52 protein-coding genes and 1 tRNA gene (2 of these 53 only partly in view) are annotated in these 57,671 nt (G+C 56.3%); 23 read left to right on the top strand and 30 right to left on the bottom strand.

The window, feature by feature from the left end; translation table 11 throughout:
• The 12 genes from AC0J4F_RS11960 to AC0J4F_RS11905 form a co-directional block, all read right to left on the bottom strand.
• On the bottom strand, positions 1-86 hold the beginning of the coding sequence (locus AC0J4F_RS11960) for a carbohydrate ABC transporter permease (RefSeq protein ID WP_208981338.1). 784 nt of this gene lie to the left of the window's left edge; 86 of the gene's 870 nt are visible here — the first part of the coding sequence; the start codon lies at positions 84-86; its stop codon lies beyond the left edge, outside the window.
• Positions 83-1,171, bottom strand: a complete 1,089-nt coding sequence (locus AC0J4F_RS11955; RefSeq protein WP_133946200.1) for an ABC transporter ATP-binding protein — start codon at positions 1,169-1,171, stop codon at positions 83-85. Before AC0J4F_RS11955 ends, AC0J4F_RS11960 begins: the two co-directional genes overlap by 4 nt.
• Before the next feature lie 12 nt (positions 1,172-1,183).
• Positions 1,184-2,248 (bottom strand): ABC transporter ATP-binding protein, encoded by a 1,065-nt coding sequence (locus tag AC0J4F_RS11950; protein ID WP_133946198.1) that lies wholly within the window; start codon positions 2,246-2,248, stop codon positions 1,184-1,186.
• 126 nt (positions 2,249-2,374) lie between these two features.
• Complete coding sequence (locus AC0J4F_RS11945; RefSeq protein WP_133946196.1) at positions 2,375-4,111, bottom strand: ABC transporter substrate-binding protein; 1,737 nt, start codon at positions 4,109-4,111, stop codon at positions 2,375-2,377.
• Positions 4,112-4,502: 391 nt separating this feature from the next.
• The gene (locus tag AC0J4F_RS11940) at positions 4,503-5,876 is read right to left on the bottom strand and encodes a 3'-5' exonuclease (protein ID WP_473026362.1); all 1,374 of its coding nucleotides are present in this window, start codon (positions 5,874-5,876) and stop codon (positions 4,503-4,505) included.
• Positions 5,877-5,914: 38 nt separating this feature from the next.
• On the bottom strand, positions 5,915-6,436 hold the full coding sequence (locus tag AC0J4F_RS11935; RefSeq protein WP_040450874.1) for a hypothetical protein: 522 nt from the start codon (positions 6,434-6,436) through the stop codon (positions 5,915-5,917).
• Positions 6,437-6,488: 52 nt separating this feature from the next.
• Entirely contained in the window at positions 6,489-8,318 is a 1,830-nt protein-coding gene (locus tag AC0J4F_RS11930) for a DUF294 nucleotidyltransferase-like domain-containing protein (RefSeq protein ID WP_133946191.1), read from the bottom strand.
• Between the two features lie 104 nt (positions 8,319-8,422).
• Positions 8,423-10,207, bottom strand: coding sequence for a sodium:solute symporter family protein (locus AC0J4F_RS11925; protein ID WP_133946189.1), 1,785 nt, complete (start codon positions 10,205-10,207; stop codon positions 8,423-8,425).
• Positions 10,208-10,221: 14 nt separating this feature from the next.
• Positions 10,222-10,482, bottom strand: a complete 261-nt coding sequence (locus tag AC0J4F_RS11920; RefSeq protein WP_040450876.1) for a DUF4212 domain-containing protein — start codon at positions 10,480-10,482, stop codon at positions 10,222-10,224.
• 519 nt (positions 10,483-11,001) lie between these two features.
• The gene (locus AC0J4F_RS11915) at positions 11,002-12,615 is read right to left on the bottom strand and encodes a 5-guanidino-2-oxopentanoate decarboxylase (protein WP_473026361.1); all 1,614 of its coding nucleotides are present in this window, start codon (positions 12,613-12,615) and stop codon (positions 11,002-11,004) included.
• A complete protein-coding gene (locus AC0J4F_RS11910; protein WP_473026360.1) occupies positions 12,606-13,802 on the bottom strand; it encodes a pyridoxal phosphate-dependent aminotransferase in 1,197 nt (398 codons plus the stop codon). The genes AC0J4F_RS11915 and AC0J4F_RS11910 overlap by 10 nt, the downstream gene beginning before the upstream one ends.
• A gap of 10 nt (positions 13,803-13,812) precedes the next feature.
• Complete coding sequence (locus tag AC0J4F_RS11905; RefSeq protein ID WP_008192000.1) at positions 13,813-14,457, bottom strand: TetR family transcriptional regulator C-terminal domain-containing protein; 645 nt, start codon at positions 14,455-14,457, stop codon at positions 13,813-13,815.
• A 340-nt stretch (positions 14,458-14,797) separates the two neighbouring features.
• Here AC0J4F_RS11905 and AC0J4F_RS11900 point away from each other — a divergent pair, with 340 nt between their 5' ends.
• The 5 genes from AC0J4F_RS11900 to AC0J4F_RS11880 all read left to right on the top strand — a co-directional run bounded on the left by AC0J4F_RS11900 (position 14,798) and on the right by AC0J4F_RS11880 (position 19,346).
• Complete coding sequence (locus AC0J4F_RS11900; RefSeq protein ID WP_473026359.1) at positions 14,798-15,571, top strand: ABC transporter ATP-binding protein; 774 nt, start codon at positions 14,798-14,800, stop codon at positions 15,569-15,571.
• Between the two features lie 173 nt (positions 15,572-15,744).
• Positions 15,745-16,515, top strand: coding sequence for a transporter substrate-binding domain-containing protein (locus AC0J4F_RS11895; RefSeq protein WP_473026426.1), 771 nt, complete (start codon positions 15,745-15,747; stop codon positions 16,513-16,515).
• A 77-nt stretch (positions 16,516-16,592) separates the two neighbouring features.
• Positions 16,593-17,321 (top strand): ABC transporter permease, encoded by a 729-nt coding sequence (locus AC0J4F_RS11890; protein ID WP_133946176.1) that lies wholly within the window; start codon positions 16,593-16,595, stop codon positions 17,319-17,321.
• Between the two features lies 1 nt (position 17,322).
• Positions 17,323-18,138 (top strand): ABC transporter permease, encoded by an 816-nt coding sequence (locus AC0J4F_RS11885; RefSeq protein WP_473026358.1) that lies wholly within the window; start codon positions 17,323-17,325, stop codon positions 18,136-18,138.
• A gap of 32 nt (positions 18,139-18,170) precedes the next feature.
• Positions 18,171-19,346: a M20 aminoacylase family protein gene (locus tag AC0J4F_RS11880; RefSeq protein WP_473026357.1), complete on the top strand. Its 1,176-nt coding sequence runs from the start codon at positions 18,171-18,173 to the stop codon at positions 19,344-19,346.
• Between the two features lie 256 nt (positions 19,347-19,602).
• Here the strand turns inward: AC0J4F_RS11880 and AC0J4F_RS11875 are convergent, their stop codons facing one another.
• Entirely contained in the window at positions 19,603-20,766 is a 1,164-nt protein-coding gene (locus AC0J4F_RS11875; RefSeq protein WP_133949792.1) for a hypothetical protein, read from the bottom strand.
• A 112-nt stretch (positions 20,767-20,878) separates the two neighbouring features.
• Here AC0J4F_RS11875 and AC0J4F_RS11870 point away from each other — a divergent pair, with 112 nt between their 5' ends.
• From AC0J4F_RS11870 to AC0J4F_RS11860, 3 genes are all read left to right on the top strand, one after another.
• Positions 20,879-22,714: a N,N-dimethylformamidase beta subunit family domain-containing protein gene (locus tag AC0J4F_RS11870; protein WP_133949794.1), complete on the top strand. Its 1,836-nt coding sequence runs from the start codon at positions 20,879-20,881 to the stop codon at positions 22,712-22,714.
• 69 nt (positions 22,715-22,783) lie between these two features.
• Entirely contained in the window at positions 22,784-24,007 is a 1,224-nt protein-coding gene (locus tag AC0J4F_RS11865; RefSeq protein ID WP_133949796.1) for a serine hydrolase, read from the top strand.
• A gap of 278 nt (positions 24,008-24,285) precedes the next feature.
• Entirely contained in the window at positions 24,286-24,408 is a 123-nt protein-coding gene (locus AC0J4F_RS11860; RefSeq protein WP_473026356.1) for a hypothetical protein, read from the top strand.
• 509 nt (positions 24,409-24,917) lie between these two features.
• Here the strand turns inward: AC0J4F_RS11860 and AC0J4F_RS11855 are convergent.
• Positions 24,918-24,994, bottom strand: a tRNA-Ile gene (locus tag AC0J4F_RS11855).
• A gap of 267 nt (positions 24,995-25,261) precedes the next feature.
• The gene (locus tag AC0J4F_RS11850; protein WP_008194009.1) at positions 25,262-26,092 is read right to left on the bottom strand and encodes an aspartyl/asparaginyl beta-hydroxylase domain-containing protein; all 831 of its coding nucleotides are present in this window, start codon (positions 26,090-26,092) and stop codon (positions 25,262-25,264) included.
• 228 nt (positions 26,093-26,320) lie between these two features.
• On the opposite strand from AC0J4F_RS11850, the gene AC0J4F_RS11845 reads away from it, so the two are divergent.
• Together AC0J4F_RS11845 and AC0J4F_RS11840 are read left to right on the top strand one after the other, a co-directional pair.
• Positions 26,321-27,388, top strand: a complete 1,068-nt coding sequence (locus tag AC0J4F_RS11845) for an AI-2E family transporter (RefSeq protein ID WP_209174305.1) — start codon at positions 26,321-26,323, stop codon at positions 27,386-27,388.
• A gap of 120 nt (positions 27,389-27,508) precedes the next feature.
• Positions 27,509-28,273 carry an SIMPL domain-containing protein gene (locus AC0J4F_RS11840; RefSeq protein ID WP_473026355.1) on the top strand — a complete coding sequence of 255 codons (765 nt, stop codon included), beginning with the start codon at positions 27,509-27,511 and terminating at the stop codon, positions 28,271-28,273.
• Positions 28,274-28,341: 68 nt separating this feature from the next.
• Here the strand turns inward: AC0J4F_RS11840 and AC0J4F_RS11835 are convergent, their stop codons facing one another.
• The 4 genes from AC0J4F_RS11835 to AC0J4F_RS11820 all read right to left on the bottom strand — a co-directional run bounded on the left by AC0J4F_RS11835 (position 28,342) and on the right by AC0J4F_RS11820 (position 32,375).
• On the bottom strand, positions 28,342-29,190 hold the full coding sequence (locus AC0J4F_RS11835; protein WP_473026354.1) for a substrate-binding periplasmic protein: 849 nt from the start codon (positions 29,188-29,190) through the stop codon (positions 28,342-28,344).
• A gap of 327 nt (positions 29,191-29,517) precedes the next feature.
• A complete protein-coding gene (locus AC0J4F_RS11830) occupies positions 29,518-30,282 on the bottom strand; it encodes an ABC transporter substrate-binding protein (RefSeq protein ID WP_209002101.1) in 765 nt (254 codons plus the stop codon).
• A gap of 161 nt (positions 30,283-30,443) precedes the next feature.
• The gene (locus AC0J4F_RS11825) at positions 30,444-31,658 is read right to left on the bottom strand and encodes an adenylate/guanylate cyclase domain-containing protein (RefSeq protein ID WP_133946159.1); all 1,215 of its coding nucleotides are present in this window, start codon (positions 31,656-31,658) and stop codon (positions 30,444-30,446) included.
• A gap of 129 nt (positions 31,659-31,787) precedes the next feature.
• Complete coding sequence (locus AC0J4F_RS11820) at positions 31,788-32,375, bottom strand: GNAT family N-acetyltransferase (RefSeq protein ID WP_473026353.1); 588 nt, start codon at positions 32,373-32,375, stop codon at positions 31,788-31,790.
• A gap of 200 nt (positions 32,376-32,575) precedes the next feature.
• Here AC0J4F_RS11820 and speD point away from each other — a divergent pair, with 200 nt between their 5' ends.
• From speD to AC0J4F_RS11805, 3 genes are all read left to right on the top strand, one after another.
• Positions 32,576-33,130, top strand: a complete 555-nt coding sequence (gene speD / locus AC0J4F_RS11815) for an adenosylmethionine decarboxylase (protein ID WP_050775990.1) — start codon at positions 32,576-32,578, stop codon at positions 33,128-33,130.
• Positions 33,127-33,999: a polyamine aminopropyltransferase gene (gene speE, locus AC0J4F_RS11810; protein ID WP_473026352.1), complete on the top strand. Its 873-nt coding sequence runs from the start codon at positions 33,127-33,129 to the stop codon at positions 33,997-33,999. The genes speD and speE overlap by 4 nt, the downstream gene beginning before the upstream one ends.
• Positions 34,000-34,180: 181 nt before the next feature.
• The gene (locus AC0J4F_RS11805; protein ID WP_473026351.1) at positions 34,181-34,348 is read left to right on the top strand and encodes a hypothetical protein; all 168 of its coding nucleotides are present in this window, start codon (positions 34,181-34,183) and stop codon (positions 34,346-34,348) included.
• 80 nt (positions 34,349-34,428) lie between these two features.
• Here AC0J4F_RS11805 and AC0J4F_RS11800 read toward each other — a convergent pair whose 3' ends face one another.
• Positions 34,429-35,526 carry an NAD(P)/FAD-dependent oxidoreductase gene (locus AC0J4F_RS11800; RefSeq protein WP_473026350.1) on the bottom strand — a complete coding sequence of 366 codons (1,098 nt, stop codon included), beginning with the start codon at positions 35,524-35,526 and terminating at the stop codon, positions 34,429-34,431.
• Between the two features lie 179 nt (positions 35,527-35,705).
• Between AC0J4F_RS11800 and AC0J4F_RS11795 the strand changes: the two genes are divergently transcribed.
• On the top strand, positions 35,706-36,395 hold the full coding sequence (locus AC0J4F_RS11795) for a dimethylsulfonioproprionate lyase family protein (protein ID WP_306148885.1): 690 nt from the start codon (positions 35,706-35,708) through the stop codon (positions 36,393-36,395).
• Positions 36,396-36,487: 92 nt separating this feature from the next.
• Here AC0J4F_RS11795 and AC0J4F_RS11790 read toward each other — a convergent pair whose 3' ends face one another.
• The 4 genes from AC0J4F_RS11790 to AC0J4F_RS11775 all read right to left on the bottom strand — a co-directional run bounded on the left by AC0J4F_RS11790 (position 36,488) and on the right by AC0J4F_RS11775 (position 39,387).
• On the bottom strand, positions 36,488-37,336 hold the full coding sequence (locus AC0J4F_RS11790) for a transglutaminase-like domain-containing protein (protein ID WP_473026349.1): 849 nt from the start codon (positions 37,334-37,336) through the stop codon (positions 36,488-36,490).
• A 26-nt stretch (positions 37,337-37,362) separates the two neighbouring features.
• Positions 37,363-38,460 (bottom strand): permease, encoded by a 1,098-nt coding sequence (locus tag AC0J4F_RS11785; RefSeq protein WP_209002100.1) that lies wholly within the window; start codon positions 38,458-38,460, stop codon positions 37,363-37,365.
• On the bottom strand, positions 38,453-38,785 hold the full coding sequence (locus AC0J4F_RS11780; RefSeq protein ID WP_008189107.1) for an ArsR/SmtB family transcription factor: 333 nt from the start codon (positions 38,783-38,785) through the stop codon (positions 38,453-38,455). The genes AC0J4F_RS11785 and AC0J4F_RS11780 overlap by 8 nt, the downstream gene beginning before the upstream one ends.
• Positions 38,786-38,958: 173 nt before the next feature.
• A complete protein-coding gene (locus tag AC0J4F_RS11775; RefSeq protein ID WP_133946143.1) occupies positions 38,959-39,387 on the bottom strand; it encodes a ketosteroid isomerase-related protein in 429 nt (142 codons plus the stop codon).
• Between the two features lie 309 nt (positions 39,388-39,696).
• On the opposite strand from AC0J4F_RS11775, the gene AC0J4F_RS11770 reads away from it, so the two are divergent.
• Together AC0J4F_RS11770 and AC0J4F_RS11765 are read left to right on the top strand one after the other, a co-directional pair.
• Positions 39,697-40,446 (top strand): substrate-binding periplasmic protein, encoded by a 750-nt coding sequence (locus tag AC0J4F_RS11770; protein WP_473026348.1) that lies wholly within the window; start codon positions 39,697-39,699, stop codon positions 40,444-40,446.
• Positions 40,447-40,624: 178 nt separating this feature from the next.
• On the top strand, positions 40,625-41,359 hold the full coding sequence (locus tag AC0J4F_RS11765) for a substrate-binding periplasmic protein (RefSeq protein ID WP_473026347.1): 735 nt from the start codon (positions 40,625-40,627) through the stop codon (positions 41,357-41,359).
• Between the two features lie 26 nt (positions 41,360-41,385).
• Here AC0J4F_RS11765 and AC0J4F_RS11760 read toward each other — a convergent pair whose 3' ends face one another.
• The 4 genes from AC0J4F_RS11760 to AC0J4F_RS11745 all read right to left on the bottom strand — a co-directional run bounded on the left by AC0J4F_RS11760 (position 41,386) and on the right by AC0J4F_RS11745 (position 47,937).
• A complete protein-coding gene (locus tag AC0J4F_RS11760; RefSeq protein ID WP_473026346.1) occupies positions 41,386-42,723 on the bottom strand; it encodes a DUF930 domain-containing protein in 1,338 nt (445 codons plus the stop codon).
• Positions 42,724-42,832: 109 nt separating this feature from the next.
• Complete coding sequence (rpoD, locus tag AC0J4F_RS11755; RefSeq protein ID WP_209174320.1) at positions 42,833-44,836, bottom strand: RNA polymerase sigma factor RpoD; 2,004 nt, start codon at positions 44,834-44,836, stop codon at positions 42,833-42,835.
• Between the two features lie 450 nt (positions 44,837-45,286).
• A complete protein-coding gene (gene dnaG / locus AC0J4F_RS11750) occupies positions 45,287-47,236 on the bottom strand; it encodes a DNA primase (RefSeq protein WP_473026345.1) in 1,950 nt (649 codons plus the stop codon).
• Positions 47,237-47,424: 188 nt separating this feature from the next.
• Positions 47,425-47,937 (bottom strand): GatB/YqeY domain-containing protein, encoded by a 513-nt coding sequence (locus tag AC0J4F_RS11745; protein ID WP_209181457.1) that lies wholly within the window; start codon positions 47,935-47,937, stop codon positions 47,425-47,427.
• 245 nt (positions 47,938-48,182) lie between these two features.
• On the opposite strand from AC0J4F_RS11745, the gene carA reads away from it, so the two are divergent.
• Complete coding sequence (gene carA, locus AC0J4F_RS11740) at positions 48,183-49,364, top strand: glutamine-hydrolyzing carbamoyl-phosphate synthase small subunit (RefSeq protein WP_473026344.1); 1,182 nt, start codon at positions 48,183-48,185, stop codon at positions 49,362-49,364.
• A 90-nt stretch (positions 49,365-49,454) separates the two neighbouring features.
• Here the strand turns inward: carA and AC0J4F_RS11735 are convergent, their stop codons facing one another.
• A complete protein-coding gene (locus AC0J4F_RS11735) occupies positions 49,455-49,892 on the bottom strand; it encodes a MerR family transcriptional regulator (protein WP_133946129.1) in 438 nt (145 codons plus the stop codon).
• 987 nt (positions 49,893-50,879) lie between these two features.
• Between AC0J4F_RS11735 and AC0J4F_RS11730 the strand changes: the two genes are divergently transcribed.
• The 4 genes from AC0J4F_RS11730 to AC0J4F_RS11715 all read left to right on the top strand — a co-directional run bounded on the left by AC0J4F_RS11730 (position 50,880) and on the right by AC0J4F_RS11715 (position 55,819).
• On the top strand, positions 50,880-51,083 hold the full coding sequence (locus AC0J4F_RS11730) for a helix-turn-helix domain-containing protein (protein ID WP_420340206.1): 204 nt from the start codon (positions 50,880-50,882) through the stop codon (positions 51,081-51,083).
• A 169-nt stretch (positions 51,084-51,252) separates the two neighbouring features.
• Positions 51,253-54,615, top strand: a complete 3,363-nt coding sequence (carB, locus tag AC0J4F_RS11725) for a carbamoyl-phosphate synthase large subunit (protein WP_473026343.1) — start codon at positions 51,253-51,255, stop codon at positions 54,613-54,615.
• A 110-nt stretch (positions 54,616-54,725) separates the two neighbouring features.
• Entirely contained in the window at positions 54,726-55,199 is a 474-nt protein-coding gene (gene greA / locus AC0J4F_RS11720; protein ID WP_133946122.1) for a transcription elongation factor GreA, read from the top strand.
• Between the two features lie 134 nt (positions 55,200-55,333).
• Positions 55,334-55,819: a hypothetical protein gene (locus AC0J4F_RS11715; protein WP_209174326.1), complete on the top strand. Its 486-nt coding sequence runs from the start codon at positions 55,334-55,336 to the stop codon at positions 55,817-55,819.
• A 73-nt stretch (positions 55,820-55,892) separates the two neighbouring features.
• On the opposite strand, the gene AC0J4F_RS11710 is transcribed toward AC0J4F_RS11715, so the two are convergent.
• Positions 55,893-56,363 (bottom strand): Lrp/AsnC family transcriptional regulator, encoded by a 471-nt coding sequence (locus tag AC0J4F_RS11710; protein WP_008190144.1) that lies wholly within the window; start codon positions 56,361-56,363, stop codon positions 55,893-55,895.
• A gap of 198 nt (positions 56,364-56,561) precedes the next feature.
• Between AC0J4F_RS11710 and AC0J4F_RS11705 the strand changes: the two genes are divergently transcribed.
• Positions 56,562-57,563, top strand: coding sequence for a mitochondrial fission ELM1 family protein (locus AC0J4F_RS11705; RefSeq protein ID WP_473026342.1), 1,002 nt, complete (start codon positions 56,562-56,564; stop codon positions 57,561-57,563).
• A gap of 48 nt (positions 57,564-57,611) precedes the next feature.
• Positions 57,612-57,671, top strand: partial view of a thioredoxin-disulfide reductase gene (gene trxB, locus AC0J4F_RS11700; RefSeq protein ID WP_473026341.1) — the 5' end (the start) only. It continues 909 nt past the right edge of the window; the window shows 60 of its 969 coding nt (coding positions 1-60); it begins with the start codon at positions 57,612-57,614; the stop codon falls past the right edge of the window.

The raw sequence follows: 57,671 nt of genomic DNA, 5'->3' as shown, positions 1-57,671 counted from the left end.
ATCATCGGGATTAGCGCGTTGAACGCCACCAGAAGGAGAACTGGGAGAACAAAGAACCAGGCGCGTTGATTTTGCGTTTTCATCAGGCAGCCTCCTCTGGGGAACTGGCCAACCAGCCGTCCTTGTAAAGACGGGTCTGGGATTGTTTGAACTGAAGCTTCACGGCTTCACCGGCGCTTGGCGCCTCCCCTTCCAGGATTGCGTGAATGCGGCTGTCATGAGCGATGGCTTCCACCACCTTGTGACGGCCGACGTCGGCAACCTTGCGGACAACGGCTTCAACGCCCTGACCATTGGAAGCAATGGAGACAAATTCCGGACGAATGCCGACTTCAGCGCCGCCATCTGCGACGTCCTTGGCCGGACCCTCAAGGCTCACTTGTTCACCGCCGAAGAAGGCAGCGCCGCCTTTCACATCGCATGGAAGAACGTTCATGCCAGGAGAACCGATGAAGTGTCCAACGAAGGTGTGCGCAGGCCGCTCGAACAATTCGACCGGGGTCCCCATCTGAACGATTTCGCCATCCTGCATAACCACGACCTTGTCGGCGAACGTCAGAGCTTCGGTCTGATCGTGCGTCACATAGATCATGGTCGCCTTCACCCGCTGGTGAAGTTCCTTCAGTTTGGAACGGAGCTTCCACTTCAGGTGCGGATCGATCACGGTCAGCGGCTCGTCAAACATCACGACGTTGACGTCCTGGCGGACGAGACCGCGGCCCATCGAGATCTTCTGTTTGTTGTCCGGTGACAGGTTCGCCGCACGGGTGTTCAGCATGTCCGTGACTTCAAGCATCTCGGCAATCGCGGTGACCCGCTGTTTGACGATGTCCTCGTCGCGGCCCCGGTTGCGCAGCGGGAACGCCAGATTGTCGTAAACGGTCATCGTGTCGTAGATGACCGGAAACTGGAACACCTGAGCGATGTTGCGTTTTGCCGGCGGCAGAGATGTCACGTCCTGATCGCCGAAAAGGATCTTACCTTCCGAGGGAACGAGCAAGCCGGAGATGATGTTGAGAAGCGTGGACTTGCCGCAGCCGGACGGCCCAAGAAGCGCATAGGCTCCGCCGTCTTCCCACGTCAGGTCGATCTTCTTCAGCGCATAGTCAGCATCACTCTTTGGATTGGGGTGATAGCTGTGACGCAGATTTGAAAGCGTGATTTGTGCCATGAAGTCCTCTCCTTACGCCACCAGCTCGCCACTCGGGGCAAAGAAGAAACAGTGGTTCGGATCCAGATAGAACGTGTGGACCTCACCGACGAAGTAGGGATGCACGCCAGGAGACAAAGACACCCAGGACTGCCCGTCCATATCGAAGTGCGCGCTGCTTTCAGAACCGCTGAGCTCGGTAACCTGCACATGGCCCTCAAGGCGCACGGTATTGTGCGCGGTCTCGACCGGCATGACGTGGTGCGGGCGGATAGCCAGCGTGTAAATGCCGTCGGAAAGACCGGCAGCAGCACCCGACAGTGTCCAGCGGGTCTGGTCGTTCAAGATGACCTCGTTCCCCTGCTTGGAGACCTCGGCCGTGTTGATCGGCGGGTTGGAGAACACCTTGGCGGCATCCAGATCTTTTGGTTGCCGGTAGATCTCCGCCGTTGGGCCAAACTGAACGACATTGCCATCGGTCATCAGCGCCGTGCGCCCGCCCAGAAGAAGTGCCTCTTCAGGTTCCGAAGTCGCGTAGACAACGACGGCGCCGCGTCCGGCAAACAGCTCGGGAAGCTGGTCGCGCAGTTCTTCGCGAAGTTTGTAATCGAGGTTGGCAAGCGGTTCATCGAGGAACACCGCGTCGCTTTCCTTGACGATCGCACGTGCAAGAGCACACCGCTGTTGCTGCCCACCGGACAACTCATGCGGATTGCGTTGCAGGTAAGGATCCAGCTTCATCAACTTTGCAGCTTCTGCAACGCGATCCGCGATCTCCGACTTGGCGACACCCGCGATCTTGAGCGGTGAGGCGATGTTGTCGAACACCGTCATGTGCGGGTAGTTGACGAAGAACTGGTGAACCAGGCTGATATTGCGCTTTTGCGCGCTCAGGCCGGACACGTCCTTGCCATTGATAAAGATTTCACCGGTCGCGAGGCTGTCGAGGCCCGCCATCAGCTTGATGAGCGAGGTCTTGCCGGATCCGGTTTCTCCGAGCAGAACATTGAAATGCCCTGGTTCGAGAGACAAGGTGGTTTCCTTCACATGGGTGATGGAGCCCACGCGCTTACTGACGTTTTTAAGTTGTAAAGACATTTTTGCTGCCCGCGTCCGTCCAGGCCCAAGCGCGAATTCAGTGTCGCAGCCGCCTGTCACATTCGGATCGGTGAAGGACCGGGGACACGCCCCGGTCCGATGTTTTGGTCAAGTCAGATCAGGTGATCACTGCTGCCAGCGAGCAACCAGTTCGTCGTAGTTGACGGTTTCGCCCTGCGGCTTCTCGTTTGCGAGCTTGGCCTTCGGAGCACCCGGCTGAGACAGCCAGTATTCTGCGTCACGCTCTTCATTCAGACGCGGTCCGCAACCACCGTAGACGTTGGCACGCTCATCAGCCTGCTGCATACGGGACATGACGATGTCCATTTCCTGCGCGAGGCGGTCCATAGCCTCTTGCGGGGTGAAGGCACCGGAGTTCACGTCACCGATCTGCTGCCACCAGATCTGGGCCAGCTTCGGATAATCCGGAACGTTGACGCCGGTCGGGGACCAGGCAACACGATCCGGGGAGCGGTAGAACTCAACCAAGCCGCCGAGTTTCGGTGCACGCTCGGTGAAGGACTCGTGGTTGACGGTGCTGTCGCGGATGAACGTCAGACCCACGTGGCTCTTCTTGGTGTCGACTGTTTTGGAAACAACGAACTGAGCGTAAAGCCATGCAGCTTTTGCGCGGTCAACCGGAGTGGACTTCAGGATCGTCCAGGAACCCACGTCCTGGTAACCAACCTTCTGGCCTTTTTCCCAGTAAGGACCATGCGGGCTCGGAGCCATACGCCACAGCGGGGTACCCTCGTCGTCCACAGTGTTGTTGCCTTCAGACTTCGGCTTCACCATGTCCGCAGTGAACGCGGTGTACCAGAAGATCTGCTGAGCAACGTTGCCCTGGCTCAGAGCCGGCAGAGACTGGTAGAAGTCGAAGCTTGCAGCGCCCGGAGGCGCATAGTTGCGCAGCCACTCATCCCACTTGCGGATCGCGTAAACAGCCGCCGGGCCGTTTGCAGCACCACCGCGGGACACGGATGCACCAACCGGGTTACATGTGCCGGCTTCCATGCGGATGCCCCACTCGTCAACCGGAACGCCGTTCGGCTCGCCCTTGTCGCCTGCACCAGCCATGGAGAGCCATGCATCGGTCATGCGCCAGCCGAGATCGGGAGCGCGCTTACCATAGTCCATGTGACCGTAAATCGCGACGCCGTCGATTTCTTTGACATCTTTTGAGAAGAACTCAGCGATGTCCTCGTATGCGGACCAGTTGACCGGAACGCCGAGATCGTAGCCGTACTTGTCCTTGAAGGCCTTTTTCAGGTCTTCACGGTCAAACCAGTCTTTACGGAACCAGTAGAGGTTCGCGAACTGCTGGTCGGGAAGCTGGTACAGATCGCCATCCGGACCGGTGGTGAACTGGATACCCATGAAGTCGTCGAGATCGAGACCCGGGTTGGTCACGTCTTTTGCGTCGCCTGCCATCCAGTCGGTCAGGTTGTAGGCGAGCTGCAGACGGGAGTGCGTGCCGATCAGGTCGGAGTCGTTGACATAAGCGTCATAGAGGTTCCGGCCGGTCTGCATCTGTGTCTGAACAGCCTGGACCACTTCACCTTCGCCGAGGATCTGGTGGTTCACCTTAATACCGGTGATTTCCTCAAAGGCTTTGGTCAGAACTTCGGACTCGTAAGAGTGAGTCGGAATGCCTTCGGACAGAACGTTGATTTCCATGCCGTTGAACGGTTCTGCCGCCTGAATGAACCACTGCATTTCTGCAAGCTGCTCATCCTTGGTCAGAACGGATGGCTGGAATTCCTGGTCGATCCACTTTTGTGCTGCCGCCTCATCGGCAAAAGCAGACCCTGCTCCTGCAATCACGGCGCTGGCCGCAACTGCGCAGAGAAGATACTTGCGCATCTTTATTTCCTCCCATGAGAGTATCTATGCCGACATTTATCCGGCTGTGATAAATTGGACTCAGGGAAGCCGCATTGTCAAACTAAAAATTTAGTAGATAGTTCGAGTGGGATTATTGAGACATAAGATATTGAAAAATATCACTTTTATCAATTTCGGCTCGTTAGACATTTCCGACTTTTAAGACGAAACGAAACCCGAAACAGCGCGATTGTGACACATATCTGACAAAAAACCAGCGAAATTTGCTTTCGAATTGCCCAAGTTGAAAACAGATTTGAAATTTAATCGACGCTATTCGCACTGCAAACGAAACTAAAATGACGCGGCGCAGCATAATCTGACAGTCATCCGGCAGATCTTTGTTAGCCTCTTCAGCGCATTTTCTGGATCAGTTCATGTCCTTCAGGAGGCGCCCGTGCTTCCGGGTTTCCTGGATGACATCGCCAAAGGTCTCAAAACCCTTCGACGTGAGGATAGGCAGCAATTTGCAGAGAGCCTCAGCGGTGGCTTCCGCATCGCCAAGCGCGGTGTGGCGGACTTCAGGCCGGATTTCTATGCAAAGCCTGTCACACAATGCATCGAGCGTGTGCACCTCGTTCGAGCCGAACACCACCGCTGACAAAAGCACCGTGTCCAGAATCGGATGGGGCCACTCCAAACCGGCAACTTTTCCGTATTTGTGCAAGAACGCCAGATCGAACGGCGCATTATGGGCAACGATGACCGACTCGCGCGCGAATTCATGGAAGTCCGCCACCGCCTCCAGAGGTTTGGGCGCATCGGTAACCATGGTGTCCGAGATCCCGTGAACCTTGCTGGAGGCAGCAGGAATAGGCCGGCCGGGATTGACCAATTGATCAATTCGTTCGCCGGGAATCATGCGTCCATTGACGACCCGAACGGCTCCGATCTGCACAATATCGTCCTTGTTCGGCATCAAACCGGTTGTCTCGGTATCGAAGACCGTGAAGGAGAGCTCGCTGAGGGAACAGTTTTCAATGGCCTTTTCAGTATCGCGCTCGGTCAGATCAAAATCATAGATCAACGGGCGCGCAGCTTCAGGCGCTATGCGCGCGTTCGTGCTGTCGATCAAGATCATGAACCCGGAGGCTTCGCTCAGCTTCTTCAAGCGCAGCCGGAACGAGAGATTGCCTTTGGTTCCATGCACCTCAACATCCACTTCCCGCCGGGCCTCGGTCAGCTGTTCAAACCCCGGCCGCAGTTCGCTTTCGGTGAAATAGTCGTAGATAGACGAGCTGAGGCGCGGAACATGCACCTGTTTCAAAACATCAGCAGCCTGTCCGTCATAGAGCATGATCTGATGGGTCGGACTGACCAGAACAATTGCAACCGGGATTTCCGTCAGCAGCAAAGCAAGATGTGCCCGCTCCGCTGCGAGCCGCGCAGTTTCTTCGGCGACAATCCCGTCAGCATCCTCCGAGGCTTTCGACAGTTCGCCGGTTACAGCTGCAACGGCCGGCCCCAAATCCCCGAGATAGCGTGCTTCATTTTGATCGACAGAGACCTCTACACCAGCATGCGCCCTTGTCCGCATGGCCGCGGCAATGCGTTCGACCGGCTTGGCGACATTGGTGTCGAACAAAAACCAGCATCCGGTGAAGATCGCCAGTGAGAGAAAGAACAGAAGGATTCCGGAGAAGGTGAAAGCACCGGCCACACCAGTCTCTGCAGCGCGCCCCAATCCCATGTAGAGTGCAAGACCTATTGCCACCCAGACAGCCGCAGTCATTCCCAAGAACATGAGAAATACCCGCAATCGCAAACTGAGTGACGTCAGCATCATCCCACTCCGCAGATCGTTGACACCATCGGATCGCTCTCCGGCACCTGAACCCACTGGATGCCGTCGATTGTGCCACTGTCTTCAAAGGTGACGGCGTCAATGAGGGCGGCCCGGCGCGTTTCTGTACAATCGGTCAGCACCGGCAACTTGTTCACCGTCGACCAGCGGCCGAAGTAATAGGCGTCGGCGAGTTTCATCCCCGGCTGAGCGTCATGGGTCTTGATCGACAAGGTGTCGATCGCAACAAACCGCTCGACATAAGGCAGGGCGAAGGTCCAGGGTCGGTAGAAGGACCGGTTTTCAACGGTCTGCGCAACGACGAGACCCTCTGGCAGCGTTTCCCGGGTTCGCTCGTACCAGCCGTATTCACTTGAGATGGTGGTCGCGAGCATCGCAACACCCGCCATGACAGGGGCAAGCCACTTCGGCATCCGCCCGCCCAGCGCCCGGTTGATCAGCATCACAAGCCCTGCGGCAGCAATACCGGCAACAATCGTTGCAATCAGTTCAACAAACATTCACTCCCCCATCCGGATAACGATGAGACGCCAAGCCCCTCGTCCGGTGTTTTTAATTCAGCATGCCACGGCCCTGCCCCGCCGACGACTGCATAGTTTTGACCACAACAAAGGCATCACGCAAATGGCTGCGCTCAAAGTCTGACAAGATCGAGGGTTGCATGAAGTTGTTCGGCGGCAAGCCCTGCTTGATCAAATCCACCTGGTGCAAGAGCCGCGTTTCCGCGATCAGGTCATAAGCGTCGATCAGATCGCCGCCGCCGGATTGGCTCAACTGCCCCTTCTCCTTGGCCTCGACGAGCCGGGCTCGTGTGTTGACGGCCTTGATCTCACCCCGCAGAGCATAGATCCGCCCGAGATCCACCACCGGCACAACGCCGTTGTGCTTCATATCCAGGGTGTTCTTGTTTTCACCGGACCGGATCGTTGCAAGGCCGCGCAGGAGATTGAGGGGCGGCGTATGCTTTAGCGAATTGCTGATCATATGCGCCACGAAAATCGAATTGCGGGCAGCAACTTCCAGGGTTTCCTCCTGGAGGTTTGCGAACAGTGGCACATGCCCACCGATCGGCCGCAGGTCGAACATCACCGAACTCAGCATTTGCGCCATCGGGTCCGGCTTGTCGATCCAGCCTTCAAAGTAGCTTTTCCAGACCTTTACCGGCTGACACCAGCGCGGATTGGTCGCCATCATGTCACCCGGACAATAGACATATCCGCAGGTGTTCAGACCATCGCAGACGAACTTTGCAAGTTCAGCAAAGTACCCGGTCTGATCTTCTTCCGTAACGCTGTCATCCAAGAACAGGCAATTGTCCTGATCGCTGACGCCCGTCTGCTCCTGCCGCCCCTGCGATCCGCACGCAAGCCATAGGTACGGAACCGTAGCCGGTCCAAGTTTCTCCTCGGCAAGTGCGAGTAACCGCCGGGTTGTTGTGTCCGCGATGTCGGTGATCAAACGGGTCACCACTTCATGACGGTTACCGCTGCCGACCAACTGAACTAAGAGGTTCGGAATACGGGCCGTAACCTTTGCAATCTCTTCGGCCGTGGCCGCATTTGTGATTTCGCCGACCAGTTCAGCCGAACTGACGGCCTGAAACCGCGTGAGATCCGTTTGCGTTACAATTCCGGCCAGTTTCCCACCTTCAACAATCGGGACATGGCCGATCCGGCGTTCCATCATCAGGTGCAAAACATCGGAGCCGATAGAGGATGGGGCCAGCGTCACCGGGTTCGCGGTCATCACGGCGTCCACGGGTGTCTCTATTGGCCGCCCCTCTGCAAGGATCTTCCCGGAAAGGTCCCGAATGGTGACGATCCCGATCAAGGCATCATCGGAATTCACCACACAAAGCGAGGAGACATGGTTCTCCCGCATTCGTGTTGCGGCCAATTGAACGGTGTCATCCGCCGCGCATGTGATTGGCTGTCCCGCCATAAAGGTCGAAACCTGCGTGGTTGCCAAGTCTCTTTCCCGCGCTTGCGGTTTCCGGCTCCGGTCGAAAAAGCGGGCGAAGGGTTGGTGATCGCGGATGAGATCTTTGAACAGCTTGGAAGGAACGACCAACAAGGTCGCGGCGGTGTCTGCGGTCGCGGTTGTCACCGCAAGTCCGTTTTTCAACAGCCCGCGCTCACCGAAAGAGTTTCTCGATCCAAGGTAACTGAGAACAGCACCCTGCTCGTCCCGCACTTCGATCGCACCGTCGTAGATTATAAAAAGGCCCGGAATGCTGCTGCCGAATTCATAGACCAAAGTGCCCGGCTCCAGATCCCGGACATCGATTTGCCCCACGATGGCACTTTGCACATCGGCAGGCAGGGCATCATAAGGATGCACCGATCTTAGGAACTGCAGGATCTGATCGGATGTCAGCGACATGGCACAGCCTTTTGAACCGGTAATAAAAAGTCCTGCCCAGTAAGAACCGGGCAGGACAAGATCGGGACTGAACGGGCCGCCGCAAGCAGCGGCCCGGACAGGTTTTAGTGATCCTGAGCTGCAGCGGCTCCGCGCGGGATCCGAACGCTCTGAACGAGCTCTTCGATTTCCGTCGGGATCGGGTCCGAGGCCTTGGAGACAAAGTAGGCGACGGTGAAGTTCACCATGGCACCAATTGCACCGAAAGACGTGGACTTGATCGGACCGAGCAGCGGATCAGCATCTGTGAAGGAGTTGGTGCCCGGAATGAACAGCCAGCCCTTGTGCAGGAAGATGTAGATCAGCGTGACGGAGATACCTGCGATCATCCCGGCAACCGCACCGCGGCTGTTCACCTTGGTGAAGATGCCCATCATCAGGGCGGGGAAGATCGAGGCCGCCGCAAGTCCGAAGGCCAAGGCCACCGTTTGTGCTGCGAACCCGGGTGGATTCAAGCCCAAATAGGTCGCCACAACAATCGCGACCGCCATGGCTATTCGTGCCGATAACAGTTCGCCCTTCTCCGAGATATTTGGATTGTAGGCCCCCTTGATCAAGTCATGCGACACCGCTGACGAGATCGCGAGCAACAATCCGGCCGCCGTCGAGAGCGCTGCTGCCAGACCACCCGCGGCCACCAGACCAATCACCCAACTCGGAAGGTTGGCGATCTCCGGATTTGCCAGAACAAGGATGTCGCGGTTGAACTTGGTCAGCTCGTTGCCTTCCCAGCCCTTTTCCGCAGCAACTGCTTGCAGATCAGCATTCTTGTCGTTGTAGTACTGGATCTTGCCGTCGCCGTTCTTGTCTTCCCAGTCCAGAAGACCGGTTTTCTGCCACGTCGACATCCAGTCGTACTTCGAGTCGTTTTCGATCTGCTCCACAGCAACAGCGCCGCCGTTGATACCGCCATTCGGCCACATCATTTCGGTGATGTTGAGACGCGCCATCGCGCCAACAGCCGGAGCCGTCAGATAAAGAAGCGCAATGAAGACAAGCGTCCAACCGGCAGACCAGCGCGCATCGGAAACCTTCGGAACCGTAAAGAAGCGCATGATCACGTGCGGCAGGCCCGCAGTACCGATCATCAGGGACAGGGTGAAGAGAACCATGTTCAGCGTGTTGGCATGGTGAGCCGTGTAGGACGCAAAGCCAAGTTCCGTAACCACCTGGTCCAGCTTGGCAAGCAGCGGCACACCGCTGGCAACATCATTGCCGAAGAGACCAAGACCCGGGATCGGGTTGCCGGTCAGCTGCAGCGAAATGAAGATCGCCGGGATGGTGTAAGCCGTGATCAAAACGCAGTACTGAGCCACCTGCGTGTAGGTCACGCCCTTCATGCCGCCGAAAACCGCGTAAGCGAAAACGACACAGGCGCCGATCAGAAGACCGGTTGTGTTGTCAACTTCCAGGAAGCGGCCAAAGGCAACCCCAACGCCGGTCATTTGACCGATAACGTAGGTTGTCGAGGCAACAATCAGACAGACAACGGCAACGATACGGGCGGTCTGACTGTAGAACCGGTCCCCGATGAATTCAGACACCGTGAACTTGCCGAACTTGCGAAGGTAAGGCGCAAGCAGCAACGCCAGCAGCACGTAGCCGCCGGTCCAGCCCATCAGGAACGAAGAGTTGTCGTAGCCGGTGAAAGCGATGAGGCCTGCCATGGAAATGAACGAGGCAGCTGACATCCAGTCCGCTGCGGTCGCCATTCCGTTGGTGACCGGGTGAACACCGCGGCCAGCGGCGTAAAATTCAGATGTAGACCCTGCGCGGGCCCAGATCGCGATGCCGATGTAGAGGGCGAAAGAGCCACCCACAAACAGCAGATTTATCGTAAACTGATCCATATCTCAGGCCGCCCTTATTCTTCGTCCACACCATGCTCGCGATCGAGCTGGTTCATGCGCCAGGCGTAAAAGAAGATCAGCCCGAGGAACACGAGGATGGAACCCTGCTGGGCAAACCAGAAGCCCAGATCGGTGCCGCCGACGGGAATGCCGCTCAGCAGCGGGCGCAGCAAAATGCCAAACCCGAAAGAGACCAGCGCCCAGATGACGAGGCTGATCTTGATGATGCGCATATTGGCGGACCAATATTCGTTGTTGGATGAGTTTTCGGACATACAGTCTCCTCCACTTGATCCTGTTAAGGTTCAAACGCCCCGGCGAACGCGGCGCCTCAATCGCGTGTTTTGAATTGGAACCTTGAGCCTGGATGCTGGATGCTCGCGGTGGAGTGGCTGGGCCTTGAACACAGCGATTTCCGGAGATATCCGAAAAAGCTGCACCATGACTATTTACAACCGATTTGCTCCATTTGGCACGCACTCAGCACTTGGCCGAGGAACCCCCTTCCCTAGACCTCAATCTGTGACCCCGTTCAAAACGGGGTTCATACTGCTTGTTGACCTATCGTGACGATCGTCACCGAACTTCACTGGAATGCGAGTTTAGTTTTCTATCGATGCGCAAAATATACTCAAGACTACTTACGTAGGCCCATACTTCAGTAGGGGCTTCGTAAGTCTATTAGACTAACGAATTAAACTTTAGAAATAAGAACTTGACGCGTGCGGAACACATCCGAAGAACAGTTTTGAGCAGGTAAAACATGACCTGCCTCAGTTGAGCAAATGGGGCACTTATGCAGTGGCGCCCCGGGTCTCAATTTCATGGATTTCAATCAATGCCGGACCGGATATCTTGGCCATATCGATCAGCGCGTCATTGAGCTGCGAAACATCTGTCAATCGGATTGACGGCAAGCCGTAACCTTCCGCGATTTTCAGAAAATCCGGGGCGGATGGCGTCACGCCCTCTGGTTCAATCCCGCTGTCCTCCATGAAAGTGCGGATCTCACCGTATCCGTCATTGTTCCAGACAAGGAAGATGACATTCGCCTCGCAGTCTTTTGCCGACCCGATCTCGGCCAGCGAAAATTGAAATCCACCGTCGCCAACAATGCAAACCACCGGCACACCCGGTGCGCCGAGGCTGGCTCCCACTGCGGCAGGCGGACCATAGCCAAGGGCTCCAAAGCCGGTTGCGGCATTGAACCAGCCCTTCGGCTGTCCAGCTTCAAAATAAAGATTGCCGGAATAGATGGCTTGTGTGGAATCGCCGACGATGATGCAGCCCGGGAGCGTATCGCGAATGGTCTCAAGAACCGCGATCTCTGCCTTCATCTTTGGAGTGAGGGCGGCAAAGGCCTCTTCACGGCAGGCTGCTGCCCGCGCAGCTCCGTCACCACGTTTGGTGTTATCGTGAAGAGCGGCCAGCAAATCTGCCACCAGCTGATCAACGGTGGAGAGGATCGAAAGCGCAGCTGATGGTCCTCGGGCCAGCTGATCTGGATCTATGTCGACCCGTACCAGGTTTTCAAGTTCCGGGAAGCCGTTATCGGCATACATGTCGTAATCGGTCTGACCCATTTGCGTGCCAAGCGCGATTACCAGGTCGGCGTCCGACACAAGCGCGCGGACGGCCTTCAAACTCGGGCTTGCCGGAACCGATAGCGGATGGCCCGCAAACATGCCTCTTGCGTTCACCGTCGTGATCAATGGCGCATCCAGGGTCTCGGCAAGTTGTTGAATCTCTTGAGCTGCCAAGATCGATCCACCACCACACAGGATCACGGAGCGCTTCGCCGCTCGGCACTTGGCCGCGAGGTCAGTGACTTCTGCTGCAGCTCCTCGTGGGCCGGTGACAATGACCGGTTTCCAGACCTCACTTGTTATCTTTTGCGGCATCACATCGGTCGGTATCTCGATGTGAACCGGACCTGGCCGGCGGGATTTCAGAACAGAGAAGGCCCGTTCCATCACAGATGGAAGATCGTTTGGGTCAAGCAGCGTTTGCGACATGACGGCCAGTGTTGCCATCATGGCCCGCTGATCGGGCAATTCATGCAACCTGCCGCGGCCATGGCCAAGACTGTCCCGCGCGTTCACACCGGAGATCACCAGCATGGGGATCGAATCCTGATAGGCCTGCGCCATCGCGGTGATGGTGTTGGTCAGCCCCGGCCCGGTGATCACCAAGGCAACGCCGGGCTTGCCGGTCACACGCGCATATCCATCGGCCATGAAGCCAGCCCCTTGCTCATGCCGAGGGGTGATGTGGCGGATGGGAGACGAGGCCAATCCGCGATAGAGCTCAACTGTATGAACGCCTGGAATGCCAAAGACGGTGTCAACGCCGTTGATCTCGAGAAGGTCGATCAGGGCTTCGCCAACAGTTTTCTCAACTACGCCCATTTCTTCGATCCCGTATTCGCCGCCAGCTCGTCTGCGAACGCCGCGATCTTCGTGGCCGCGTCCCGCAAGGTGTCATCTGCGACCGTCAATGAAAGGCGAATGAACCCTGCCGCCTGTTCGCCAAACGAGGCGCCTGGCATGACGGCAACGTGTTTTTCTTCCAGAAGGCGCGTTGCAAACGTTTCACCATCCAGCCCGGTGCCACTGACATCAACCAGCAGAAACATGCCCGCTTCCGGCATCATGGGACGCAAGGCACCATGGCCGCCAAGATGTTCCATCAAAATCTCGGCACGCCGCTGGTAGCTCTCCCGCATGCGTTCAGCGGTATCAAACTCACCGGAAACGGCCATCGCCGTCATATCCGCAATGAACGGTTGCCCGCCAAAGAGCATGGTTTCGGAAACAGCAAGCAACCGGTCACAGAATTCCTCCGGGCCGACAGCCCATCCAGACCGGAAGCCGGGCGCTGCGTGAGACTTGGAAATCGACGAAACAGCAATCGTTCGTTCCTGCAGAGCCTCAATGTCGAAGGGTGAAGCAAAGGTGCGCTCAAAGATCAGCTTTTCATAGACCTCATCACAAACAATCCAGAGATCATGACGCTGACACACCTCGCCAATTGCAGCAATTTCATCTGCGGTAAGCGCTGCGCCGGTCGGATTGTGGGGCGTGTTGAGAAGCAGCACCCGGGCATTGGGGGTTACGGCCGCTTCAAGGTCTTCCGGCTTGAGGTGAAACCCGTTTTCCGGACGCAAGGGGACCGGCACCATAGCCGCACCGGTCGCAGCAATGACGCCTTCATAAGTCGCGTAGTAGGGATCCGGCACGAGCACCCCATCCCCGCCCTCGACAAGACCGAGCATCACCGCAAAAAGCGCTGTCTGCGTTCCTGGAAAGCAAAGGATGTTGCGCTCCGTAACGCTTGGCCGGCGCTGCCGGTATTTTTCTGTCAAAGCGGCCACGATCTTCGGTTCCCCGCGCCCGTTCGAATACCGGATCCGGCCAGCCCGCATCGACCGTTCAGCTTCATCCAGGAGCGCTTTGTCCGGCATGATGTCCGGTTCGCCAATCGTCAGCTCGATCACCGGTGTGCCCGCATCCATCATCTCGCGGGCTTTCAGATGCACTGTCCATTTCCCGGATCCCAAATGGGTCAACCGGTCGGTGATCGACGCATAACGCATAGTCGGTCTCTCAGGTTTGTTGAGTGTCAGCGGCAAGAGAAATGCCGCCCAAAAGGACTTCCACAGACCGGACAGCAATGCCCGGCAAAGGTGTTTCAGAGAAAAGATCGCCCACCAGCGTGCCTTCCAGCCACAAGCCGTCGATCACGCCGTTGATCGCGATGGCAAGCTCTTGACATCGCTTGGTGTCCGCGGCTTGCCCGGCTTCCGTGAGCACATCGGCCACAAGCGCTTCAAGCACAGACCGGAACGCCAGATAGCTCTCCCGGTGGATCTCGGCAAAGTCCGGGTCGACCCGCACATGACTGATGAAGGCCGCCCAGAGTGACAAAGCACGGCCGTCGGCGACCGGCGGCGTCAGGTTCGCGACAATGAAGTCATGCAACCGGGCCCGGGCGCTCGATTGCCCCTTGTCGGCAGCGTCGGCGACCTTTGACGTCATGCCGGTCATGACTTCGCGATAGGCGGCCTGCAGCATCTGATCTTTGCTGGAGAAATAGTGGCGGATGAGACCGGGTGTAACACCAGCCCGAGTCGCCACTTCGCGCACGGTTGCCCCTTGCAATCCGAGCTCGGAAATGCAGTCCAGTGTTGCAGTGATCAGATCTTGGCGGCGCTCGGCTTCCGGCGCTCTATGGAACGACCGACGGGTCATCTCACCACCCGTTCGATAGTGGTCAAAACCGGGTCTTCATCTTGCAGGAGACAAGCGGCTGTAAACGTCGCACTCATTGCACCTCACGCCTCCCGTTTCTTAAGCCGCCGCCCATTTATGGGAGCGTAAGCGCGCCATTCATGCGCTCGGATTCCGGCTTACTATACGACTGAATAATAAGCACACAAGCCCAAATTATACACTTGAATAATTTCTGAGCCGATGCAAAGCTTCACCGAATGACCGGGCAGTCAGCTGGCGCTCTACCGGAAACAACGACAAGCCAGCGGGGACAAAAACACCAACAGCTCTGGCAGTTTAGCTGGGCAATGGCGGAAGAATGGAAGATGTGGCGCCAGCCATAGAGGTGCGAGACCTCTTTAAGCGTTTTGGACCTCTGGAGGTGCTGAAGGGGGTCTCGATGACGGCCAACAAAGGAGACGTCATCGCCATCATTGGCGGGTCAGGTTCCGGCAAATCTACCTTCCTTCGATGCATCAATATGCTTGAACTTCCCAGTGCCGGATCCGTGATAATTCACGGCGAAGCCATTGCCCTGAGAGACGACAGTCATCATGGCTTGCGCCCGGCGGACCGGAAGCAAATCGAGCGCATCCGCAGCCAGCTCGCCATGGTCTTTCAAAGTTTCAATCTGTGGCAACACATGACGGTGCTGCAAAACGTGATTGAAGTGCCAGTTCACGTGCTCGGCATGAAACGGGATGAGGCGGTCGAAATCGCCGAAACGTTGCTGCGCCGGGTCGGGCTTCACGAGAAGCAGGACGTCTATCCGGCCTTCTTGTCCGGAGGTCAGCAGCAACGCGCAGCAATTGCCCGCGCCCTGGCTGTCCAGCCGCTGGCGCTTCTCTTTGACGAACCCACGTCCGCGCTCGATCCGGAACTGGTTGGGGAAGTGCTCAGTGTGATCGGAGACTTGGCGAAAGAAAACAGAACAATGGTCCTCGTGACACACGAGATGAAGTTCGCGCGCGACGTCGCAAGCCACGTGATCTTTTTGCACAACGGCATCATCGAAGAACAGGGACCGCCAGACCAGGTCTTTGGCGCCCCGAAATCGGAGAGACTGAAACAGTTCATCAGTTCGGTCCACTAGGCCGGATACTCACGGCCATACCGTGAGCCGGCAACCAGAGTGCCGAAGCCCTGCCGGGAGGAAAAGGCAGTCTTCGGCAAGTTCAAAGACCGGTTGTCCCGCACCTCGTCGCGGGCGGACCATCCCGACCAATCGGGCAAACACAGTGAAAACAGGGGAACAGCATGAAACACATGATCAAAGCAGCTTTTGTGGCAACCGCAGTGAGCGTTGCAGCAATCTCCGGCGCCCAGGCGCAAGACGTTAAAGTCGGGGTTGCTGCCGAGCCATACCCGCCGTTCACCTCCCCGGATGCCAGCGGCAATTGGGTCGGTTGGGAAGTTGAGTTCATGGAAGCGATCTGCGCGGAAGCAAAGCTCAATTGTGTCATCACCCCGGTTGCCTGGGACGGCATCATCCCGGCGCTGACCTCCGGCAAGATCGACATGATCGTCGGCTCCATGTCGATCACCGAAGAGCGCCTGAAAACCATCGACTTCTCCGACAAGTATTACAACACGCCGACCAGCATCATCGGTGCCAAGGGGGACGACTTCGAAGCAACACCGGAAGGTCTGTCCGGCAAGATCCTCGGCGTTCAGGTCTCCACGATCCATGCAGCCTACGCGGACAAGTACTTCGCTCCGACCGCTGACGACATCAAGCAGTACCAGACACAGGACGAAGCCAATCAGGATCTGGCAGCTGGCCGGGTCGATGCGGTTCAGGCAGACGCCATCGCTCTTGACGCATTCTTGAAGTCTGACGCAGGCGCATGCTGCGAATACAAGGGCAATGTGGCTGATGATCCGGCCATTCTCGGTGCCGGTGTGGGCGTTGGCCTGCGCAAGGGTGAAGATGAGCTGAAAGAAAAGATCAACGCTGCAATTGCCGCGATCCGCGCCAACGGCACATACGAGGAGTTCACCAAGGAGTACTTCGACTTCGACATCTACGGCGGTTAACGGCCAGCCTTCCGCTCTTCCGCCGGCGCGCACTTGTGCCGGCGGCCCTCTGCTTTTGAAAAGGTTGCCTGCCGCCTATGGCCGTTGATGCCGGATTTCTCAATCTGAACCTTCTCGCTCTTTCTCCGCCCGGCTGGGGCGGCGTGCTTCTGGAAGGCTTTGCCGCGTCTTTGCAACTCGCCGTCGGCGGGTTCACGCTCGGTCTCATGATCGGGATTGCGGGGGCCTTTGGCAAACTCTATGGCGGCCCGATCCTCCGGGATCTTCTCGAAGTCTACACCACAGTGATCCGCGCGGTGCCGGAACTGGTTCTCATCCTGCTGCTCTACTACGCCGGCACAGATGCGGTGAACGCATTGCTGGGCCTTGCCGGCCTGCCACGTGTCGACATCAGCGGTCTTGCCGCTGGGATTTTCGTGATCGGTGTTGTTCAGGGCGCCTACCAAACGGAAGTCTTGCGGGGTGCCATCAAGGCCGTGCCGCCGGGGCAAATCGAAGCCGCGCGCGCCTATGGCATGTCACCGTTGAAAACGCTGCGCCGCATCACCCTGCCCGCCATGCTGCCCTACGCCATTCCGGGGCTCTCTAATCTCTGGCTGATCGCCACCAAGGACACCGCGTTGCTGGCGGTCGTCGGCTTCAGCGAACTGACGCTGGTCACCCGCCAGGCTGCGGGCAGCACCAAGGCCTATATGCTGTTTTTCTGCGCAGCCGGTCTCATGTACCTGACACTGACGCTGGTTTCGAACCGCGTCATAGCCATCATCGAAAAACGTGCCCGCCGCGGCATAGCGGGGCCGGTGTGAGATGAGCGATACCAAAGTCACCATGCCCGCTTATGTGCCGCCGCCCCCACGCCGTTTGTTGGAGCCGCACCGGATATTCCTGATCGCCTTCTTTGGAGTGATCGTCTTTTGCGCCATTTACTTCATGCGCTGGGACTGGCTGCCAAAATATCAGACACGGCTGCTCTACGGCATTGGCGAGACACTGTTCCTCCTGTTCTCAACCGCCGCCGTCGGGTTTCTGCTGGCGCTTCCAATCGGCCTTGTCCAGGTTACGGGCCCCTGGCCGCTTGCAGCGCTTGCCCGCGGGTTCTGCACATTGATCCGCGGCACGCCACTGCTCCTGCAACTCTGGTTGCTCTACTACGGTCTCGGATCCGTCTTTGCCCAATACCCGGAAATCCGCCAATCCATGTTCTGGCCGTATTTGCGGGACGCCTGGCCCTACGGCTTCACGGCCTTGATGCTATCGTTCGCGGCCTATGAAGGCGAAGTCATGCGCGGGGCCTTTGCCGGCGTGCCGCGCGGCGAGCTGGAAGCCGCCCGCGCCTTCGGCATGAGCCGCTTTACGATGTTCCGCCGGATCTGGCTACCACGTGCCTTCTATCGCGCCTTGCCGACCTTGAGCGGCGAAACCGTGCTGCAACTGAAATCGACGCCTCTGGTCGCAACGATCACCGTGGTCGATGCTTACGCGGTCATCACACGGGTGCGCCAGGACACCTTCCTGGTCTACGAGCCTTTGCTGCTGCTGGCCCTCATCTATATGTGCCTGACCGGAATTCTGGTATTGCTGTTCCGCTATCTTGAAAGCCGCATTCCAAGCCGGGGCGCCTAATCTACAGCCAATATTTGAAAGCACTTTTGTAAATGACCAAACAGGCCACCAATTTCGATGCGGATCTGGTCGCAACACGGCGTCATCTGCATTCCATCCCGGAGATTGGTCTGTCGGAATTCAAGACCTCGGACTATGTCGCCGGCGAACTCACCGCGATGGGCTATGAGGTGACACGAGGCCTTGGCAAGACCGGTGTTATTGCGACCTTGCGCAATGGCACGTCCAGCCGCAGCATTGGAATCCGGGCCGACTTTGACGCCCTGCCGATCAAGGAAGAGACCGGCGCAGACTATGCCAGCACTCACCCGGGCGTGATGCACGCTTGCGGCCACGATGGTCACACCGCAATGCTGCTTGGCGCGGCCAAACGCCTGGCAGAGCGCAAACAGTTCGACGGCACGGTGCATCTCATTTTCCAGCCAGCCGAGGAGAATTTTGGCGGCGGGAAACTGATGATTGATGACGGCCTGTTTGAGCGGTTTCCCTGCGACGCGGTGTTTGGCCTCCACAATGACCCCGATTTGCCCTTTGGGGAGTTCCATTTCATCGACGGCCCAATGATGGCGGCAGCCGATGAATGCAAGATCACGGTGATCGGCAAAGGCGGCCATGGGGCGGAACCGCAATCAACTCCGGACCCGATTGTCTGCGGCGCGTCGATCATCATGGCCCTGCAAAGCATTGTGGCGCGTAACATCCATCCCATGCGGCAAGCCGTGATCACGGTTGGTGCCTTCAACAGCGGCATTGCCAGCAACGTGATCCCGGAGCGGGCCGAAATGAGCCTGACCGTCCGCGCTTTTGATCCCGATGTCCGGGACGAGCTGGAGACCCGCATTCGACAGGTCGCGGAAGGCCAGGCGGCAAGCTACGGCCTCAAGGCGGCCGTTGATTATGAGCGCGGTTATCCACCTATGGTGAACCCAAGCGAAGAGACAGACTATGTGCGGTCGATTGCCCGGCGCTTTGCCGGCAGCGACAAGGTGAAAACCATGCCGGACCCGATCATGGGCAGCGAGGATTTCGCCTATTTTCTTGAAGAAAAACCCGGCTGTTTCTTTCTGCTTGGGACGGCCAAAACGGACAACGACCCGCCGCTCCATCACCCGAAGTACGACTTCAACGACGACGCCCTGCCCCTCGGCGCAGCGTTCTGGGTGGACCTGGCAGAGGATTTTCTTTCGGGACTAGACACGGCTGAGTGAACAGATTTCAATTGGCTCACGCCAGCCCGGAGCGGACATTCATTCTGATTGCGGCGAATGTCTCAAAGGAGCCCATCCAAGACCTTCGGTGCGGTGCGCTGAGCTCGAAACTCGGGCGGGAAACGGGAATTTGCTGCGGATTGTATGAAGGTCCGCTTTGCGGATAAAGCAACCAAAATCGGTCGTCTGGTATGGCTTATTTGCGCCATGCTTCGAGTAGACGGTTGGTGCCAGAAGCTACCCTTCCTGGCGCGTTTCATCTGCGAGGCAACCCGGCTTTGGCCAGACCATCGAGCACGTGCTCCAACGCGTCCTCCTGAGGAATGTACTGGCCAAGATACCACCTGGCATTGCTTGCGAATGCAGGGTTCAGGTGCATGAGCCGTTGCACTTCGATTTCGGCGGCCCTAGTCAACTCAAGTTGCGCCAATGCGGCCGCACGTTCCAGCGGACCCCAAAAAAAGTTCGGCATGCCAAATGCGATTGCTGCGGCCAAGGCTGATTCATAATCGCCACCATCATAGCGGGCCAAAAAAGCCGAATGGTTCATCCAGCCTGGCAGCTGGCTAACGACAGGCGGTTCCAGATCGACGGTATCAGCTATAGCCCGGAGAGGCATGGTCAGCGTCAGCATCCAGTTTGCCATTATCGACACTTCGGGGTCATCGCCAAATTTGTTCATCAATCGATGCCCAAGCACTGAAACCTGGTCGAGGTTTCCGGCAAACAGCTCGAACATCGCAAGATTAAAGATAACCGCGGGATGATCTGGATCGATTGATGATGCGAGTTCGATCGATCGCCAACCTTCATCGAACAGGTCTCCGCACTCACGTGCAAATCCGTATTTGTGAGCATCGAGGCAGATATCGGCATAGGCAGACAGCAGTTCCACATTCTCCGCATCCGCACTCAAGGCGGACCGCAGCGAACGAAACGCATGCTGATGTGTGGAGGCGGTCAATTCCTTCTGATACTGAATTGCCAAATCCAGGGCTTTAGTACCAGCATCCACGTCCGGCTCGAAGGCTCGATAGCGGAATTTCAGCCTGTAATTTCCAGGCTCAATCTCGATCCGCAATTCGTCGGTCAAGCCCTCTGTCAGATAGTAGAGTTCAACGGCATTGCGCAGCCGATTGGTTGCAACACGAACTGTAGCATCTTTGGAACTGCGGAAATCGTCTCCTTTTTTGAACACCTGATTGGCAATGGTGCGAGCTTCGAGACGATAGCCGCGCCCGCCCAACGTCTCCTCCACCAAGTACCGCAGATAGCGCTGAAGCATCGGTGCATCTCGGAACTTTCGGCTCTGCAATATCGCCGACAATTGGCGAATTACGTGATCCGCCGACACGCCAAATGCTTCACTCACCGATGGGCTATTGGTGCTTCTGACAACGGTATGTTTCTCGCCGGACATATCAAAATAGCTCTCCAAGGGAGTGTTACTAACATCTTATGCGAAAATCCGGTCATCGCTACTATGAGCGCCAGCATTATGGGTGTCCACGATCTTACGGAAGGGATCTGAAGTGAAGGACAAGAGCCAACACAACGAGAACGAAGATCAGCAACCAGACGATCCGTCCAAGCGAGACCTGCTTAAGGTCGCGGCTTCGGCGGCCGCTGCGGGAGCCACTCTCGGGGGGACAACGTCGGCCGGCGCATACGGCATTGACGGCGTGGAGGACAACCTGAACAAGACCGGCCGCCAGCGTCTGCCGTTCCGGCAAGGCCAGCGGACGTGGTTCGCGAACATTGCTAATTGGTACGAGTTCCCGACAACCGATCCGGAAATCCTCGAGGTTTGGGCCTATACCGACAAGCTGAGCTATGCGCCGGGCGACACGGTCGCGCTGCATGTCAACACCACCGCTGACGCCTACAGTTTCGAGGTGTTCCGCGACGGCGGCACACTCGACAGCGTCCTGAAGCAGGAAAACGTTGCCGGGGCCTATCACGACACGCCGCTTGAAGCCTATGAATCCGGCTGCAACTGGCCGGTCAGCACGCAGTTCACGATCCCCGCCGACTGGACATCCGGGGGCTATGTCATCGTCCTGACCGTCGAACGGGACGGTACGAAAATCGAGCACGAAGCATTCTTCGTCCTGCGCAGCGCCAACCCGGGCCGGACGGCCAAGATCCTGTTCCTGCCCGCCATCCCGACCTGGATCGCCTATAACGACTGGGCGGGCGGATGTTCCTATCGCCTGCCGCCGGAGGCGGGCGGCGGCGGGCGCGAGGCGCGGGAAACCAGCTACGCCGTTCACACCAGCACGCACAAGCCCTGGCCGCGCGGGTTCATCCGATTTCCGGAGGTTGGCATCGAGAACTTCCTGCAAGAGAAGGCATCAGGGACCGTGCCGATCAACTGGGAGGTCACCTACCCGGAGTTCGACTATGTCTTTGCCAATGGCTACGCCATGTTTTCGTGGATGGCCGGTTGGGGCTATTTCGACCGCCACTTCGCGATCTGGGCGGAACAGAACGGCTATGAAATGGACTATGCGTCCATGCATGATGTCTACGACAACCCGGCCTTGCTGGAGCCCTACGACCTGATCGTCCAAGTCGGTCATGACGAATACCACACAGTCGAGTACCGCAAGGCTGTCGATGCGCACCTCGCCAGAGGTGGCAAGGTGATGCGCACGGGTGGCAACCTGATGTGGAAGGTGCGCTGGGACGAAGAAAACAAACGCCAGACCTACTACAAGCACGGTCGCCGGAAAGAAGACCCGATGTATGAGGAAGGCAAGCGCGAGTTGCTGACTGTCGGCTGGCACCATTTCGAAAGCCCGACGGAAAACCCCGTCACCACCTGGGGGGTCAATGGCCACAAGGGCGTCTATGCCAATACCGGCGGCGTGACGCCGCGCGCTTCGGGTGGGTTCACTGTCTACCGAAACAAGCACTGGGTCTTTGAGGGGACGGACCTCTACTATGGGGACATTTTGGGTCGCATCGTGCCCGTTGTCGGGTTCGAAGTGGACGGCGTGGACTATACGTTCCGCCACGGCTTGCCCTATCCGACCGGTGAGGACGGCGCACCTGACACACTCGAGATCCTTGCCCTGGCACTCGCTTCGCAGGCTGAAGAAACCGATCACGGCCATTCCGAAGGCTTGCATATGTGGGGCGACAGATTCGATGACGCGCGGGAGAACGCGGAAGAAATGGGCGAAGAACCCACCCAGGAAAACCTGGAGAAGCGGATCCATGGCAACAGCGCGGTCACCTATATGCAAAAAGGCCCGGGCGAGGTTTTCGCCGCCGGGACGTGCGGGTGGGTGCACGGCCTGAAGGGCGGCGACCCGTTCATCGAGCGCGTGACCAAGAACGTGATGGACCGGTTCACGTCATAAGATTGCGGGCCCGGCGATCCGCGATTGCCGGGCAGGCCTTTTCCACAGCACCACAACACGGAGCAGACCATGCGGTTTTGCCACGGACATGCGGTCGCAGCGGCGATCGCCCTGACGGCCTCCAGCGGTTTTGCGGAGGATTTCACCTACCACACGCAGTATGCAGACCAGATGGGAACCAAAGCCCCCGCAGCACGCAACCTGACAGAGGCGAATTCGACCGCTGCAGGGGGGGCGGTCTATGCCAACCGCAATGGGTCAGAATTCGCCACGGTGGCCTATAACTGGGCACCGTCTTCGACCCCTTTCAGCTTCTTCGAAGGCGGTGTGACGCCGATGTCTTCCGAAGATCGGGCGCATCTGGAAACAACCAACACGGATGGCTACATCGTCGTCAAGGACGGCGTCATCATCCGTGAATATTACGCCGAAGGGATGCACCCGACGACCAAGCACGGGATACACTCGACGGGGAAGTCCTATACCTCCGCAATCTGGCATGACGCATTGTTGCAGGTGATGGACAAGACTGTGGGCGAACTCATGCCTGAACTCGCACAGTCCGTCTATGGCGACCAGACCGTACGCAATGTCGTTGATATGCGTGCCCCGGTGTTCTGGTACGAAGATTACGCCGATCCCGAGAGCCCGGTCGTGCTGTCATTTGCAGCTGTGGGTCTGGAATACAAGAATGACGAATTTGAGACCGTTGCATTCACGAAAACGCTGAAGCGCAACCCGAAGCTGGAGGATGGCGATTGGTATTATGTTTCGAACAATACCAACCTGATGGGGCTGCTGGGCCCGCGCCTTGCCGGTGTAAGCGCCTATGAAGGAACGCGACAGTTTCTTGACGCTTTGGGCACGGAGTACATCTCTGGCAGCGTCGCCAATCTTCACGGTCAATACGATGCGGGCGGCGGTCAGTACATGACGCTTCGCGATATGGTGAAGCTCCCTTATGCGATGGCGAATGGTGGTATGGTCGCGGATCGCCAGGTTCTGTCCGAGGCTTACATCAACGATGTGTTTTCTGCAGACGATGCCAAGCGCGCGGCCTGGGCGAACGGTCCCTACGCTGAACCGATGCCGGATATTCAGTTCTATTCCAATCAATGGTACATCGTGGATGAAAACATCGCCGTCGGGATCGGTTCTTACGGCCAATACCTTGCATTCAATCGAGAAACGGGTGTCGCCATAGCCAAAATGTCCACGTACCACACGGGGCAGAACTTCCCGCAAGGCACACCGGATCTCGCTTGGGTGATCGAACAGGCGCGGTCCTACTGATCTTAACATCTTGGGGGCCGAGCATCTGGCTGGGCTGGCAACAGACGGCTTTGGCCACCCTTGATGCAAGGAGGCATCGGCATGAGGCGCCCACGCATTGCGCATGCGCGCTGGCGCCCGCGGCCATGGTAGAGGAGGTTGACCACGGCCATTCGGAAGGGGTGCACATGTGGGGTGATGCTCTGGCGGATGCACGGGAAATCGCGGCCGATCTGTATCCGGAACCGACCGAGGAAGACGCATAGAAACTTGTCTACGGCAACTGCGCGGTCACCTACATGCAAAAAGGCCCGGGCGAGGTTTTCGCCGCCGGGACCTGCAATTGGGTGCACGGCCTGAAGGGCGGCGACCCGTTTATCGAGCGGGTGACGAAGAACGTGATGAACCGGTTCACTTCCTGAAGACCGCGCCGGGTCCAAGCGGCTTGAGCTGCAGGCCTCGGCGCGACTTTGTTAAGGCACACCATTCATCAGCATGGTGTGTCCGAGGGGAAACCATTCAATACAGAGCGGTCATTCGTAGCAAGTTTGAAGAATGTCAGCATTGGGCCGTTGTTCCCACTCGGCCGAATGGCTGCAATGTCCGCATGGCGGACCTTGCACCTGAGCGCAGCGAATTCACAATGTCCGACCTGAAACTGGCGCTACAAATGGCGATTTAACTGGGTTTAAAGGGCCTTCAAACGGCGTTCAAAAGATGGTCTGAAACGAGCTAGAAGGCCTCAAATAGACCGAGAGTTGAGCCCCTTTGCCACCCAACGCTCCCGAAACCATGAGAAAAACCGAAAATTCCAGATTGTTGTGTCAATAATTCCAGTTTTGGGTGGCGAGCTAAAAGCGCTTTGCGATCAGGCCTGACAGTCTGAATGTCTTTCCCGAAGGGCTCACCGAGAGAGATAGCTTAAGAAAAATGGTGGGCCCGGAGGGACTCGAACCCCCAACCAATCCGTTATGAGCGGACGGCTCTAACCAGTTGAGCTACAGGCCCACGGCGGCAGCCAAACATGATTTGACGCACGCCCTAATTTGCTACCTACACGAAAGGCCCCGGCCTCTCAAGCGGTTTCCAGCCTCCTCAACAAGGCAGTTTTTGCGTTACCCAAAGCGCAGCGTCTTTGCACCTGTACCCGCACACTCATCAGGCAAAAACTTCATTCTGAAAGCGCAGCACGGCGGTTCAACGGCCGCTCTTCAAACAGGAAAGGCCGCACCGGCAGAAAACCGGCGCGGCCCTTACGAATTTGCCCCCAGGAAGTTACTCGCCAGCAGCGGGTGCCGCGCCATCCTGTTTCTTGTTCAGCATGTCCCAGTTCTTGTAGAAAACCCGGTTGATGCCCGACAGAAGCACGTTGAAGATCTTCACGCAGACATTTTGAAGACCGGTGAACGCGCTCGGGCGCAGGACATCGACGAACACGCAGGCGCGCAGGCCGTCTTCGCCATTCACTGAGCGATGTTGGATCGTGTCGTCGAAGATGAACAGCGGATCGTCGTGCCAGAAATGCTTCTCGCCGTTCACCTCGATGAACACCTCATCGCTCTGGCGGGTGGTCATGTTGTAGAGGAGACGGATGGTCAGGCGGAGCGGGCCGAAATGGAGGGACGTCTTCTCCTGACCATTGAACAGGGATACACCGATCGTCTTGATGTATTTGAAGTCGCGATTGAACTCAGGGATCGACTGATCGCCCTGTTCGTCATACCAGCGATAAAAAACCATGCCGCGGCGCTTGTCGCCCATGCGGGCCTTCAGGTCGGTGAGGATTTCATCCTGACGATCCTTGAAGACCTGAAGCATCTCTTCGATTTCAGCGCGCTCCTCATCAGGAAACTCGCTCAGCTGCATGCGGTAATGATGACGCTTGGAGATCAGATCAAACAGCAGGTTCACCGGTGACAGCACCCAGGTCAGAAGGCCGTTACCGGAGAAGTACTTGGCGATCAGCGCACTGTCGAACCGCTTGTGGCGGGCAAAGTCGATCAAGCCGCACACAATGAAGATGCCCGCAATCCACGGCACGAGCCAAAACAAAATGGCCAGTGGAATGATCACACGCAACAAGCGGCGAACAGCTTTGGAATTCATCGACGACCTCTTGATATTGCGCCTCCGGAAAGGGGAAGCAAAAAGCGCCGCACAATGTCACGTCCTGACTGCGCGCGCAAGGACGGGAAACTGCTCATTCCCGCGGTTTGGTCCTCTCCCGAAGAGGTCCATATTCCCCGATACGAACCGGACTTTCAATGGCCCTCCGCGCGAGGTACGGTCGGGCGAAAGAATCTGCAATGCCAATCAGTTTGGCGGGACCTTCGCATGCGCTCACCCCTGTTGACCCTTACCCTCACCGTCTTCCTGATTTCCATGGTTGGCTGGCTTTTGGTGGTCGGGCGGTCACTGCTTCTGCCGTTCATCATCGCAATCATCGTCTGGTACATGATCAACGCGCTGTCGAACGTTTACCGGCGGATCGGCTACAGGAATTTTCATCTGCCCGGGCTTGTGGCGTTTCCCCTCGCCCTTCTGACAATCTTCAGCGTCAGCACGTTTGTTCTGGACATTGTCGCCGTCAACCTTACCCAGCTCGCCCAGGATGCGCCAACCTATCAACGGCGGCTGGAAGAGCTGTTCATGCAGGCAGCGGATCTGTTCCATCTCAACGATCCGGTGGAACTGCGCGACCTTTTCCCGGATTCCGTGGTGCCAAGGATGGTGACGGCGGGGGCCAGTGTGGTGACCGCAATTGCGGGGTCTGCCAGCCTTGTCTTCATCTATGTACTGTTCCTGCTGCTTGAGCAGTCCACCTTCGACCGGAAGTTCGAGAAGCTGTTTGCGACACCGGAGCGGGCGAAAGCCGCTTTTGCGATCCGCGCGGAAATCAATTCCTCGCTGATGCATTATTTCACCATCAAGACCGCTGTGTCTGTCGCAACAGGCGTCCTCACAAGCCTGGTTCTTATCGCAATCGGATTGCCTTACGCGGCCCTTTTCGGCTTCATTGCCTTTGTCCTGAACTACATCCCGACGATCGGGTCTTTGATAGGCGTGATTTTCCCGAGCCTTCTGGCGATCGTTTATTACGACACCCTTGGTCCCTTCTTGATTATCGCGACGGGCCTTGGACTGATCCAGTTTTCCATTGGCAATCTGATCGAACCGCGGCTGATGGGGGCAAACCTGAACCTCTCCGGACTGGTGATCATGTTATCTCTGGCGCTTTGGGGCGCGATCTGGGGTGTGGTCGGGATGGTGCTGTGTGTGCCGCTGACGGTGATGATCGTGATCGTCTGTTCCAAAATCGAGGCAGCAAGGCCTGTAGCAGTTCTGCTTTCCGAAAACGGCGAGATCGGCGATCTGCCCGCCGCCACTCAGCCGGGCAGCTGATCCCTCATTCGAAGGGCACGGACTAGATGAATGCCAGCTGAACCACGTGGCCTTACCCCTGCCCTATTGGCGGTTCACCTCTGCAACAGTTTTTGAATATCGTTCAAAGGAATAAGACCCATGCAGCAGTTCATTCAGTCAGGCATTGGCAAGCTGCCAAAAATTTCGAGAAATGCCTTCATCGCCGCCGCATTCGCAGTGGCATCACTCGCCGCTGCTCCTGGCTATGCCGACGAGACCGCTGCCCTCACCGGGACAATCACAATGGACGGCCGCGGAACAGTCTCTGTCGCCCCGGACATGGCGGTGATCACCGCACGGGTGGTCACGATCTCAAAGACGGCAGCTGATGCTCTGTCCGGAAACACTGCCGATCTCGCCAAGGTGATCGAGAAGATCAAAGCCGCCGGGATTGAGGCCAAGGACATCCAGACAAGCGGCTTTGCGATCTATCCGCGGTATGAACGAGTCACGGACAACTCGAACCGCCAGCCGGACATCACCGGTTATGAGGTCCGCAACGGCGTGGAAATCAACGTGCGAGACCTGACCAAACTGGGCGACCTTCTGACAGGTGTCGTCGAAAGCGGCGCGAACTCAGTCGACGGCATCCGCTTTCAGGTGAGCGACCCGGACGAGAAACTCGACGAGGCTCGCAAGCGCGCGGTCCAGGAAGCAAAACACAAAGCAAGCATTTTTGCAGAAGCGACCGGCGTTGAGCTCGGCGGCATTGTCTCGATTTCAGAAACCGGGATTCAGATGCCCAGGCCGGTCATGATGCGCGCAGAAGGCATGATGATGGCCAAGGCCGATGCTGTTCCGATCGAGGCAGGGGAAGAAACCATCTCTGCTTCGGTCACCATTCAATGGCAGATTGCGAACTAATCAACACCATCAATCGCAAGGGCATCCATTGCCCTTGCGCCATTTTATGGCGTTGGTGTTACTGAGGTTCAGCCGGTGGTATCGAGAGCATCGTTTTTGGCGGAAAAGCCTTCTTCCGGATCGTAAATGAGCGGAATGCCCAGCTTTTGACTCCACTCTTCTGCCACCTTGTGAAGTTCGCCGCTCTTCTTCAGCTCATCAAAAGCGTTTTCCCACTTCTTCAGGAGGTTCGGATCAGTGCCATTCGACACCATGAGATAAGAGGGGGAGCGTCTATGAATGAACACCGGTTCCACTGCAGACGGCAGCATGTCGATTTCCTGCAACACGGTTGATGCCTGCAGCTGGGAGGTAATCCAGACATTTACCCTGCCAGCCAAAAGCATCCGGGCACATGTTTCCTGATCATCCGCTTCGACTGTGTCGATGCCCGCTTCCTGAAGCAATTTGACCTGCCAGGATCCTCGAACCCCAACTGCGGTCAAACCTTGCGAACGGGCGTCTTCCAGACTCTCGATCTCGATACCGGAGTCTTTCTTGGCAAGAAGCCCATGTGTCCACATCACGGCCGGCGCGATGAACGTGAACCCCATCTCTTCCCGTTCCGGGGTCTTGGCTGCGGTAAACAACAAAATGTTCGGCTCGGACTGCGCGATTTTGTAACCCCGCGCCCAAGGGATCACTTCGATCGGCGTCGACAGACCGAGCTTCTCTTTTATGGCTTCGATGATTGCGACGGTGAGACCCGTTGGCTGCCCTTCCTCATCCAGATAGTTGGATGGCGGCCATGGCGACGTCACAAGCCTCAGTTCCTGAGAGATTGCCGGTGACCCCATCAATAAAACGCCGATCCACAGGCCAAGCAGCGAGAGGATAAATGTACTGGCACTCAAAGACTTCTTGGCAACTCTCGCCATTCTTTTTCTCGTTTCGCCCGCCCTCAGCCGTTCACCGCAAACAAACACGGCGCAAGTCTCCGACAAGTGTCGGGCCAATCGCTCAATAAAGGGTTTAAATTCGGCACACGTGTTGGTGATCAATGGCGGCTGGATGAACGTCCAGAACCGTTGATGGGCTTTGTTCCGCTGCCCATACCGAAGCCGCCTCTGTTATCAGACAAACACCAGGCGAAAAACATTGTCTTTTTTGACTATATGCTCAGCTGGTTTTTGAATTTGACCAGAAGAACAACGCACCCCAATGCTGTTCGCATTGGAGCGCGATTAATCGAAGCCCAGTCGGGCTTACTTGTACTTCGCCGTGATCGTGTCGAATTCGCCGGAGTCTTTCATCGCCTGCATTTGCTCGCTGAAAGCCGTTACGAACTCTTCAGGCACGCTTTTCTTGCTGAACATGATGTAAGATGCATCGGAAGAGATGATGACATTTGACGCGACGACTTTGTCACCAAACCCCAACCGCTTGATATCCTCCGACACCACGAACACTTCACCCAATGTCGCATCGATGCGTCCAGCGGCAAGCTTCTTCAGATTGGATTCCTGGCTGTCGGTGTCATCGATCTGACTGGCATATTTGTCCTTCAGGTCATTGAAGTCACCGCCATAGGCATATTCGCGGATGGTCCCGAGCTTGCCGCCCTTTTCGAAGAAATCAGCCAGAGAGCTGTACTCCCCTTCTTTGCCGGCAGGCACGAACAACACTTCCTGTGCATCTACATAGGGACTGCTGAAATGCGCGAAGGCCTCGCGCTCTTCCGTCTTGGAAACCGGGGAGGCAATATCGACATTGCCGTCTTCCAGCCCTTTCAGATGGCGCGCCCACGGGAGTGCCTGGGTTTCCAGCCCGCATCCAAGTTTATCCAGCACAACGGCGATGACTTCAAAGTCCATTCCGCTGACTTCATTGCCCTCGACCTTCTGATACGGCCGGTAATCACTGGCGCCTGCGATCAAAGTCCCGCCACGGGGGCATTCTGTCGCGAACGCCTGCCCTGCCAGCATACAAACGGCGACACCGGCCCCGGCAACCATTTTCCAATTGGTCATCTTCATAGTCCTCCAACACTTCATGGAGGCGGAAGTTCCGCGTAGGAACAGCCTCAGCATGGATTGGGAAACGATAAAGACAAACAATGATCACAGTATTAAATAGAATAAACACAAGAAATGTAATTATTACATTAGAATATATTACAATCTAACGATCATTAGCTTATGGAGTTTGAATTATCACACGTATTCAAAACACCAAAAACATCAACTTTCTCGTTCACTCCTTTCAATTCTGCGGAACCCAATTTTTCCACCTCCACATTGAGCCGGCCTGCCACATCTTCCGAAAACAAAACCGGCCGATCCCATTGCCGACACAATCCTTCCAGACGAGATGCCAGATTTACGGCGGAACCGAGTACCGTAAAGTCTATCCGGCGTGACGATCCGATATTGCCGTAAAGAACTTCCCCAAAATGCAGACCGATGCCGAAAGTGAGATCAAGTGGCGGCTCTGCCTCCTGGGCGCACTGCAGCGCGGTTTGGGCCGCTTCCAGAGCGTTCGCGCATACGGCGCGATCGTCGGCTTGACCATCCTCAGTCGGGAAGATCGCAAGCACACCGTCTCCGATGAACTTCAGGATTTCACCGCCCTTGCCTTCCACTGCCTCTGCAATGATTTCAAAGTACCGGTTGGCGCGGCCCAACGCTTCTTCCGCGGACAGACGCATGTTCAAACCAGTCCAATCCCGGATGTCGCTGACCATAATGGCGGCATGAATGCGCTCGATATCGCCCCGCCTTATCCGGCCATCGAGCACCATTTGACCGGTTCGCCGCCCGAGATACGCTTCCGCAATGGCTGTCGAGGTATCGCGGAACCGATAGACCTCGACAATCGGGGCCAAAGCCGCCCCAATCCTTGTAAAGGCCACAACATCGGCGTCCGACAGACCGCCGCTGCAATCGGTGGTCACGACGAAAATCGCGCCTCTATCGTCAGAAAAGCGCAGCGGCAGTGCAAGGTAATCCGTCGCACCGCGGGCTTTCAGCTCATGCAAGACGTTATGGTCCTGATCTCCGAGTTCATTGCTCAAACGCCGCCGGTAAGGTGTTCGTGTCTGTGAAACTATTTGCATGGGACTGCCGATGTAGCCGGGTCGTTGCTCAAGGCCGTGGGCGGACTCGACCCGCCGTGATCCGCCGGGTTCACGTTCCCAAGCCGAACCGACAGCGGTCGTGAGTGGATGCAGGGTGCGCATCACCAGCCGCAGCCGCCAGACCGGCGCTCCCGCTTCCAGGAGTTGGCCACCCAAACTTAGAAGCAAGCTGTGCAGGTCCTTTTCGAAACGCCCCTGCTCCAGCAGCCAGTCCCGGATCTCGCGCGGGTTCCATGTCAATTTACCAGCTTCGTCCGCCGTATCGCCCACAAAAGGACCTCCCCAATCTTTGAGCCTTCTCGGCTTACAAGTAAGACTGCATCATACCCAGGATCTCCCGCGGTCAATCACTGACATATGTCGATGGTTGCTCTTGGCAGTTGCTGGAGCGGCCAAACGTCAGAACCGCCGATGCCAAACCTGCATGGGTTTGTCGGTTTCTTCACTTTCACCGACGTCTTGCCATGGGAAGGCTACCATCACGCCCTCCAGCTTTGCATAACCGCGCTTTGTCCAGAACGAATCCAGCGCCCGGTAGTCCGCCGGTTTCATCGGATGATCATCCGGACGCACGACTGCACAAAAGACAGCCTCATCAAAACCCAGCTCCTTTGCGTGGGCTTCTCGTTCGTCAAAGAAGAGATGACCAATTCCTCGCCCGCGATACGCTGGGTCCAGGACCGATTCAGCCATGTAAAACAACTTGTCCGGATCAAAGCCCTTTGCGCGCAACGGGGCCTGGAAAGCCTCGTATTCTCCGCCAAGCGGCTCTCCTGTCGCCGCCCCGACCAAGCGGTCGCCATCATAGGCGCCAACAATCACTGCGCCTTCCGTCTCCGCATACCGACCCAAATACTTTTCTTCGTAGTCCAGCGAGCCCTCATAAAGATACGGCCAGGCCCGAAAAACCGATATGCGCAGCTGAGCCAACGCACCCAAAGTTTTTTTCAGTTCTTCGCCAGTTAATCGCCGGATCTCAATTGCCATTGCTAACGCCCTCAAATCGCGGAATGTTTTTTCACCGATCCGTTCTATCGTAGTGCATCACATAGCAGAGCTGCACAATCCGCAGCAATTTTTTGCGATCACCCCATTGAGATTCAAAGACAATATCTGTAAGGAGGGCGCTCCGGAAATAAGGGCCAAGGCCCTCCACCGGGGACATCTGCTGGTTTGGGAGAGCGATTATGAAAAGCAACGCCCTCTTCGAACTGGGGATGGACTTGGAGGCTCGCGTAGCAGAAGACGCAATCAGCGTTGCCGAGCCAAGAAGCACCACCCAGAAGGAAGAAAACGTTTCGACCGCGGCTTCTGTGTATTCAGACGACCGCCTGGATCACTTCATTGAAAAAGAAGGGGTCCACTGCGCTGGTGCGCATTTGATTATCGACCTTTACGATGCTGAACGCATTGATGATCTCGCCTATATGGAAGAGACCATGCGCGCGTGTGTCGAAGAGGCCGGAGCAACCTTGTTGCACATTCACCTGCACCCCTTCGAGCCGACCGGTGTGTCAGGCGTTGCGGTGCTGGCGGAAAGTCACATCTCTGTCCACACATGGCCGGAAGCTGGCTATGCCGCCTTTGACGTCTTCATGTGTGGAGACGCGCAACCAGAAAAGTGCGTCGAAGTGCTGCGCAAGGCTTTCAAGCCGGGCAAGACTGCTGTTTCCGAACTGCTGCGCGGGCGTGAGGTGGCGAACCAGCTGTCAAAACCGCATGCTCTGGATGCGGCAGAATGAGCAACGGTTTGGTCTTCAACGAAACGCTCCATCCAGGCGTTCAGGTCAGCTACAGCTGCGACGAGATCCTCTATCAGGAAAAGACAGAGCACCAGGATCTGGTGCTTTTTTCCAATCCTGTGTTTGGAAAGATCCTGATGCTCGACGGGGTTACGCAGGTCACCACACGGGACGAATTCATCTACCATGAGATGATGTCCCATGTGCCGATCATCGCCCACGGCGCGGCAAAGTCTGTTCTGATCGTTGGCGGCGGTGATTGCGGCTTGGCCGAAGAAGTTCTGAAGCACGCAAGCGTGGAAAGCCTCGTTCAGGTCGAGATCGACAAGTCGGTCGTCGATTTTTCCAAAGAGCATTTCGCCGACTTCAACACGGGTGTTCTGGAAAATCCGCGGTTTGAGCTGGTGATTGAAGACGGCCTGAAATTTGCCGCTGAAACAGACCGGCGCTTTGATGTTGTGATCGTCGACAGCACCGACCCGCACGGCCCGGGCGCAGTCCTCTTCTCAGAAGAGTTCTATCGCGACATTCACCGTATCCTGACCCCGGGCGGGGTCCTGGTGACGCAAAACGGCGTACCGTTTTTGCAACGAGACGAACTTGTCACCAGTGTCGAGCGGTTCTCCCGCATCTTCAAGGACGCAACGGCCTATATTGCGGCCATTCCGACCTATTTCGGCGGTCACATGACCCTTGGATGGGCAAGCGACAACGTGGACCTACGCAAACAAGCAGCTTCGATCCTTGAGGAGCGTTTCAAGGCTGCGGGTTTCGACACCCGGTATTATACGCCCGATGTCCATGCCGCTTCTTTCGCACTTCCGAAGTTCATCCTCGACGCAGTCGAAGAAGGCCGGGCAAAAGCTTAAGTCGCCCCTATGTGTTGCGCAGATCCAAAAAAAGCGGGCTTCAAGCCCGCTTTTTTGCTTTGCAGCCGGAAATCTCTACACATAACAAGACGTTCACGGATTGGACATGCGCTTCTCATCTTTGGTCAACACCTAACAAGAAACGGCACATTCGCCGTGTCCTTGAAAGGGAGTGATAGAGATGAGCAAGAAACACATCCAACCCAACGCCCAAGATCTGATGATCCAGGCAATGAACAACCAGCAGACTTGGTTCAAGTCGCTGTTCTCAGACCATCCGAAGGGCAGAAACCGGCCAGAAAAGGCAACTGCAGAACGCTATCTGTTGCACTCCGGGCATCTGTTTTAAGGGCTGAAACACATACCGGGCAGAGCACTTGATGCTCTCCCGGTTTGTTTCATTGAGTGCTCACACCTTCACGTGGGTAATCAATCCCTAGCTTCCAGCCAGATACGGGCCGTGTCCATGTCTCTTGTTTGAAACCCATCTGCAAGTTTTTGCCCGACAACGGCCCCGAACTTGTAACCGTGCCCGGAGCATGCGGAGACAACCGTCACTTTGCCCTCTGTCGTGCAGAAGAAATGCTCGTCTGATGTGAATGTGTAAGCGCAGGTCACAACATCATCGACCTTGTATTCCTTGATCCGGCCGAACGGCGGCGAGAAGTAGTCTCGCAACGTTTCGCCTTCGCCGGCCTTGGCAACCCGGTCCTGATCGGGTTCTGCGGTGTATTTGTGAATACCCGCTCCGAATTTGAGGCCCGTTCCCGGGACTGGCGGGAGAACATAGCCGTCGATAGTTCCACCGGGATCGAGGATCGCGGGACCGGCAGCCCACGCCGCCTTTAAGTCTTCTGGCGGCGTGAGGTACACAACTGCCGTCCGATAGGTGGTGAGGCTTGTTTTGAACTTTGGAAACAGGCCGAGCGTCCAGGCTCCGGCCGTGACAATCACATGATCTGCACGAAGGACAGATCCACCGGCGACTGTCACGGATCCAGCGTCCGGATCGACCGATATAACTCGCGTGTTCTCGCGGATGTCAGCTCCTTTTTCCTGGAGCCAATCTCGCAGCTCACTGGCAATTTTCTGGCACAGCAGAACACCGCCCTCATCGCTGTAAGCGCCCCAGCGGATCGTATCTGCATCAATGAACGGAAAGCGCGCGGCAGTCTCCGAGGCACTCATGTCATCAAACGGGTAACCACCGTCGATCAGACCGGTGCGATACTCATCGCCGCCGTCCCCTTCGACCTGGGAAAGCAGCAGAAAGCCGGTTTCTACCAAGTGTTTTTGGCCAATGTCGGCCCACATTTCGTCCCAGGCTGCGTAAGCATCGCCGATACGGCGCTGATAACCGCCATGCCCACCATAGGCCCGGCGGATGATCCTGTGCTGATCGCCGGAAGCCGACAAGGGATTGGGGATTGGGCCCTGTTCAACCAGCGTGACGGACACGCCGCGTTTGGTGAGGGCCCAGGCGGTAGACAGACCGGATATTCCGGCCCCGACAATTATGACAGACATGAAGACTTCCCAAGATATGCGGCGCGCAGGTTAGCTGGCCATACGCCAAGCGCAATATGTGATTTTCCGGAATTCGTGCATGCCGCATATGTGTTTGTGATTGCCGCCGTGACAAAAGCCTCTACTTTGCCACGCGGACACATTGCAGCGCCTCCATATTGGCGAGAGGAGATCGCACCTTGCTGGAAATTGAAAAGAGCGAATCGGAGACCTTGGCACACCGCCGGCTGTCGGATTATCCCGACTGGGGCTACCTCCTCCGGGAATATTATGAGGTCTATCGCTTTTTGTCCTCCGGCGGCAGTGACCGCATCCGGGCGCACCAGCGTGCTGTCCGCGAGGCGATATCCCGCGTCATAAAATCAAATGCCGAACTTCGTTTCGATGCACCGGCCCACAAACCGGTAACCGCCCATCTGAAACGGGCTTTGGACGAAGGACGCCTGGAACGAACAGCCACTTTGATCCGTTCCATTGAATCCGTGCAGGATCAGCTGACGTGGCAATACGGCTATGAGAAGGTCCCGCGCGGGCTCGACAAGAAATACGCTTATGCCGAACTTTGCGGTCCCAACGGCCCAATCCTGACGACTGAGGTGATCCTGGGGTTGGTTCTCTTTGCCCCGAATTGCACCTATCCGGCGCATTCACATGACGGGATTTCGGAAAGTTACATTTGCCTTTCCGGCGCCGTTTCTGAAAATCATCAGGGTGTTTATGCGCCTGGATCCATGATCTTCAACCCGCCCGAACACGCCCACCGCATAACGGTGTCCAAAACAGAACCCGCATTATTGGCCTACGCCTGGACCGGTCCGCAGGACAAGCTGGCAGGTCAGAAAATGGTTTTCAGCCGGAAGCGCAGTTAAGAAGCAAGATCGGCGTTGCCCCTCAAGAATAGCGCAACGCCGCCCACTTTGCCGTCCCGGACTTGATCCGGGACCTTGGCCGGGTTTACCGGTTAAGCCGCAACAGCTTCATCGGAAATTGAACATCGAATGTCGAGATCTGCGCTTGCCAGCTTGCCGTCTGAGGAAACCCAGGCTGGTTCACCGAGAAGCTTGGTCTCATGGATACCGAGCGTTGGGAAACTGAGGCCCATGGAATGCGCGGTCGCCACACGGTGCCCCGGTTTGGGATTGAGACCGCAGCAGATCTCCCGTGTCCCAAGTTTCAAATGGTGTGCAATGTCCCACTCCAGAACCACGCCCTCGTGCCGTGTCACCACCCAGCAGTGACCATCAACGCAGGTCCCGTTCTTTTCTTCCGGAAAGAAGTAGCCGTAGACATATCCTGCCTCGAGCCCTGCAGCCCGGAGGCATGCAATCAGGTACGTGTTGATGTCGACGCAGGACCCTTCCGTCAGACCGCAGGAGATATACGGCACTTCATCGAGGCCATCATTGAAGCGCACCTCCGGATGTCCGTATTGAAACTTTTCTGCAACCGCATTTACGATCGCCTCAATGGCCGCGTGACCGTCTTTTGAGCTGTCAACGAGCCCGCGCACATCGTCAAGAAGCTCGTTGGCCGCGCGCGTGAACCGGTTCAACCGGGGCTGAAACATCGGCTCCGGATAACCCGAACCGCCATCTGCATAGGCATAAGATACGGTTACCGGCTTTCCGTCTTCCGGTGAAATCAGAGCTGCCATCTGCCCCGTTGAGACTTCTCCGCTCAGTTCAACAGCGCCACCTTCCACCTTGAAAGAAATGGGTGTCTGGTGCGGGGTTGGAATTCCGGTCGGCACCAACAGTTTCCGGCCGTGTTCCTGGTCAGGTTGAATAGTTACATTCACAAAGATGGACATGGTGCCCCCTCAAGTCCGAAATCTGATTAGACGATCATCTGGAACAAAAGCCCCGACAGAACCGCACCGGTGAAACCAAGTCCAAGGTAGGTTGCGAACACTGGCGGCTTGACCAGCGACCACACCGCAGCCATTGCCGGAATGGAGCTGACAGCACCTGCGATCATGAAGGCCATCGCAGCGCCTGCGCCCATGCCCTGGTCCATCAGACCTGCAAGCAGCGGCGGAGCCACATAGCTGTTGAGGTAGGCCGGCATACCGACCAAAGCGGAAATGACAATGGTGCCAACACCTTCACCGCCAACAACACGCGCAATCATGTCCGCTGGCACATAGGTGACCAGCAATGCCTCAAGCACATAAGCCAGGGCCAGCCACTTCACGAGGAACAAAGCATTTGCCTTGAGCTCGGTCCCGAACGTACTTGTGCGCTCACTCTCTTTCCAGAATTGCCAGACTGGCCGGCCTGTCTTTGGCGATGTCCCACAGCCACAGCCAGAGACAGACGATCCGACACGCACCGGATCTGAAAACAGGCCTGAGCGGATGGCAAATGCCACCAACGCGCCGCCAAACAAACCAAGGGCCACTGCGAAGACCGCCTTCCCGATGGCAAACTCCCAGCCAAGTGCACCCGCTGTAATCAAAAGCGTCGGCGGATCGATTAGAGGCGATGACAGCCAGAACGCCATAATGGCCGAAAGCGGAGCACCGACCGCCAGAAGGCCGGCAATGAATGGGATCACTTCACATGAACAGAAAGGAGCCAGCCCGCCAAACAAAGCCGCCAGGACGATCGCCTGCGTTTCCCGCCCTTCAAAGGCTTTGCCCACATAGGATTCTGCTCCGGCCGCTTTCAGCCACGCAATTAACAGGACCGCGAACGCGATGTAGGGCAAGGTGCCGAGGAACGCCTGAATGGCAAAGCTCACGAACGGCACGAATTGAACTTGGTCGAGGACCAGGACCAGAACTGGAACGGTCACAACAATTGCCCAGGGCGATAGGATATAGTCCCGCCCTGGAAACCGCTTAAAGGACCACGTTTGTTTTGCCGCGCCTTGGCCATCAGTGCCGGATGCGCAGCAGCTTGTGTTTTGCGCTACGTCTACGGTCTCAGTCATTTGCCGCTTTCCTTTCAACGCCAAGAACGAAGGACTTGCCCTCTTCCGCGCAACATTCTTTCAAGATGTATCCAGCCAGCAGTTCCAGCCGCTCGAAAGCGGCACGGTTGATCACCGACCGGCCGTCTTTTTCCTGAACCACCAGGTCTGCAGATGCGAGAAACTTCAGATGATGCGCCAGCGTGGACGCGGCCATGCCGGTGCGGGTTTGAATGTCACCGACACTCAACCCGTCACGGCCCGCACGGACCAAGGTCAACAACACTTGCAGCCGGGCTTCTGAGCCCAGCGCCGCAAAGCCTTGCGCAGCTTCTTCCAGAACCATGACACACCTCGTCCCTGTCAGCGCAATCAATATAACTATAATTCTAGTTATATAGTTTTTTGAAGCGCGTCAAGAGTGTCCGTAGGCAAACGGCAAACATAGTTCGGCCTCACGAGCCTACGGCTTGCAATTCAGTAAACACCAAGCGACGTGAAAGACATCAGAGATTGATGTTACGAGGCTTCCTTAGCCTCACCTCCCACTTGGGCAATCCAATCCTGGAGATTGTAGTAGGTGGTGATGCGAGCGATCTGGCCGTCGCGAATTTCAAAGAAACTACCCGCAGGAAGCGCATAGGTCTGGCCGTCGGCCTCCGGCAGTCCTTCATCGGTCGCGATATACGTGCCGTGAACAATGAATTCGGCAGCCGCTCGTGTGCCCTCCTCGTTCACAAACAGAACGATGTCGGTCAGGCGTTCTTTATAGCAGCGGGTCATGTGCACGTTGAACGACCAGAAGGCGTCCTTGCCCAGCCGTCGCTCACCCTGATTGACATCATGGATCAGATCCTCGGCGACCAAGCTTTCCATCTTCTTGGTGTCACCGGCATTGAATGCAGCGAAATACGTGTCGATCAGAAAACGCGATTGCTTGTTTGGCATTGGAACTCAACAGGTTGGTGTTGTTTGGTTGAAAGGAGTGTGCCGTCCAACGCTGCCGGGGACAAGACCGCACAGCGGCCCTGGTGTACGGAACCTAACCAAAATCATGACAATCAGTCTAAAGGTGCGATCGAACTTTCAAAGCGGTAGCCCTTGGATCAGAAGGGCCAGCCTGCTGCACAATACACTACAATTCAAAAGTTGCGCACAAACAAAATACAAGCAATATATTTTGAATTACTTTTTAGCATTTGATTACAAATCCAATTTACCCTAGGAAAGAAGAGGTGAGACAAAAAGATAAACACCATGACAATTAAAGCGTTGAGAGTTTTTGCTTTATTGATCCTGTTGGCGTTAATCGCACTGCCGGCAAAGGCAGAGCACATCACGATCGTTACCGAACACCTGCCCCCGTATAACTACCTGGAAGACGGCGAAGCGCGCGGCATGTCGACAGAGGTCGTACAAGCTGCCTTGGATGCTGCCGGACATACGTCCGAAATCAGATTCATGCCTTGGGCCCGGGCCTACCAGATCGCTTTAACGAAACCCAACACACTGGTCTATTCCATCGCAAGAACGGCGGAACGCGAGGCGTTGTTTGCCTGGGTCGGAGAAATCGCGCCCTTCGGTGCGTCTTTGTATCAACGCGCGGACCAACCGGTGATCAAATTAACCCAGCTAAGTGATGCCAGATTGTTACAGGTTGGTGTCTACCGGGGCGATGCCAAGGAGGCCGTTTTGCGAAAAAACGGCTTTCAAAATCTGCAAACAACAGAAGATGATCATCTAAACCTGCGCAAGCTGATGCTGGGGCGCATCGACCTCATCGCGATCGATGACAGTGTGATTGGCCCTCTCCTCACGGAAGAAGGCATTGCCTCAAACAAAGTCCGCAGGACGCTGGGAATCGACGAAGTCAGCGGGCACCTCTATATGGCCTTTCACAAGGAAACGGATCCTGATCTTGTGATGTCTGTGCAGCGCGGCCTTGAACTCATCAAAGAAAACGGACAGTACGAACAGATCCTGAACCAATACCTTCTGATCAATTGAGCTGGCTCGACTCGACCAAATCTCTGGCGACCGGCAATACTCGGTTCGTCCACCCATGCTGGCGGCATTGCCTTTGTCACTTTCAACCGGCTGTGCAATCTCTCTTGCCTGCACTTATTGTGGCGTGTTGGATTTCCTCGTGTATTCTTCAAAGCTGTAAAACCACTCGGAGCGTATCTTGAAACTGGCATTCCTAGCTGCGCTGTGCATCTCATTCGCGTTTACCGCCAAAGCGGAAACGCTGGAAATCGTCACAGAGCATCTGCCGCCGTTCAACTATCTGGATGATGGCGTTCCGAAGGGGATTGGGACAGAAGTGGTCGAGGCTGTCTTGAAAGAAACGGGCCGCGCGGCTCCGATCCAGTTCTTGCCTTGGGCGCGCAGTTATCAGATGGCATTGCAGACGCCTGGCACCTTGATCTACTCGATCCTCAGAACTCCAGAACGTGAGGACAAATTTGCCTGGGTTGGCCAGATCGCACCTTATGGAGTGTCGCTCTATCAACTGGCCCATGACAACGCCCCAAAGCTTACATCCCTGGAAGATGCACGGCCTCTGAGGATCGGTGTCTATTTGGGTGACGCGAAAGGCGAGTTTCTTCAAGCCAACGGTTTTACCAACTTGTCTTCCGTTGAAAACGACAGGCTAAATCTCCGCAAATTGATGCTAAAACGCATAGACCTGATGATCATTGATGACGCTGTCATCAAGGAACTCATCGAACTTGAGGATGTGGATCCAAGAAAGATCCGCCGTGCGCTGCCGATCCAAGAGCTGAGCGGTTACGCTTATATGGCTTTTCAGAAAGACACGGATCCAAAGCTTGTCGAAGAATTTCAGCGCGGGCTGGCAAAAGTCAAAGAGACCGGCGTTTTTGATGCCATCCTTGAAGAATACTATCTGATCAACTGACACCTCAAACTCGTTTCGTCCGAAAATCAGAAGATCGGAAACCCGCGGCTGCGCCATTGTGATCGCGGCACGGGTGACCCGACCCGCAGGCTGAAGCTTTCAACACGCGTAATCGCGCGATCCACCTGGCAGCGGAAATCGACATTGTGCCACGTGCCGAACGTTCGGAACGCCGCACCGCTTGGCCTCAACACCGTTAGACCCGGTGGCGTTTGAAATGTCGGCAGGAGATCCGGCAAGATTGGCGGATTTTGCGCCTGTAGTTGCGCCCGCAACTCCGTTGCGCACAGAAGGTTCAAGCGCTCGCTGTCCGACATGCCGCGCATGGCAGTCCGCACACGCCCATCTGCAAGCAGGTCGCCTGACAACAGCCTGCGGGCTGGTCGCAACGCTTCACCACGCGGGGCAGAAGTTGTCACTCCCGCCGGCACAGGCGGTTTCGTCCGCGGGATCGCGGCAACAACCGTTTGTGCTTCCGCACCCTCCGGCTCACCTTCAACCGGTTCGTCCAGTGTCGTCTCAGGTGTTGCCTCAGGAGGCGTTGGCACCTCCTCCGGCTCCTCAGTTGCACCGGCCTCTACGGGCTCAGCAGTCTCGTCTTCGTCCAAGGCTTCAGGTTGCTCGGGGCCAGGGTCGGCCTGCTCGGGGGCTGCGTCTTCCGGTTCCCCAACAGGTTCAGCAGTCTCCCCTGCCTCGACAGGCAGAGGCGTTTCGATCTCAGGCGCATCCAACTCACGCTCGTCGAGTGCGGCCTCATCGACTTCGGCATCTTCAACGGGAGGCTCTGGCTCTGGCTCTGGCTCTGGCTCTGGCTCTGGCTCTGGCTCTGGCTCTGGCTCTGGCTCTGGCTCTGAAGCATCTGCCGTTTCAATCGGCGTGTCTTCTAAATTCGGCTCTTCCAGGTTGGTTTCTGCCTGTTGCGGCTCTCCCAGCTCGCTGCCTTCGGGCGCTGTATCTTCATCGCCAAATTCAATGACGGGCTGTAAAACAGGGATCTCCGGGAGTTCCGGGTTTTCCTCAGGCCCCTCAGGCTGCACGTCTTCTTCTGGCTCCTGCTCGGCCTCTTCTTCTTGAGGCACTTCAGGTGCCGGCTCTTCTTCCTCGACCGGAGGCTCTTCCTCTTGTGGCGCCTCCTCTTCCTCTAAGGGTGCGGGCTCCGGCGAAACCGGCTCTGGAAGTGTCACCAGCTCCACCTCAACCGACTCCACTCCCTCAGGTGGCCGGTGTCCTTGAAATCCGCCAACCAGAAGCAACGCCGCCAGACCGTGCAGGATCAGGGACACGACGACCCCGGTTGCAAACCCGATGCGGGGGGCAACTTTGGGCGTTTCGGGACGCCTTTCCGGAATTTCGAGAATGGTCAAACGGTTCGCCTTGCCCTGCCCGGCAAACGGGCGCGCTCAATCTTTCGCTTCTTATCAAAAAACCCGGCAGAAATGTGCCGGGTTTTCATCAAGTTATCGCGAAGGCCGATCAGCTGTCGAGGAACGACCGCAGCTTGCGAGACCGGCTCGGGTGCTTCAACTTCCGGAGCGCCTTGGCCTCGATCTGGCGGATGCGTTCACGGGTCACCGAGAACTGCTGCCCGACCTCTTCCAACGTGTGGTCGGTGTTCATGCCGATGCCAAACCGCATCCGAAGGACGCGTTCTTCACGCGGCGTGAGGGACGCCAGAACGCGGGTCGTGGTTTCACGCAGGTTCGACTGGATCGCCGCATCAATTGGTAGAACAGCGTTCTTGTCCTCGATGAAGTCGCCGAGATGCGAATCTTCCTCGTCACCAATCGGTGTTTCGAGCGAGATCGGCTCCTTGGCAATTTTCAGAACCTTCCGGACTTTTTCCAGCGGCATCTGAAGCTTTTCCGCCAACTCTTCCGGCGTCGGCTCACGGCCGATCTCGTGGAGCATCTGGCGCGATGTCCGAACGATCTTGTTGATCGTCTCGATCATGTGCACCGGAATACGGATAGTCCGGGCCTGGTCGGCAATCGAACGCGTGATTGCCTGCCGGATCCACCAGGTCGCATAGGTCGAGAACTTGTAACCGCGGCGGTATTCGAACTTGTCGACAGCCTTCATCAGGCCAATGTTGCCTTCCTGGATGAGATCCAGGAACTGCAGACCGCGGTTTGTGTATTTCTTCGCAATGGAAATCACGAGGCGCAGGTTCGCTTCGACCATTTCCTTCTTGGCGATCCGCGCTTCGCGCTCACCCTTTTGCACCATCGCAACAATGCGGCGGAATTCGGTGATCTCCAGGCCCGTCTCGGTTGCCAGCGTCTGGATTTCGTGACGCAACTCGCGGACGTTTTCCTTTTCCTTGGCGATGAAGTTCTTCCAGCCGCGGGTTGACAGGTTCGCAACCTTGCGCAGCCAGTTCGGATCAAGCTCCGCGCCCTGGTATTGCTTCAGGAAGTCCTGACGGTCGACATTGTAGCTGTCAGCCAGACGCAGAAGACGGCCTTCATAGCCCATCAAGCGCTTGTTGATGTCGTAGAGCTGAGCGACCAGAGCATCGATACGGTTCTGGTTGAGCGACAGGCTCTTCACGTCGACGACGATGTCTTCTTTCAGCTTCTTGTAGCGGCGCTCCTGGCTCGGAGACAGGGTCTTGTTGGCCAGCTTGTTCTCGACAAGTTGGTCCTGCAGACGGCGCAGCTTTTTGTAGTCATCAGCGATGCGGTCGAAGGTTTCGAGAACTTGCGGCTTCAGCTCAGCTTCCATCGCAGAGAGCGAAACGTTGGACTCGAACTCGTCGTCGTCGTCCTCACCGTCGCCTTCGCCATCTTCGTTTTCTGTGTTTTCGGACGGGCCGCCAGCCTGGTTCTCAGACCCACCCTCGCTATCTTCCGCATCCGGATCATCATCATTGTCGCCAGTCGGCCCGGCTTTGGCATCCGGGCCAGCGTATGTGGCTTCCAGATCGATGATGTCACGCAGGAGAACCTGCGCTTCATTGAGTTCGTCACGCCAGATGATAATTGCCTGGAACGTGAGCGGGCTCTCGCAGAGGCCAGCGATCATCGCCTCACGGCCAGCTTCGATCCGCTTGGCAATCGCGATCTCGCCTTCGCGTGACAAAAGCTCAACAGAGCCCATTTCACGCAGGTACATGCGAACCGGGTCATCTGTCCGGTCCGCAGGTTCCTTACCTGTCGTTGTTTTGGCAACTGCGGAGGATTTGGCTGCAACCAGCTCGCCGCCGTCAACCTCTTCCGGTCCGTCTTCCGCTTCTTCGGCCTCGATCACATTGATGCCCATGTCCGAGAACATGGACATGATGTCTTCGATCTTTTCCGAAGAGTTCTGATCGGACGGAAGAACCTCGTTGAGTTCATCGTATGTCACATAGCCGCGTTTTTTCGCGGCCTTGATCATCTTTTTGACAGCAGCATCCGACAAATCCAGCAACGGGCCATCGGCATTGTCCGCGCCCTGTTCTTGATTGTCGTCAGCTTGTGTCGCTTTGGCTACCATATCGTGCTCCAATTCACGGCCTTGGATCGGCCGCGCCGCGCCCTGTTTGGCTCAAACCCGCATTCCCGGCGCGCCAGCACTGCTGCGGCGGCTGCCAGACGAATCATCTTGTTCTGCAGGTTGTAAGCCGTGTCCCTTAAGTCCCAATTAACTGCTCACTTATCGACAATGTCATTAATTGCATCGACAATGCACGCAGTACCCGGTTTCGCGACCGCATGTGCATTCGCGTTTTTCTGTTTCAGCGGCTTGCAGCTTTGTTCTGACTATTGGCCGTCAGCAGCTTGAAGGCTGAGGCTCGCGAAGGCTGCAAAACCTCTATTTAGCTCGACGCGCACGATTCGCAAGTGTGATTCGGCAGTGGTCAATAAGTTTTCGGTATTTTCCGCTGCATTTTGTGCGCTTTTCCGGACCAAAACCCGGAGCCGATGGCAAACGTCAGAAAAAACGTTATCCCGCCGCGACTTGGCTTGCGCCCCCAGCATCTCCGTTAGACCGGATTTTCTTGGCTCTTTCGGCCAGCTCCCCTTCCTCACGAGCGCACTCTTCCCGGCGTCGGGTGAGGTCCTGCGTCAAAGCCTGTATCCGCTGCCACGCAAGCTCGTCGATCTGATCATCCGCAGCATTGAGCTCAGTTTGCAACTCTTCTTCAAGGGCATTCAATTCCAAGACGTCAAGGAAGTGCAAAAACGCCGCCTCGACAAAGTCTTCGGGCGGATTGGCTTTCAGTAACGGGAAACGATGATTGAGTGCATAAAACTCGGCCTGTTTTTGTTCTTGAAGGCCAATGGTCTCAAGCACCATCTCGTGCATCACGTCGCGCAGTGGATCATCAAACGACGCGATCAAATCGGAAATGGCTGCGGTTTCTAGATCATCTACGATACGGCAAAGGGCATCGCGGACACCAATGTGCAGTCCATTGACCAGAGGCAGGCTAGAGACACGCTCGAAGTTGCGATCAAGCAAATCCGGGAACCGCATACAAAGGCCCAAAACAAGCCGCTCGGTCCCAAAGTCATCACTGACGGCGACCCGCTCGCGGGCAAGACCGATAACGTTGGCGGACGGGTCTGCGCCTGGCTTCTTTCCGCCTTTCCGGTCCTTGCGGGAGAGTTCGAAAAAGAGATTGGAAAGCTTGAACTTCAGGTCAAGCTGGTAACGCCGTTTGACCCGATCGTCCCGGATGGTGCCAATCAGGTCATCAAACCGTTTTTCCAAAGCCGCCTTGCGCTCCGGCGTATCCAACCGTGCAACGGAGATCTCCCGATCCCAAACAACATCAAACAGGTTTCGGGACTTTTCAGCCTCGGCCCAAAAGCCTTCAACTCCGCGCTGTTTGACCAAGTCATCCGGGTCCATACCGTCCGGCAGGAAGTTGAACTGGAACGAGTAACCGCTTTTGAGAACCGGAAAGATCCGATCAATCGCGCGGTGCGCTGCTGATATCCCGGCGGCATCCCCGTCAAAACAGACCATGGGTTCGGGCGCAAAACGCCACAGACGCAGGATCTGATCTTCTGTAAAAGCGGTTCCGAGCGAGGCGACCACATGACGAATACCCGCTTGATACAGGGCAATCGCATCCATGTAGCCCTCAACAACAAGCGCTTGGCCGGATTTGAACGCAGGTTCCCGTGCCCTGTGGGCGTTGAACAGCATTGTCCCCTTATGAAAAAGCGGCGTTTCCGGCGAGTTGAGGTATTTGGGCTGCCCATCCGGCAACATGGTTCTGCCGCCAAATGCCACCACCCGGCCACGGTCATCCTGGATCGGGATCATAAGCCGGCCACGAAACCGGTCATAGGATGGGCGCGCGTCATCGGGCTTGATCAACAAACCAGCCTCGATCATCGCAGGCTCTTCAACGCCGCGGCCCTTGAGGTGCGACTTCAAGGCGTCCCGGCTGTCGGGGGCAAAGCCGAAGCGGAACTCGCGCAGGGTTTCGGGCGTTAGCCCTCGTTTTTGCACATAGGCCCGCGCGCCGTCGCCGCGCGGTCCCTTGAACTGAGCCTCAAAAAACTGAGAGGCCATTTCACAGATATCAGCAAGACTTGCCCGCTTCTGTTCACGTCGGGCAGCTTGCGGATCAGGGGCAGGCAAGGCCACGCCTGCCTGATCGGCCAAACGCTCAACAGCTTCCGGAAAACTCAGCCCCTCAGTTTCGGTGATAAACTTGAAATGATCCCCAGAAGCACCGCACCCAAAGCACTTGTAACGGTTACGGCGGTCATCAACGTGAAAACTCGGGCTCTTTTCCTGGTGAAACGGACAACATGCCCAATAGTCGCCCTTACCCGGCTGGGTCTTCCGGCGATCCCACGTCACCCGCCTTGCCACGATTTCCGAAAGCGGCAATCGGGCTCTAATTTCATCAAGAAGGCGCGGCTCAAATCGCATGAAGGGAACGGTATCCGTGTGAATAAATTGCAGCAAGCAAGGCGATGTCAAACCACCTGGCTACCTAACTCAAAATAGGGCTTATCGGCCGGCTTCGCTACCGGATTGAAAGGACCAGAGCGATCTGGGGATGACTTGTGCGAAACTACACCAGCTGTCTCAGCAAGGTCTGGCGGAGAGCCTCCCGCTCAGTTTGCGCTTTTGCCTTCTACTTCGCCTGCTGGTTCACTGCCAGCGTTATCGTTGTTGCCGTTGCGCAGCATGTCCCGCATGACACAGGAGGCCTGCACGAAATCCATCTGACCGGGATAACGGGATTTAAGCTCGCTCATGCATCTGCCGATGTCCCGCAACCCATGAGCTTCAATTTCCCGCACAGTTTCTTCGCATGCCGACCGCACTTCATCTTCACTTAATTGCTCCGGCAAGAATTCACGAATGATGGCCTGCTCGGTGCGTTCTTGCTCCGCAAGATCCAGCTTGCCGCTGTTTTCGAAGTCGGCAGCCGATTCATCACGCTGGCGGACCATTTTCTGAAGTATATCAATCACTTCATCCTCGTTGATCCCGTCTTTGCCGTTTTCCCGGGCAGCACTTTCCCGGTCTTTGACAGCGGTCTGAACGAGCCGAAGAGTGGCACAGCGGCGTTTGTCGCCGGCATCTTGTGCAGCCCTTAAGGCCGAGTTGATTCTGTCTCGCATCACATCGCGCATGGTTTGCCCCACCCCTGCCGTATAAACGGGTCAGTGTGCTTTACACCCACCAGTTCATTTAAGCCAAGCAATTGAATTTCAAAGATCTTTTTTCATAGGATCAATGTTGACGATCCTGCCCGCTTCCCATAGAGTCCCGCGCTTAATGCAGACGGCCAGATGCAAGGAATTCCTTCGCTCCGATCGCCTTTCCTGCAGTGCATGATGTCACCATCAAACTCTGGATACAAGACATGACGACTGCAGACGCATGGTCTGACACCCCGGCGACCGCCCTGCTTGTGCTCTCCGACGGCAGCGTGATCGAAGGATACGGCCTCGGCGCAACCGGCCAAGCGGTTGGAGAAATTTGTTTTAACACCGCGATGACCGGTTATCAGGAGATCCTCACGGACCCGTCCTATTCCGGCCAGATCATCACGTTCACGTTTCCTCACATCGGCAATGTCGGCACCAACGGCGAAGACATTGAAACCGTCAATATGGCCGCAGACAGCGGCATCCGCGGCACTGTCCTTGCCGCCTCGATCACAGATCCAGCCAATTACCGCGCTGCGCAGCATCTCGATGCCTGGCTTAAAAGCCGCAACATCATCGGCATCAGCGGTGTCGACACCCGCGCGCTCACAGCGTTGATCCGCGAAAAAGGTGTCCCGAACGGCGTCATTGCCCATGATCCGGACGGCAACTTTGATCTGGATAACTTGAAATTGGCTGCCGCCAATTGGCCCGGCCTTGTCGGCATGGACCTCGCCAAAGACGTATCCACCACTCAAACACACCAATGGTCACAAAAGACATGGGCTTGGGACGACGGGTATCTGGATGCGGAAGGCGGCAAGTTCAAGGTGGTTGCTCTTGATTTCGGTATTAAGCGCAACATTCTCCGTCTCCTGACCGACGCTGGATGTGACGTGACTGTTTTGCCGGCCAACGCGACCTCAGAAGATATCCTGGCTCACAAGCCTGACGGTGTCTTCCTTTCCAACGGCCCAGGCGATCCAGCCGCAACAGGTGAGTATGCCGTAGGTACGATCCAATCCGTGATCGATGCCGGGCTTCCGGTGTTTGGGATTTGCCTGGGCCATCAGATGCTCGCACTGGCACTTGGTGGCAAGACCATCAAGATGCACCAGGGTCACCATGGCGCGAACCATCCGGTACTGGATCAAACATCTGGTAAAGTGGAAATCACGTCCATGAACCATGGCTTTGCGGTTGATGCAGAAAGCCTGCCGGACAACGTGCAGCAGACCCATGTGTCGTTGTTCGACGGCTCCAATTGCGGTTTGGCGATGAAAGACAAGCCGGTCTTTTCTGTTCAGTACCACCCGGAAGCCTCTCCCGGCCCGCGGGATAGCCGCTACCTTTTCAAGCGCTTTACCGACCTTATGGAAACCGCCAAGGCCGCTTAAGCCTAATCGGCGTAAACATAATGTCTCGAGAAACAAAAACGGCAGCCGAAATGGCTGCCGTTTTTCGTCAGAGATGCATCTAATTTGCGTTTAGCCACGCAACTGAGCAAACGCGCTCAAGATCTGGTCGACTTCTGCAATCTGCTCGTCCAGCATCTGCTTCTGTTCCAGCAGAATCTCTTGTTGGGAAAGGCAAATGCTTTGAAGTTCGGCAAATTGCTCCTGGCGCGGCGTACCGCCTTCAACCAGAGCAATCACGCGGCGAATTTCAACAAGGGTAAGGCCAATTTTCTTGGCTTGCAGGATAACACGCATGCGGGAAACATCACGCGCCCCATAGAACCGGCGCGCACCCTTGCGAACCGGATGCAACAACCCTTTTTCTTCGTAAAAGCGGAGTGTGCGGAGCGTGACGCCAAACTTTTCCGACATTTCGGAAATGGCCAGCGGACGGTCGTCTTGCGGAATTTCAGTATCCGGACCCGCAATATCCGGAACAACCACCATATTCGTAGCTATCTTATTCATAGTCTCTTGCCCGATCTTTTTATTTTTCTCAGTCGCATGACAGGCTCTGAATCGCACCAGTAGCACCGGATCCCACCAACCGGGCGCTGGCTAAAAACGCGTTTCAGACGAGCTCCAATGCATAACCCAGTGTGTTGAACAACGAAAGCTTACCTGCGGACGTCCGAGATTAAGCACGCCAAGCCTTACACCTATTCCATAGAAAAAATCTAGACTAAATCACGGAAACACGCATTTTTTCGCAGAGTACGTGTCATATAATTACCGTAAACATACGGCGTTTTCCGATATATACATGTATTTTTTAGATAAAATTTTCTCGCAGATTTTATAATCTCAAGAAATATGAATTATCGATAATCTAATATATAAGAAACATTACAAAGGACGTTTAAAACTATACACTCACGCGACGACAAGTTCGCAAGTCTAATAATAAGGTAAACTTCCTAATCGACATGATAAATATTACACTACGGACTGATATTATCGATAATTGGCGCTGTTAAAACGCAACTTCAGCTCATTATGCTCAAAAGCTGGGGTTTTTATTCAGGAAATCAGAAATTCGCGGAACGGTCCTTACCCCAAGCTCCGGAGCAGAATTAACTTTATTCCGCAACGGCACTAAGGACGAAAAATTTCCGAGGAAAAGAGCGTTCAAAAGGATCAACACGGCGGATCAATCCGTGAAATCCGCGATTCGGACTAAAGGAAAGTCACTTCAAGGTCTTACGAATGGCCTCATAGCCTTAGATATCTGCTACTAAAAGCAGACACATTTATTCCGACCACAGTCGCACTATGTGCACTTCCGGATTGACATTTTCGGTCGCAAGATATTTGTGTCAGGAAACAATTACTGACTGCCGATCAAGGCGTTGGTTTCAACACACGCTTTATTTGAAGATGCCAGACTCAAAATCAAAGAACCCGACCCCCATCATGACACCGGAACAATTTCGGAGCTGGCGACGAACACTCGGATTGAAGCAAAAAGACGCTGCCGAGCAGCTCGGGCTGAAAAAGCGGATGATCCAATACTACGAGAAGGGCAACCGGGACGGGCGGCCGGTTGAAATCCCGAAATCAATCCGATTGGCCTGTTACGCCCTATCGCAAGGGATCGCCGACTTTGACGGTGTTACAACGACAGATGCACCGCCCCCCAAGGACAAACCCGACGCCTGATCGGTTTTTCTTGATATAAACATCATGTTTAGCGCGATCCGGGGTTCCCACGCGGCACGGTTTTCCCTATAAGACGCGCTCAGCCAACATCGTCATTCACTTAACGACCGAGCAGACCGGAAGCAAACACGCGCTTTACCGGACCGCTCGCTTCGAGCTGCGAGCCGAGATGCCCAAACGCACAGATATTTCCTCCATCCTGATCATTGGTGCCGGCCCGATTGTTATCGGCCAGGCATGTGAGTTTGACTACTCGGGAACACAGGCGTGCAAGGCCCTGCGCGAAGAAGGCTATCGAATTATCCTGGTCAACTCGAACCCGGCGACGATCATGACGGATCCGGATCTGGCCGATGCAACATACATCGAGCCGATCACGCCGGAACTGGTCGCCAAGATCATTGAAAAAGAGCGCCCGGACGCGCTTTTGCCGACGATGGGTGGGCAAACTGCTCTGAACTGTGCGCTGGACCTGGAACAGATGGGCGTTCTGGAAAAGTACGGCGTTGAGATGATCGGCGCGCGTGCCGACGTCATTGACAAAGCGGAAGACCGCGAAAAGTTCCGTGCAGCCATGGACGTGATCGGTCTTGAGAATCCCCGGGCGGCCATTGCCTCCTCCCCGGCCATTCGCGGTGAAGATGGTAAGATCACCGGCTACGACCGGAACACCGGTTATTTGGAGGCCATGCGCGCTCTGGATGAAATTGGCCTGCCAGCCATTATTCGCCCCGCTTTCACGCTCGGCGGCACAGGCGGCGGTGTTGCCTACAACCGGGAAGAATATGAGACGATCGTGCGCTCGGGCATCGACGCGTCTCCGGTCGGTCAGGTCCTGATCGATGAGAGCCTGCTCGGCTGGAAAGAGTATGAAATGGAGGTCGTTCGCGACAAATCGGACAACTGCATCATCATCTGCTCCATCGAAAACGTTGACCCGATGGGCGTCCACACCGGCGACTCCATCACCGTTGCACCAGCCCTCACGCTGACCGACAAAGAGTATCAGATCATGCGGGACGCTTCGATCGCGGTCCTGCGCGAAATCGGCGTCGAAACCGGCGGCTCAAACGTCCAGTTCGCCGTCAATCCGGAGAACGGACGCCTGGTGGTCATTGAGATGAACCCGCGCGTTTCCCGCTCATCCGCCCTCGCCTCCAAGGCAACCGGCTTTCCGATCGCGAAGATCGCCGCGAAACTTGCGGTCGGCTACACACTGGACGAGCTGGAAAACGATATCACGGGCGGTGCAACACCAGCCTCTTTCGAGCCGAGCATCGACTATGTGGTCACCAAGATCCCACGCTTTGCCTTCGAAAAATTCCCGGGCTCCGAGCCTTACCTGACAACGGCGATGAAATCGGTTGGCGAAGTCATGGCTATTGGCCGGACCTTCAACGAGAGCCTTCAAAAAGCGCTGCGCGGTTTGGAAACCGGCTTGAACGGTCTGGATGAAATCGACATTCCGGGCCTTGACCAGGGCGACGACAAGAACGCGTTGCGGGCTGCCGTTTCAACAGCAACTCCAACCCGTTTGCTGTCAGTTGCTCAGGCCATGCGCCTCGGCATGACGGTGGAAGAAGTCAATCAGGCCAGTGGCATCAACACCTGGTTCCTGGAACAGATGGCCGACATTCTGGCCATGGAAGCCAAGATCCGGAATATCGGCCTGCCCAAAGATGCTGCCAATTTGCGCAAACTCAAAGGCATGGGCTTCTCCGATGCACGGCTTGCAAGCCTTGCAGGCGTGGACACGGACGATATTGTCAAGCTGCGGAATGAGCTCAACGTCCACCCTGTTTTCAAGCGCATCGACACCTGCGCGGCCGAATTCGCGTCTCCGACCGCATACATGTACTCCACCTACGAAGCTCCCTTCATGGGCGCTCCGGCCTGTGAAGCCAATCCGTCCGACGCCAAGAAAGTTGTCATTCTCGGCGGCGGTCCGAACCGGATCGGCCAGGGCATCGAGTTTGATTATTGCTGCTGTCACGCCGCCTTCGCTCTGGAAGATGCCGGCTATGAGACCATCATGGTCAACTGCAACCCGGAGACCGTGTCCACGGACTACGATACGTCAGACCGTCTCTACTTCGAACCGCTGACACCGGAAGACGTTCTGGAAATCATCCGCAAGGAACAAGAAAACGGCACCCTGCACGGCGTTATCGTTCAGTTCGGCGGCCAGACGCCTTTGAAACTGGCCCAGTCGCTGGTCAAGGCCAACGTGCCGATCCTTGGCACGTCGCCTGACATGATCGACTTGGCGGAAGACCGTGACCGGTTCCAAAAGCTGCTAATCAAGCTTGGCCTGAAGCAGCCGGAAAATGGCATCGCCTATTCCGTTGAGCAGGGCCGCTTGATCGCAAGCCAGCTCGGTCTGCCGCTGGTGGTCCGCCCGTCTTATGTTCTGGGCGGCCGCGCCATGCAGATCATTCGGGATGAGGAAAGCCTCAACTCCTATCTGCTGGGCACTCTGCCGGAACTGGTTCCTGCCGAGGTGCGGGCGAAATACCCGAACGACAAGACCGGCCAGATCAACACGGTTCTGGGCACGAACCCGCTGCTGTTCGACCGGTATCTGGAAGGCGCCATCGAGGTTGATGTTGACGCCCTATGCGATGGCAAGGACGTCTTCGTCTGCGGTATCATGGAACACATCGAAGAAGCTGGCATTCACTCCGGTGACAGTGCCTGTTCCCTGCCCCCGTTCTCGCTGTCTGAAGAGCTGATCGAGGAACTGAAGCGCCAGACAACAGAAATGGCACTCGCCCTCGAAGTTGGCGGCCTGATGAACGTCCAATACGCAATCAAGGACGGCGAAATCTACGTTCTTGAAGTGAACCCGCGGGCATCGCGGACTGTGCCGTTTGTAGCAAAAACCGTCGGTGAGCCGATTGCCAAGATCGCCAGCCGTGTCATGGCCGGGGAAAGCCTGGCATCCTTCGGCCTTGCAGAGAAGAAATTCGACCACATCGCCGTCAAGGAAGCCGTGTTCCCGTTTGCAAGGTTCCCGGGCGTCGACACTATCCTCGGGCCGGAGATGCGCTCCACCGGTGAGGTCATGGGCCTCGACAACCACTTTGGAACAGCCTTCGCAAAGTCCCAGATCGGGGCCGGTACGGGGGTTCCGTCGGAAGGCACGGTGTTTGTCTCCATGCGGGATCAGGACAAGGCGTCCGTCGTTGACGCCGTCCGCAGCCTGGAAGATGCCGGGTTCAAAATTATCGCGACAGCGGGGACCCAGACGTTCCTGAAAGAGCAAGGCATCAAGGCTGAGAAGATCAACAAGGTCATGGAAGGCCGTCCACATATTGTCGACGCGGTCAAGAATGGCGAAGTGCAGCTTGTCTTCAACACGACCGAAGGTGTTCAAGCAATTGCCGACAGCCGCTCCATGCGCCGTGCAGCCCTTTTGAACAAGGTTCCATATTACACCACGCTTGCAGGATCGATTGCTGCTGCGAAGGGCATCTGTGCGCATAAAGCGGGGAGTCTTGAAGTTAGGCCTTTGCAATCCTACTTCGCCTAAGGCTAATATGAGTTGAAACCGGCCGGGAAAGTGCCCTTTCCCGGCTGGGTTTGTTTTTGTGAAGCGTGGTCTTCTTCGAGAGGACCCAATAAGCTGAAGGTCTTAGACCCATGGAAAAAGTTCCGATGACCTCCGCCGGTTACACCATGCTCCAAAACGAGCTGAAGGAACGGACCGGTGTCGAGCGCCCGCGCATTGTTGATGCCATTTCAGAAGCCCGCGCGCATGGCGACCTGTCGGAAAATGCTGAATACCACGCAGCCAAGGAAGCCCAGAGCCTGAACGAGGGCCGGATCGCGGAATTGGAAGACAAACTGTCCCGCGCCGAAATCATCGACGTGAGCAAGCTGTCTGGCGATGTAGTCAAGTTCGGCGCGACCGTGAGCTTGGTTGACGAAGACACGGAAGAAGAAAAGAAATACATGATCGTCGGCGACGTTGAGTCCGACGTGAAACAAAGCAAGGTTTCTATTTCTTCTCCGATCGCCCGTGCGCTCATCGGAAAGTCGGTAGGCGACAGCGTGGAAGTCGCCGCCCCAGGCGGTGCCCGCTCATACGAGATCGTGGAAGTGCAGTTCATCTGACGCTGCCAGCCTGTCCAATCCGGCAGAAGCCCAATACAGAATTTTGCCAAGTTTTCGATTTTCACCGCCGAGTACCTTTTATTCTGATCGTGAAAGGATTTAAGGTCTAAGGCGGTGGGATTCGGAGATCCAAAATGGTTTTTCACGTAATTGGTTTCTGGCTGCTAATGCTTGCCATCCCCTTGTGGGGATATCGTTTCTTTCTGACATCCAAGCTTGCCTACCGGGAGAAGAAAATCTTCCGGCGGCTGTTGGATCACGCTGACGAGCGGGCTTACTTTTTCGCGTTGAAGCTATTTGGTTTTCTGGTGGCCTTGAGCGCAGCTGTTTTGGCGATGGTTGCCGGTCTCGGCTACATCAAGCATGGCTCCACACAGATCGGAAGTTACCGAGAAGTCATTCGCAGCCGCATCTATTCAGGCGTTGACCCGGTGGACCAGGCGCTCGACACCTTCCACTATGATCAGTGGCTGCCAATCGCGATCCTGACGACCTGTGCGTTGCTCAGCATCAGCTTCACGCTCGTAGCAACGGCGCTCCGCGACATCTCGCTTCTCAATCGGCTGCTCAAACGTCTGAAAAAAGTTCCTCAGGCAATGAAAACGGCACCGAAAGCCTGAAACGCGAAGGCCAAAGCTGCCTGTTTTAGTCAGGGAGCCCATCACACATTCGAAATGACTTGAGGAACTAAGTTCAGCCGTCGATCGGCACGACCGGCTCATCCTTGGTCCGGCGGATGGTGAGTGCTGTGCGGACACTGTCCACGTTTGGCGCAGCTGTGAGTTCACGGATCACGAAATTCTGGAATGTCTGCAAATCCGGCGAGACGCATTTCAGAAGGAAATCCACCTCGCCTGAAAGCATATAGCTCTCGCGGACCAGCGGCCATTTTTCCACCGTCTGCTCAAAGGCAATCAAGTCTGCTTCGGTTTGGCTGTGAAGGCCTACCATGGCAAACGCTGTGACATCGTACCCGAGCTGTTTTTCATCCAGGAGCGTCCGGTAGCCTTGAATCAGGCCAGCTTCCTCAAGCGCACGTACGCGTCTCAAACACGGCGGCGCGGAAATTCCGACCCGGCGAGCCAACTCAACATTGGTCATCCGGCCATCATCTTGCAATTCCTTCAGGATTTGCCAGTCAATGGCATCAAGGCGCGCTTTCACACCGCTCTCCTATGAATTCTGGGACGGTGCCGTCACACCGCCCGAAACTGGGGCTGACGTGAGGTTCCGCAAAAACTTGAGTTTCATGCACAAACGTGTTTCTACGGTGCCGAGTTATGACTTTTTGCGCGTTTGTGCAAGACTATAACAAATTTGCGCACAATCTTGAAAGATTCCGACAGGGAAATCCCGCAGTTTATGTTGAATGCAACGGCATCGCCCCGTTCCCTTTGGATTTTGACGGATGGTAAGGCGGGCGACGTCGCGCAATGCGTCGGCGTCGCAGATACCCTCAACCTTCCCTACGAAATGCGGACCGTTTCTCCCGAACCGCCCTATTCCTGGTGGATGCCGTTTGGCCCGTTTCCGCCCGCCGACCGCGAAGACCAGCCTGGGAGCCCGCTCGCGCCGCCGTTCCCTGATATTGCAGTGGCCTCCGGCCGCCGGGCTGCGGCTTACCTGCGCCGCCTTAAGAAAGCGTCCAACGGCAAAACCTTCACGGTATTCCTGAAAGACCCAAGGTCCGGTGCAAAGACAGCTGATCTCATTTGGGTTCCCGAGCACGATCCGCTCCGCGGCGACAATGTCCTGGTCACACCGACCTCTCCCCACAAGTTTTCTGCAGCGCGTCTTGCTGAACTGAAGGGAGAACCGGTGCCGCAGATCGACAATCTCCCTCAGCCGAGAGTGGCTGTACTTGTGGGCGGCAACAGTCGGCACCACACCTTCACAGACAATGATCAAACCCGATTTCTGGACGGACTGCGTGAGACAGCGGGACAGAACCGGGCGCATTTTCTGATCACAGCTTCGCGGCGGACCCCCGAGTTGCTGGTCGACGGGATCAAGACCCTTGCCCGCGATGGCGATCATTTCTTCTGGGACGGAACCGGCAACAATCCGTACGGTCATTTCCTGGCAAAGTCCGACGCCATCATTGCAACCGCAGATTCGACCAACATGATTGGCGAGGCCACAGCCACGGGCAAACCGGTCCACGTCTTTCATCCAAGCGGTGGTCACGCAAAGATCACCCGGTTTTTGGGGACTTTGAAAGGTATGGGATGTGTTCACCCCTTCCCAGGGCCACTGAAAACCACTACCTACGACCCGATTGACGCAACACCTGTGATCGCAGAACGTATTCTGGCAGACTACAGGGCGCTTCACCAAACCGGTCAAATATTGCAAGGTGACTGATATCTGGCAGTCACGGTTGAGACAAGAAACACGGATTATACTACGCCCATGAGTACTAAGCACAGCAAGCTGTTGATCGTCGGCTCCGGCCCGGCCGGTTATACCGCC

It is taken from the genome of Roseibium sp. R5, from assembly GCF_055755305.1.
The sequence above is the reverse complement of the archived record's forward strand: the minus strand, read 5'-3'. Positions and strand labels throughout refer to the sequence as shown.

Bases quoted from the DNA above. Each gene is read 5' to 3' on its own strand.
- AC0J4F_RS11845 (WP_209174305.1), top strand. From the start codon at position 26,321: ATGCGCTCACCCCTGTTGACCCTTACCCTCACCGTCTTCCTGATTTCC.
- AC0J4F_RS11785 (WP_209002100.1), bottom strand. From the start codon at position 38,460: ATGACTGAGACCGTAGACGTAGCGCAAAACACAAGCTGCTGCGCATCC.
- AC0J4F_RS11905 (WP_008192000.1), bottom strand. From the start codon at position 14,457: ATGACCCGTCGGTCGTTCCATAGAGCGCCGGAAGCCGAGCGCCGCCAA.
- AC0J4F_RS11900 (WP_473026359.1), top strand. From the start codon at position 14,798: ATGGAAGATGTGGCGCCAGCCATAGAGGTGCGAGACCTCTTTAAGCGT.
- AC0J4F_RS11935 (WP_040450874.1), bottom strand. From the start codon at position 6,436: ATGTTTGTTGAACTGATTGCAACGATTGTTGCCGGTATTGCTGCCGCA.
- AC0J4F_RS11790 (WP_473026349.1), bottom strand. From the start codon at position 37,336: ATGTCCATCTTTGTGAATGTAACTATTCAACCTGACCAGGAACACGGC.
- AC0J4F_RS11800 (WP_473026350.1), bottom strand. From the start codon at position 35,526: ATGTCTGTCATAATTGTCGGGGCCGGAATATCCGGTCTGTCTACCGCC.
- AC0J4F_RS11920 (WP_040450876.1), bottom strand. From the start codon at position 10,482: ATGTCCGAAAACTCATCCAACAACGAATATTGGTCCGCCAATATGCGC.
- AC0J4F_RS11840 (WP_473026355.1), top strand. From the start codon at position 27,509: ATGCAGCAGTTCATTCAGTCAGGCATTGGCAAGCTGCCAAAAATTTCG.
- greA (WP_133946122.1), top strand. From the start codon at position 54,726: ATGGAAAAAGTTCCGATGACCTCCGCCGGTTACACCATGCTCCAAAAC.
- AC0J4F_RS11805 (WP_473026351.1), top strand. From the start codon at position 34,181: ATGAGCAAGAAACACATCCAACCCAACGCCCAAGATCTGATGATCCAG.
- AC0J4F_RS11945 (WP_133946196.1), bottom strand. From the start codon at position 4,111: ATGCGCAAGTATCTTCTCTGCGCAGTTGCGGCCAGCGCCGTGATTGCA.
- AC0J4F_RS11705 (WP_473026342.1), top strand. From the start codon at position 56,562: ATGTTGAATGCAACGGCATCGCCCCGTTCCCTTTGGATTTTGACGGAT.
- AC0J4F_RS11940 (WP_473026362.1), bottom strand. From the start codon at position 5,876: ATGTTCTTGGGAATGACTGCGGCTGTCTGGGTGGCAATAGGTCTTGCA.
- carA (WP_473026344.1), top strand. From the start codon at position 48,183: ATGACGACTGCAGACGCATGGTCTGACACCCCGGCGACCGCCCTGCTT.
- AC0J4F_RS11820 (WP_473026353.1), bottom strand. From the start codon at position 32,375: ATGGCAATTGAGATCCGGCGATTAACTGGCGAAGAACTGAAAAAAACT.
- speE (WP_473026352.1), top strand. From the start codon at position 33,127: ATGAGCAACGGTTTGGTCTTCAACGAAACGCTCCATCCAGGCGTTCAG.
- AC0J4F_RS11850 (WP_008194009.1), bottom strand. From the start codon at position 26,092: ATGAATTCCAAAGCTGTTCGCCGCTTGTTGCGTGTGATCATTCCACTG.
- AC0J4F_RS11890 (WP_133946176.1), top strand. From the start codon at position 16,593: ATGGCCGTTGATGCCGGATTTCTCAATCTGAACCTTCTCGCTCTTTCT.
- dnaG (WP_473026345.1), bottom strand. From the start codon at position 47,236: ATGCGATTTGAGCCGCGCCTTCTTGATGAAATTAGAGCCCGATTGCCG.
- AC0J4F_RS11925 (WP_133946189.1), bottom strand. From the start codon at position 10,207: ATGGATCAGTTTACGATAAATCTGCTGTTTGTGGGTGGCTCTTTCGCC.
- AC0J4F_RS11955 (WP_133946200.1), bottom strand. From the start codon at position 1,171: ATGGCACAAATCACGCTTTCAAATCTGCGTCACAGCTATCACCCCAAT.
- AC0J4F_RS11745 (WP_209181457.1), bottom strand. From the start codon at position 47,937: ATGCGAGACAGAATCAACTCGGCCTTAAGGGCTGCACAAGATGCCGGC.
- AC0J4F_RS11895 (WP_473026426.1), top strand. From the start codon at position 15,745: ATGATCAAAGCAGCTTTTGTGGCAACCGCAGTGAGCGTTGCAGCAATC.
- AC0J4F_RS11930 (WP_133946191.1), bottom strand. From the start codon at position 8,318: ATGTCGCTGACATCCGATCAGATCCTGCAGTTCCTAAGATCGGTGCAT.
- AC0J4F_RS11780 (WP_008189107.1), bottom strand. From the start codon at position 38,785: ATGGTTCTGGAAGAAGCTGCGCAAGGCTTTGCGGCGCTGGGCTCAGAA.
- AC0J4F_RS11860 (WP_473026356.1), top strand. From the start codon at position 24,286: ATGCAAAAAGGCCCGGGCGAGGTTTTCGCCGCCGGGACCTGCAATTGG.
- AC0J4F_RS11735 (WP_133946129.1), bottom strand. From the start codon at position 49,892: ATGAATAAGATAGCTACGAATATGGTGGTTGTTCCGGATATTGCGGGT.
- AC0J4F_RS11910 (WP_473026360.1), bottom strand. From the start codon at position 13,802: ATGCGTTATGCGTCGATCACCGACCGGTTGACCCATTTGGGATCCGGG.
- AC0J4F_RS11875 (WP_133949792.1), bottom strand. From the start codon at position 20,766: ATGTCCGGCGAGAAACATACCGTTGTCAGAAGCACCAATAGCCCATCG.
- AC0J4F_RS11775 (WP_133946143.1), bottom strand. From the start codon at position 39,387: ATGCCAAACAAGCAATCGCGTTTTCTGATCGACACGTATTTCGCTGCA.
- speD (WP_050775990.1), top strand. From the start codon at position 32,576: ATGAAAAGCAACGCCCTCTTCGAACTGGGGATGGACTTGGAGGCTCGC.
- AC0J4F_RS11865 (WP_133949796.1), top strand. From the start codon at position 22,784: ATGCGGTTTTGCCACGGACATGCGGTCGCAGCGGCGATCGCCCTGACG.
- rpoD (WP_209174320.1), bottom strand. From the start codon at position 44,836: ATGGTAGCCAAAGCGACACAAGCTGACGACAATCAAGAACAGGGCGCG.
- AC0J4F_RS11885 (WP_473026358.1), top strand. From the start codon at position 17,323: ATGAGCGATACCAAAGTCACCATGCCCGCTTATGTGCCGCCGCCCCCA.
- AC0J4F_RS11835 (WP_473026354.1), bottom strand. From the start codon at position 29,190: ATGGCGAGAGTTGCCAAGAAGTCTTTGAGTGCCAGTACATTTATCCTC.
- carB (WP_473026343.1), top strand. From the start codon at position 51,253: ATGCCCAAACGCACAGATATTTCCTCCATCCTGATCATTGGTGCCGGC.
- AC0J4F_RS11770 (WP_473026348.1), top strand. From the start codon at position 39,697: ATGACAATTAAAGCGTTGAGAGTTTTTGCTTTATTGATCCTGTTGGCG.
- AC0J4F_RS11830 (WP_209002101.1), bottom strand. From the start codon at position 30,282: ATGACCAATTGGAAAATGGTTGCCGGGGCCGGTGTCGCCGTTTGTATG.
- AC0J4F_RS11880 (WP_473026357.1), top strand. From the start codon at position 18,171: ATGACCAAACAGGCCACCAATTTCGATGCGGATCTGGTCGCAACACGG.
- AC0J4F_RS11715 (WP_209174326.1), top strand. From the start codon at position 55,334: ATGGTTTTTCACGTAATTGGTTTCTGGCTGCTAATGCTTGCCATCCCC.
- AC0J4F_RS11915 (WP_473026361.1), bottom strand. From the start codon at position 12,615: ATGGGCGTAGTTGAGAAAACTGTTGGCGAAGCCCTGATCGACCTTCTC.
- AC0J4F_RS11950 (WP_133946198.1), bottom strand. From the start codon at position 2,248: ATGTCTTTACAACTTAAAAACGTCAGTAAGCGCGTGGGCTCCATCACC.